The 57671-nt window shown below is 48.4% G+C and carries 59 protein-coding genes and 3 tRNA genes (2 of these 62 only partly in view); 12 read left to right on the top strand and 50 right to left on the bottom strand.

Features of this window, described 5'->3' with window-relative positions; all coding sequences use genetic code 11:
- The 13 genes from ACKKE8_RS14455 to ACKKE8_RS14395 form a co-directional block, all read right to left on the bottom strand.
- A protein-coding gene (locus ACKKE8_RS14455) for a substrate-binding domain-containing protein (protein ID WP_409179118.1) crosses the window boundary here: on the bottom strand, window positions 1-710 show its 5' portion. It extends 460 nt beyond the left edge of the window; only the first 710 of its 1170 coding nucleotides appear in the window; its start codon is at window positions 708-710; its stop codon lies off the left edge, out of view.
- Window positions 711-777: 67 nt separating this feature from the next.
- On the bottom strand, window positions 778-1824 hold the full coding sequence (locus ACKKE8_RS14450) for a 3-oxoacyl-ACP synthase (protein WP_409178736.1): 1047 nt from the start codon (window positions 1822-1824) through the stop codon (window positions 778-780).
- Entirely contained in the window at window positions 1821-2237 is a 417-nt protein-coding gene (locus tag ACKKE8_RS14445; protein WP_409178735.1) for a MaoC family dehydratase, read from the bottom strand. The genes ACKKE8_RS14450 and ACKKE8_RS14445 overlap by 4 nt, the downstream gene beginning before the upstream one ends.
- Window positions 2238-2247: 10 nt before the next feature.
- Complete coding sequence (locus ACKKE8_RS14440) at window positions 2248-3774, bottom strand: o-succinylbenzoate--CoA ligase (protein ID WP_409178734.1); 1527 nt, start codon at window positions 3772-3774, stop codon at window positions 2248-2250.
- A 33-nt stretch (window positions 3775-3807) separates the two neighbouring features.
- Complete coding sequence (locus ACKKE8_RS14435) at window positions 3808-4413, bottom strand: TetR/AcrR family transcriptional regulator (protein ID WP_409178733.1); 606 nt, start codon at window positions 4411-4413, stop codon at window positions 3808-3810.
- Window positions 4414-4585: 172 nt separating this feature from the next.
- A complete protein-coding gene (locus ACKKE8_RS14430) occupies window positions 4586-5488 on the bottom strand; it encodes a C40 family peptidase (protein ID WP_409178732.1) in 903 nt (300 codons plus the stop codon).
- Between the two features lie 301 nt (window positions 5489-5789).
- The gene (locus ACKKE8_RS14425) at window positions 5790-6416 is read right to left on the bottom strand and encodes a fumarylacetoacetate hydrolase family protein (RefSeq protein WP_409178731.1); all 627 of its coding nucleotides are present in this window, start codon (window positions 6414-6416) and stop codon (window positions 5790-5792) included.
- A 58-nt stretch (window positions 6417-6474) separates the two neighbouring features.
- The gene (locus ACKKE8_RS14420; RefSeq protein ID WP_409178730.1) at window positions 6475-7020 is read right to left on the bottom strand and encodes a hypothetical protein; all 546 of its coding nucleotides are present in this window, start codon (window positions 7018-7020) and stop codon (window positions 6475-6477) included.
- A gap of 134 nt (window positions 7021-7154) precedes the next feature.
- Window positions 7155-7784: a VanW family protein gene (locus ACKKE8_RS14415; protein ID WP_409178729.1), complete on the bottom strand. Its 630-nt coding sequence runs from the start codon at window positions 7782-7784 to the stop codon at window positions 7155-7157.
- 159 nt (window positions 7785-7943) lie between these two features.
- Complete coding sequence (locus ACKKE8_RS14410) at window positions 7944-8990, bottom strand: NAD(P)/FAD-dependent oxidoreductase (RefSeq protein ID WP_409178728.1); 1047 nt, start codon at window positions 8988-8990, stop codon at window positions 7944-7946.
- A 180-nt stretch (window positions 8991-9170) separates the two neighbouring features.
- Window positions 9171-9257: transfer RNA gene (locus ACKKE8_RS14405), tRNA-Leu, on the bottom strand.
- Between the two features lie 7 nt (window positions 9258-9264).
- Window positions 9265-9340, bottom strand: a tRNA-Thr gene (locus ACKKE8_RS14400).
- A 43-nt stretch (window positions 9341-9383) separates the two neighbouring features.
- Window positions 9384-9460 (bottom strand) — tRNA-Asp (locus tag ACKKE8_RS14395).
- A 177-nt stretch (window positions 9461-9637) separates the two neighbouring features.
- Between ACKKE8_RS14395 and ACKKE8_RS14390 the strand changes: the two genes are divergently transcribed.
- On the top strand, window positions 9638-10546 hold the full coding sequence (locus tag ACKKE8_RS14390) for an NlpC/P60 family protein (protein ID WP_409178727.1): 909 nt from the start codon (window positions 9638-9640) through the stop codon (window positions 10544-10546).
- A gap of 78 nt (window positions 10547-10624) precedes the next feature.
- Here ACKKE8_RS14390 and ACKKE8_RS14385 read toward each other — a convergent pair whose 3' ends face one another.
- The 17 genes from ACKKE8_RS14385 to ACKKE8_RS14305 form a co-directional block, all read right to left on the bottom strand.
- Entirely contained in the window at window positions 10625-10867 is a 243-nt protein-coding gene (locus ACKKE8_RS14385) for a hypothetical protein (RefSeq protein ID WP_409178726.1), read from the bottom strand.
- A gap of 120 nt (window positions 10868-10987) precedes the next feature.
- Complete coding sequence (locus tag ACKKE8_RS14380) at window positions 10988-12775, bottom strand: M3 family oligoendopeptidase (RefSeq protein ID WP_409178725.1); 1788 nt, start codon at window positions 12773-12775, stop codon at window positions 10988-10990.
- 143 nt (window positions 12776-12918) lie between these two features.
- Window positions 12919-14136, bottom strand: a complete 1218-nt coding sequence (locus ACKKE8_RS14375; RefSeq protein ID WP_409178724.1) for a M20 family metallopeptidase — start codon at window positions 14134-14136, stop codon at window positions 12919-12921.
- A 37-nt stretch (window positions 14137-14173) separates the two neighbouring features.
- Window positions 14174-15136, bottom strand: coding sequence for a P1 family peptidase (locus tag ACKKE8_RS14370; protein WP_409178723.1), 963 nt, complete (start codon window positions 15134-15136; stop codon window positions 14174-14176).
- The gene (locus ACKKE8_RS14365; protein WP_056493023.1) at window positions 15137-15694 is read right to left on the bottom strand and encodes an ECF transporter S component; all 558 of its coding nucleotides are present in this window, start codon (window positions 15692-15694) and stop codon (window positions 15137-15139) included.
- A gap of 66 nt (window positions 15695-15760) precedes the next feature.
- Window positions 15761-16597: an energy-coupling factor transporter transmembrane protein EcfT gene (locus ACKKE8_RS14360; RefSeq protein ID WP_144615963.1), complete on the bottom strand. Its 837-nt coding sequence runs from the start codon at window positions 16595-16597 to the stop codon at window positions 15761-15763.
- 13 nt (window positions 16598-16610) lie between these two features.
- Window positions 16611-17471, bottom strand: a complete 861-nt coding sequence (locus tag ACKKE8_RS14355) for an energy-coupling factor transporter ATPase (protein WP_409178722.1) — start codon at window positions 17469-17471, stop codon at window positions 16611-16613.
- Window positions 17468-18337 (bottom strand): energy-coupling factor transporter ATPase, encoded by an 870-nt coding sequence (locus ACKKE8_RS14350; protein ID WP_409178721.1) that lies wholly within the window; start codon window positions 18335-18337, stop codon window positions 17468-17470. The genes ACKKE8_RS14355 and ACKKE8_RS14350 overlap by 4 nt, the downstream gene beginning before the upstream one ends.
- A gap of 161 nt (window positions 18338-18498) precedes the next feature.
- Window positions 18499-19797, bottom strand: coding sequence for a sigma-54 interaction domain-containing protein (locus ACKKE8_RS14345; RefSeq protein ID WP_409178720.1), 1299 nt, complete (start codon window positions 19795-19797; stop codon window positions 18499-18501).
- Window positions 19794-20036, bottom strand: a complete 243-nt coding sequence (locus ACKKE8_RS14340) for a hypothetical protein (protein ID WP_409178719.1) — start codon at window positions 20034-20036, stop codon at window positions 19794-19796. Before ACKKE8_RS14340 ends, ACKKE8_RS14345 begins: the two co-directional genes overlap by 4 nt.
- Window positions 20037-20271: 235 nt before the next feature.
- A complete protein-coding gene (locus ACKKE8_RS14335) occupies window positions 20272-20943 on the bottom strand; it encodes a GNAT family N-acetyltransferase (protein ID WP_409178718.1) in 672 nt (223 codons plus the stop codon).
- A 41-nt stretch (window positions 20944-20984) separates the two neighbouring features.
- Window positions 20985-21656 carry a GNAT family N-acetyltransferase gene (locus tag ACKKE8_RS14330; protein ID WP_409178717.1) on the bottom strand — a complete coding sequence of 224 codons (672 nt, stop codon included), beginning with the start codon at window positions 21654-21656 and terminating at the stop codon, window positions 20985-20987.
- A 36-nt stretch (window positions 21657-21692) separates the two neighbouring features.
- Window positions 21693-22550, bottom strand: coding sequence for a carbon-nitrogen hydrolase family protein (locus ACKKE8_RS14325; RefSeq protein ID WP_409178716.1), 858 nt, complete (start codon window positions 22548-22550; stop codon window positions 21693-21695).
- A 131-nt stretch (window positions 22551-22681) separates the two neighbouring features.
- Window positions 22682-23938, bottom strand: a complete 1257-nt coding sequence (locus ACKKE8_RS14320; RefSeq protein ID WP_409178715.1) for a M20 family metallo-hydrolase — start codon at window positions 23936-23938, stop codon at window positions 22682-22684.
- On the bottom strand, window positions 23935-25557 hold the full coding sequence (locus tag ACKKE8_RS14315; protein ID WP_409178714.1) for an amidohydrolase: 1623 nt from the start codon (window positions 25555-25557) through the stop codon (window positions 23935-23937). Before ACKKE8_RS14315 ends, ACKKE8_RS14320 begins: the two co-directional genes overlap by 4 nt.
- Before the next feature lie 26 nt (window positions 25558-25583).
- Entirely contained in the window at window positions 25584-27074 is a 1491-nt protein-coding gene (locus tag ACKKE8_RS14310; protein ID WP_409178713.1) for a sodium:solute symporter, read from the bottom strand.
- The gene (locus ACKKE8_RS14305) at window positions 27071-27268 is read right to left on the bottom strand and encodes a DUF3311 domain-containing protein (protein ID WP_409178712.1); all 198 of its coding nucleotides are present in this window, start codon (window positions 27266-27268) and stop codon (window positions 27071-27073) included. The genes ACKKE8_RS14310 and ACKKE8_RS14305 overlap by 4 nt, the downstream gene beginning before the upstream one ends.
- Before the next feature lie 153 nt (window positions 27269-27421).
- On the opposite strand from ACKKE8_RS14305, the gene ACKKE8_RS14300 reads away from it, so the two are divergent.
- Both ACKKE8_RS14300 and ACKKE8_RS14295 read left to right on the top strand, forming a co-directional pair.
- Window positions 27422-29065, top strand: coding sequence for a PucR family transcriptional regulator (locus ACKKE8_RS14300; RefSeq protein WP_409178711.1), 1644 nt, complete (start codon window positions 27422-27424; stop codon window positions 29063-29065).
- 43 nt (window positions 29066-29108) lie between these two features.
- Window positions 29109-29294, top strand: coding sequence for a hypothetical protein (locus ACKKE8_RS14295; RefSeq protein ID WP_409178710.1), 186 nt, complete (start codon window positions 29109-29111; stop codon window positions 29292-29294).
- Between the two features lie 66 nt (window positions 29295-29360).
- On the opposite strand, the gene ACKKE8_RS14290 is transcribed toward ACKKE8_RS14295, so the two are convergent.
- The 6 genes from ACKKE8_RS14290 to ACKKE8_RS14265 form a co-directional block, all read right to left on the bottom strand.
- Window positions 29361-30974: an ABC-F family ATP-binding cassette domain-containing protein gene (locus tag ACKKE8_RS14290; RefSeq protein WP_409178709.1), complete on the bottom strand. Its 1614-nt coding sequence runs from the start codon at window positions 30972-30974 to the stop codon at window positions 29361-29363.
- Window positions 30975-31324: 350 nt separating this feature from the next.
- On the bottom strand, window positions 31325-32446 hold the full coding sequence (locus ACKKE8_RS14285) for a sulfate/molybdate ABC transporter ATP-binding protein (RefSeq protein ID WP_409178708.1): 1122 nt from the start codon (window positions 32444-32446) through the stop codon (window positions 31325-31327).
- The gene (gene cysW, locus ACKKE8_RS14280) at window positions 32443-33309 is read right to left on the bottom strand and encodes a sulfate ABC transporter permease subunit CysW (protein WP_409178707.1); all 867 of its coding nucleotides are present in this window, start codon (window positions 33307-33309) and stop codon (window positions 32443-32445) included. The genes ACKKE8_RS14285 and cysW overlap by 4 nt, the downstream gene beginning before the upstream one ends.
- 12 nt (window positions 33310-33321) lie before the next feature.
- A complete protein-coding gene (gene cysT / locus ACKKE8_RS14275; protein WP_409178706.1) occupies window positions 33322-34158 on the bottom strand; it encodes a sulfate ABC transporter permease subunit CysT in 837 nt (278 codons plus the stop codon).
- A 30-nt stretch (window positions 34159-34188) separates the two neighbouring features.
- Entirely contained in the window at window positions 34189-35250 is a 1062-nt protein-coding gene (locus tag ACKKE8_RS14270) for a sulfate ABC transporter substrate-binding protein (RefSeq protein WP_409178705.1), read from the bottom strand.
- Window positions 35251-35476: 226 nt separating this feature from the next.
- Window positions 35477-36703: an NAD(P)/FAD-dependent oxidoreductase gene (locus ACKKE8_RS14265; RefSeq protein ID WP_409178704.1), complete on the bottom strand. Its 1227-nt coding sequence runs from the start codon at window positions 36701-36703 to the stop codon at window positions 35477-35479.
- A 150-nt stretch (window positions 36704-36853) separates the two neighbouring features.
- On the opposite strand from ACKKE8_RS14265, the gene ACKKE8_RS14260 reads away from it, so the two are divergent.
- Window positions 36854-37156: a hypothetical protein gene (locus ACKKE8_RS14260; protein WP_409178703.1), complete on the top strand. Its 303-nt coding sequence runs from the start codon at window positions 36854-36856 to the stop codon at window positions 37154-37156.
- Window positions 37157-37247: 91 nt separating this feature from the next.
- On the opposite strand, the gene dut is transcribed toward ACKKE8_RS14260, so the two are convergent.
- The gene (dut, locus tag ACKKE8_RS14255; RefSeq protein ID WP_409178702.1) at window positions 37248-37784 is read right to left on the bottom strand and encodes a dUTP diphosphatase; all 537 of its coding nucleotides are present in this window, start codon (window positions 37782-37784) and stop codon (window positions 37248-37250) included.
- A 196-nt stretch (window positions 37785-37980) separates the two neighbouring features.
- Here dut and ACKKE8_RS14250 point away from each other — a divergent pair, with 196 nt between their 5' ends.
- The 3 genes from ACKKE8_RS14250 to ACKKE8_RS14240 all read left to right on the top strand — a co-directional run bounded on the left by ACKKE8_RS14250 (window position 37981) and on the right by ACKKE8_RS14240 (window position 41061).
- Entirely contained in the window at window positions 37981-38925 is a 945-nt protein-coding gene (locus ACKKE8_RS14250) for a rhodanese-related sulfurtransferase (RefSeq protein ID WP_409178701.1), read from the top strand.
- Window positions 38926-39075: 150 nt separating this feature from the next.
- Window positions 39076-40527 (top strand): amidase family protein, encoded by a 1452-nt coding sequence (locus ACKKE8_RS14245; RefSeq protein WP_409178700.1) that lies wholly within the window; start codon window positions 39076-39078, stop codon window positions 40525-40527.
- A 12-nt stretch (window positions 40528-40539) separates the two neighbouring features.
- A complete protein-coding gene (locus ACKKE8_RS14240) occupies window positions 40540-41061 on the top strand; it encodes a hypothetical protein (protein WP_409178699.1) in 522 nt (173 codons plus the stop codon).
- A 31-nt stretch (window positions 41062-41092) separates the two neighbouring features.
- Here the strand turns inward: ACKKE8_RS14240 and ACKKE8_RS14235 are convergent, their stop codons facing one another.
- Together ACKKE8_RS14235 and ACKKE8_RS14230 are read right to left on the bottom strand one after the other, a co-directional pair.
- Window positions 41093-41542 (bottom strand): hypothetical protein, encoded by a 450-nt coding sequence (locus tag ACKKE8_RS14235; protein WP_409178698.1) that lies wholly within the window; start codon window positions 41540-41542, stop codon window positions 41093-41095.
- A gap of 327 nt (window positions 41543-41869) precedes the next feature.
- Window positions 41870-43234 (bottom strand): D-serine ammonia-lyase, encoded by a 1365-nt coding sequence (locus ACKKE8_RS14230; protein WP_409178697.1) that lies wholly within the window; start codon window positions 43232-43234, stop codon window positions 41870-41872.
- A gap of 163 nt (window positions 43235-43397) precedes the next feature.
- Here ACKKE8_RS14230 and ACKKE8_RS14225 point away from each other — a divergent pair, with 163 nt between their 5' ends.
- From ACKKE8_RS14225 to ACKKE8_RS14215, 3 genes are all read left to right on the top strand, one after another.
- Entirely contained in the window at window positions 43398-43889 is a 492-nt protein-coding gene (locus ACKKE8_RS14225) for an NUDIX hydrolase (RefSeq protein ID WP_409178696.1), read from the top strand.
- Between the two features lie 18 nt (window positions 43890-43907).
- Window positions 43908-44360: a GNAT family N-acetyltransferase gene (locus ACKKE8_RS14220; protein ID WP_409178695.1), complete on the top strand. Its 453-nt coding sequence runs from the start codon at window positions 43908-43910 to the stop codon at window positions 44358-44360.
- A gap of 99 nt (window positions 44361-44459) precedes the next feature.
- On the top strand, window positions 44460-45260 hold the full coding sequence (locus ACKKE8_RS14215) for a VOC family protein (protein WP_409178694.1): 801 nt from the start codon (window positions 44460-44462) through the stop codon (window positions 45258-45260).
- A gap of 62 nt (window positions 45261-45322) precedes the next feature.
- On the opposite strand, the gene ACKKE8_RS14210 is transcribed toward ACKKE8_RS14215, so the two are convergent.
- Genes ACKKE8_RS14210 through ACKKE8_RS14195 form a run of 4 tightly spaced genes read right to left on the bottom strand, consistent with a single transcriptional unit; the run spans window position 45323 to window position 48735 of the window.
- Window positions 45323-46441 (bottom strand): YheC/YheD family protein, encoded by a 1119-nt coding sequence (locus ACKKE8_RS14210; protein WP_409178693.1) that lies wholly within the window; start codon window positions 46439-46441, stop codon window positions 45323-45325.
- A 59-nt stretch (window positions 46442-46500) separates the two neighbouring features.
- Window positions 46501-47409, bottom strand: coding sequence for an RluA family pseudouridine synthase (locus tag ACKKE8_RS14205; RefSeq protein ID WP_409178692.1), 909 nt, complete (start codon window positions 47407-47409; stop codon window positions 46501-46503).
- A gap of 33 nt (window positions 47410-47442) precedes the next feature.
- Entirely contained in the window at window positions 47443-47790 is a 348-nt protein-coding gene (locus ACKKE8_RS14200; RefSeq protein ID WP_409178691.1) for a thioredoxin family protein, read from the bottom strand.
- Window positions 47791-47847: 57 nt separating this feature from the next.
- Window positions 47848-48735 (bottom strand): LysR family transcriptional regulator, encoded by an 888-nt coding sequence (locus ACKKE8_RS14195; protein WP_409178690.1) that lies wholly within the window; start codon window positions 48733-48735, stop codon window positions 47848-47850.
- Between the two features lie 113 nt (window positions 48736-48848).
- Here ACKKE8_RS14195 and leuC point away from each other — a divergent pair, with 113 nt between their 5' ends.
- Entirely contained in the window at window positions 48849-50279 is a 1431-nt protein-coding gene (gene leuC, locus ACKKE8_RS14190; RefSeq protein ID WP_409178689.1) for a 3-isopropylmalate dehydratase large subunit, read from the top strand.
- The gene (leuD, locus tag ACKKE8_RS14185; RefSeq protein WP_409178688.1) at window positions 50276-50860 is read left to right on the top strand and encodes a 3-isopropylmalate dehydratase small subunit; all 585 of its coding nucleotides are present in this window, start codon (window positions 50276-50278) and stop codon (window positions 50858-50860) included. The genes leuC and leuD overlap by 4 nt, the downstream gene beginning before the upstream one ends.
- Before the next feature lie 75 nt (window positions 50861-50935).
- On the opposite strand, the gene ACKKE8_RS14180 is transcribed toward leuD, so the two are convergent.
- From ACKKE8_RS14180 to ACKKE8_RS14150, 7 genes are all read right to left on the bottom strand, one after another.
- A complete protein-coding gene (locus ACKKE8_RS14180; protein ID WP_409178687.1) occupies window positions 50936-51442 on the bottom strand; it encodes a GNAT family N-acetyltransferase in 507 nt (168 codons plus the stop codon).
- 115 nt (window positions 51443-51557) lie between these two features.
- Window positions 51558-53216 (bottom strand): AMP-binding protein, encoded by a 1659-nt coding sequence (locus ACKKE8_RS14175; RefSeq protein WP_409178686.1) that lies wholly within the window; start codon window positions 53214-53216, stop codon window positions 51558-51560.
- Between the two features lie 79 nt (window positions 53217-53295).
- Window positions 53296-54093: a phosphotransferase gene (locus tag ACKKE8_RS14170; protein ID WP_409178685.1), complete on the bottom strand. Its 798-nt coding sequence runs from the start codon at window positions 54091-54093 to the stop codon at window positions 53296-53298.
- A gap of 64 nt (window positions 54094-54157) precedes the next feature.
- Window positions 54158-54634, bottom strand: coding sequence for a hypothetical protein (locus tag ACKKE8_RS14165; RefSeq protein WP_409178684.1), 477 nt, complete (start codon window positions 54632-54634; stop codon window positions 54158-54160).
- Between the two features lie 126 nt (window positions 54635-54760).
- On the bottom strand, window positions 54761-55252 hold the full coding sequence (locus tag ACKKE8_RS14160; RefSeq protein ID WP_409178683.1) for a YajQ family cyclic di-GMP-binding protein: 492 nt from the start codon (window positions 55250-55252) through the stop codon (window positions 54761-54763).
- 20 nt (window positions 55253-55272) lie between these two features.
- A complete protein-coding gene (locus tag ACKKE8_RS14155; RefSeq protein ID WP_409178682.1) occupies window positions 55273-56061 on the bottom strand; it encodes an SDR family oxidoreductase in 789 nt (262 codons plus the stop codon).
- A gap of 124 nt (window positions 56062-56185) precedes the next feature.
- Window positions 56186-57671: the 3' portion of an efflux RND transporter permease subunit gene (locus ACKKE8_RS14150; protein WP_409178681.1), read on the bottom strand. It continues 1610 nt past the right edge of the window; 1486 of the gene's 3096 nt are visible here — the last part of the coding sequence; the start codon falls outside the window, past its right edge; its stop codon occupies window positions 56186-56188.

Here is a 57671-nt window from a genome sequence, read left to right as displayed (position 1 = left end):
ACCTGCATATCTTGAAGCTGTTTCCACGGGGAGTTCGAGCCTGCCCACGTGATGAACACATATTCTGGTTTGGCGCTAATGATTTTTTGGATGTTGGCTGTAAAATCAGTCGTGTTCGTGTCCACGTATTGTTCTTCGATAATGACAGCCCCTAATTTTTCAGCCGCGGTCTTAAAGGCTTCAATCCCTTCTCGACCGTAGGCGCTGTCCTGGGCCATCGTCGCGATCTTCGTTCCTTTGGAAGCAATCGCCGCAGCACCAGCAACTGCGTCCTGCGAAGAATTTCGACCAGTGCGGAAAATGTACTTGTTCCAGTTTTTCCCGGTGATACTATCTGCTACAGCCGGTTCTACGACCATGATTTTTTTGTACTCCTCTGCCAGGGGAAGGACAGCTAGCGTATCGCCTGAACTCGAGGAGCCTACGAGAAAATCTACCTTGTCGGTCTCCAGAAGCTTCGTCGCTTTTTGGACGGCGACATCCGGCTTCGTCTCCGTGTCCTCCACGACAAACTCGATCTTTTTGCCAGCGATCTCTCGCTTCCCCTCTGTTGCATAATCGAGTCCGAGCTCAAAACCTCTTACCGTCTGCTTGCCGTAGCTCTCCAATGGCCCCGTGAGCGAAGCGAGTACGCCTACCTTGATCGTATTACCGCTCCCAGATGAAGCGCTTTCATTTTGGCTGCAACCAACAACAAGCACGACAGACATCGCTAGCGGGAGCAACATTTTCCATCCTCTTTTTTTCACGCCCGTTCCTCCTCGAAAGTCAAAATGTTCATTGCGATTCGGCTAACCATTCCAGTACGGTTGCAGCCCACGTATATCCAGTTCCAGCACTGACAGCTACGACAATATCCCCTGGGGCAAGACGTCCCTCTTGCTGTGCGACATGCAGTCCAATACACGGATCGAGTGCAGACAAATGACCGTAATGATCGAGATAGACGGCCTGCTCCTCGCTTAGTTGCAGACGTTCCAGCAGCTCTAAGAACATCGAACGCTTTGTGTGCAAAGGAAGCAGTAGCTTTAAATCACGCAAGGAACGATTGCTTTTTGCCAATGCCTGCTCTACCACATGAACAAAATTCGGAATCGAGATGGGATCAAGTCGTTCTTTCATATCGCTCGGATTCGACACATCGATGTAGTGGAGTCTGTTTTCCACCGTTTCATGACTAGGTTTGTGCCTCGAGCCGCCTGCCGGTACCCTTACATCATCGTGAAAAGAACCATCAGTAATGACACAGCTGTGGAGAATTCTGCTCTTTGTAGCACCACGCTTTACGAGAGCCGCAGTCCCCCCATCTGCAAAATTAAACATGAAGCGTGAACGAGGATTGTCGTAATCGACGATTTGTGATTCTTTACAGCCAGCAACCAGCAGGATGTTTTCAATGGATGCATCTGCCGTCAGCATATCTTTGGCAACCTTCAAGGCGATTGGAAAGCACGAGCTGACGTTCATCATCTCGAAACCGTATGCGTTTGTCGCTTTTAGTTCGTATGTAATCTTCGGTGCGCTGGACCATACATAGTAATCTTTGTGCGGACTGCCGAAGTAAATAATCACATCAATCTCAGCTGGATCGATCACTGAGCCGGTCAGCTGTTGGGCAGCGAGCACAGCAAGGTCTGATGCATGAAGGGTGTCATCTGCAACATGCTTTTGATAAAGACCGAATTTTTCGATAATGACTTGTGTGGGGATTCCTGTCTTTTCAGCCAATCGCTCAGCTGTTTCTACTCCCTCAGGAAAAAATACGGACGTCGCTTCCACTCCGATAGTCTGCTCGTGCATCGTATTGGCTTCAAGATAATTCATACTTTCGCTCCTTCCTTCGGTACGAGCATCGTCGCTGTTCCAGTTAGAACTACTTTTCCATGCTGATTCGTGCATTCCGTAAGCAATCGAATTATGCCCCGCTCTTCCTGATACTCCAGCACAGTGGCGGTCGCGGTGATTGTGTCTCCGATCAATACCGGAGCGGTAAACTGAATAGTCTGGTCCTTGTAAATGGAACCGATGCCAGGCAGCTGCATCCCGAGCAATCTGGACAACATGCTCGCCGTCAAAAGTCCATGTGAGATACGCTGGCCGAATCGCGTGTCTTTTGCGTACTGTTGGTCGATGTGTACCGGATTGTAATCCCCACTCATTCCCGCAAATAGAACAATATCTGTTTCCGTAATCGTTCTGCTAAAAGATGCTTGCTCCCCAATTACAAATCTCGCCATGCGAATCACCTCATTGCGTAATGGAATCGCTCTTCAATCTGGTCAAGGCTTGCTTGACGATTTTCCCTGTTGCATTGCGTGGCAGTTCGTTCAGAAACACGAATGACTTCGGGATTTTATACTTCGCCAGTCTTTGCTCACAGTGCGCTTTAATGTATGCTTCCGTGATGACTGCACCTGATTTGGGCACGATAAATGCCCTCGCGACCTCTCCCCATTTTTCATCGGGTACACCGACGACTGCGGCTTCCTGAACGTCATCCAGCTCGCCGATGACCTGTTCCAGCTCCAGCGGATAAATGTTCTCCCCGCCTGAGATAATCATGTCTTTGCGCCTTCCCACGATGTAAGCGAATCCTTCTTCATCAAAACGTGCTAAATCCCCTGTGTACAGCCACCCATCCCGGATGGTCCTGGCTGTTTCTTCGGGTCTGTTCCAGTATTCCTTCATCACATTCGGACCTTTGACGAGCAGTTCTCCGATTTCGCCCTGATCTACGTCTTTTCCGTTATACGAGATTAGGCGGACTTCACAAAACATGACGGGCTTGCCGATTGAGCCGGCTTTTCTTTTGGCATCTTCCTTCGCAATCATAAACACGGTGGGTGATGTTTCTGTTAGGCCGTATCCTTGTCCAAAAGGGAGGCCTCGCTCCTGAAAATGCTGGATGAGTTCCATGGGGCATGGAGCGCCGCCGTTGTAAAACCAACGGACAGAATCGAATGATGTGGTAGCAAATAAGGGACTTTGACGAATGGCTTCATGGATGGCGGGCACACCCATCACGATGGTGACCTGGTGTGTTTCGATGAGTTGAATCGCCTTATCAGGGTCGAACTTCCCGGCGACAACGACGCGTCCGCCAGCAAGCCATGTAGGGAAGGCAAACAGTCCGATTCCCCCGATATGAAAGAGTGGCAATAAGACAATCGAGCAGTCCTCTGAGGTGAGATCAAGCGCGGCTACATTGTGTACGGCGTTCCAAAACATATTTTCTTGGGTGAGCACTGCTCCCTTAGGCTTTCCTGTCGTTCCTGATGTATAGCAAATGATGTATGAATCATCTCCACTCCCGTCATCTGCCTCGGTCCTCCTGTGCTGGGATGACTCACTCGGGCCATCCTGGCTCCAAGGGAGTTCTCCCGGTTCCAGCCATATCATGTGCGCAACACTGGCCTTTGCCTTAATCAACTCAATGGTGGCAGCGAACTGGGGCTGGGCACATAACACGCGGATACCACTATCCTCAAACTGATAGTCTAATTCTGCAGGGGTCAAGCGGATATTAAAGGGGACGGCAATCGCACCGAGTTTGGCGATGGCAAACAGCAGAATCACATACTCCAAACTGTTTTGGGACAAAATGCCGATCCGGTCCCCCTTTTTGACCTGTAGCTCATATCGTAAATAGTTGGCAAGACGTTGGATCTGCTCATTCATTTGCTGATACGTAAGTGATTGATCGTTGGCAATCACTGCGATCCGCGTCGGAGTGATTCGGGCTCGCTTTTCAATCCAATAAGCAATTCCGTGCATGAACTCTACTCCTTTGCCTATGTAATGGATCGGTTACGGCTTGGCAGCAATCCCTTGCATAATCATCGACATGGCTGTTTCTAACACCTCTTCCGGTACATCTTCATTTTCCCAGTAAACCCAACGCATCCCGATGAATTGTCCGATCGACATGAGACAATAAGCCAGCGTCTCATGATCCATCTCTCGAAACGCACCTTCGTTCATGGCGTTCTTCAGACTTCGTACGTACCCCGCTGCCAGTTTGGCGTAATACCAGCGATACAGCTCCTGATCGACGAGGGCAGCCTGTTGAATAATGCTGTACATGTTGCGATGATGTTTGATCCAACGAAAAAAGGCCAGAAATCCCAGGCGCAAATTCTCTTCTTGCGTGGTTGCTCCCATGATCGCTTCTTTGATCGTCAAACGTAGCTCTCTGCTCAGCTGTCTGATCAATTCATCATAAATCGCTTTCTTCGACTCGAAATAATTGTAAAACGTTCCTTGGGACACCTGTGCATGCTGTGTAATCAAGACGATAGACGCATCATAATAGCCCAGCTCGCCAAACACATGCTCTGCGGCATCCAGTATTTTTTTGCGGGTTTCCTGTCCTTTTTTGGTCAAAACAGGGGTAGGTAGACTATTTTCTGACACCTGAATCACCTCTCAGTTTTTATTATATGTATAATTCTAAATATTACAACATATTTCTTATTTCCCTTTGCACAATTACCAGAAATTTACGCGAAACGATCAGCAAGAACAATCGTCATATAATACAAAAGCTCCCATGCGAATGCACGAGAGCTAAAATGGATACCGATGCTTAAATGACGCGCTTGATTTTCACTGTGCGCTTCTCCCAGTTCGTTCCATCGTACTTGGAATAAGTCACACCAGGACTACCGTAAGTGTGCAGGATTTTCCCATTCCCTGCGTAAATAGCCACGTGTGTAATCCGATCAGAAGAACTGTTTACAGAGGCCTTCATGAAGATCAGATCACCTTTTTGCAGGTTGCTTTTGGAAACAGATTTCCCAACAGTCGATTGCTGACGGGAATCGCGTGGCAGAGTAATACCCGCTTCCTTGAATACACGTTGTGTAAAGGAAGAGCAGTCGAACGTTTTGGTTGTGCTGCTGCTTGACCCGTATTTGTATTTCGTTCCCATATACTTCTCGCCATTATTAATGACTTGGTCGGCAGTTTTGCTTACTGGCTGTTCTGGCTTGCTAGGCGTATTCTCTGAGGAATTGCTATCAATAACACGACGAGCCCCTACAAATTTGTCACTGTACTTTGAGTATGTTTTTAATACTACCTCGTCTTCCCCTTGCGAAGAATAGACGAATTGATCACTGCCTATGTATATTCCCATAAAAGTTGGGCTGCCGCTCCCGCTGGAGGCGAAGAACACCAAATCTCCTGGCTCCACGCTTTTTTCGGATACTTTCGTCCCAGTCTTGTACAGGCTAGAGATTGTGCTCCCGATGGAAATCCCTACTTGTTTGTACGCATACGTAGCCAGCTCTGCAGATCCGAATTGCTTCGGTCCCTTTGCTTTATACTGATAATCCTTCCCAATTAGTGAAGTAGCAATATTTGCAACCTCTGACTGTTTTGAATCTTGTGTCTTAGCGGCCACTTCTCCTACTTGACCACCCATTAACAGGGACGTACTCAGCATGACTGCTACTGTTGACTTCATTACCCAATCTCGTTTCGTCACTTTCTTTTCCTCCTTGTCATGTTGTGGCACCCGTCTTGGGTACATGGCAAGAATAGCGCAGGAGGAAACAGGAGGATAAGACCGTAAAATTTTCCAATGATGGAATTGGTAGCATGGGACTAGTCAGAAAACGGGGTGCAAAGTAGGTGGTTGCTACTTCTTAGTTCCATGGAACCATAAAGGTTACAAAACGGTATCAAAGATGATTTTCGTCGCAAGAAATGGCTATTTTGCTGGCTCGAATCCCAAACAAAAACCATCTTCTGCATGTTTCTGTCAGAAGATGGTTCTCCATTCGTACCTATATCATTTTCGCCGTAAACTGCCCCCAAGTCTCTTCTCCCCACTTGAGAGTGAGGACATCTCCATCCGTAACAGGTCCTACCCCCGCTGGCGTACCTGTATAAATGATATCCCCTTGATCCAGTCCTAGATGTTCGGAAATATAGGCAATAATCGTTTCCAAATCAAAAATCACATCACGGAGATTGCCGCGTTGCACTTGCTCTCCATTTTTCAGCAAGTAGAAATCCGTTTGGTGCAGCTCATGGATACCAGGGAAAGGATGAAATGACGTCAAAATTGCTGAATTTTTAAACCCTTTTGCCAACAGCCATGGATGCCCCGCTTTCTTCAGCTCGCTCTGAACATCCCGCAAAGTAAAGTCGATTCCGAGTGCTATTTTGTCAATCATCTCGTCAAGTGTAATTCCAGCTTCATACGGTCTAGCGATGTGAATCACTAGCTCCGCCTCATAATGGAGCTCTCCACGAGATGCCGGAAGCTCAATGGCCTCGCCATTTGCCATGGCAACCGCATGTGTTGGCTTATCAAAGATCATTGGCTTGGTTGGCACATCGTTCCCCAACTCAGCTGCATGCAATCCATAATTGCGCCCGATACAGTAAATATTTTTGACTGACTCCATTTTGTCCTCTCCTTTGGTGGCTGTCTCTTTTTTCACTATATCATGGCTGCACGGCGTATTACAGTTTGTCTTGTTCGTCCTCTTCCATGTAGTTTCGATAGCCAGGCCAAAGACGGGCATTCCCTCGTGCTTCTACTTCAATCACGGTATCACAAATGGATTCCAACGCACACTCCAGATCCATCTCTTGCTCAGAGCACCAGGAAAATTCGTAATGAAAAATCACTTGCTGCTCTGTCGCTTCGGAAAGGACAAAGGCAAACTGCTGCTGTTGTTCCACGACATGCTTTCTAGCTTCAACCGTCGCTTCTACCGAGAACAACCCATCCCATTCAGCAACCATATATGTAGAAGTGACATCAATCCACAGGGAGGGAGTATCATTTGTCCGCCGAAAAATAACAGAGTCCTCCCGATAAAACCCGTAGCCAGAGGGCAGCGCACCTGAAAGCTTGAATGGGATTCCTACCGGCAAATCCTGTGGCTTCAATGCGTGGACAAGTCTCCCAGGCAAAAGATAGTAACCATCCTGCTGGCGAACTAACCGTTCTCCCATGACGCGAACCTCTTGATTGTGTGAATCACCTGTCACCTGAACGAACATCACGGCACCTCCCTCTAAAAACAGTATGGTCAGGAATGCATGACTCAAAACTACATGAACATCCATTTTTTTCCTGACGAAATACCGAAAAAAACAGGGTTCATCCATAGGATGCCCCCTTTATTCTTTCTAAGCTACGCACGTATGATCGCAATCACAACATGTTCGTCATCGTATGATTTTGCTTTGATTTTCACAGGGAAATCATACAAGTTGGTAAATTTAAAATCCATATAGCCATACGCTACTGTCGCATCCTGCCCCACTGGCACGTATCCCACTGATTTGCTGTGGTTATGTCGTTCCACCATGGTCATCTCCGCTTCAGCAGCAGCATTGTATAGCGTGCTGGAAACCTGACAAATCCCGCCTCCATAGTCATCGACGAGCTGGCCGTTCTGAATAACCCCGGCCTTTTGCCAACCATCCTCTTGCAAATTCGAATTTCCCACTGTTTCATTGAAAGAAAACACTTCTTGAGGCTTGATTTTTTCATTATGAATCTTGCTCAATGCCTGCTTGATGTTATGTTTACGCGCGTCTGTGCTATCTTTCATCGAAGAGTAATAAAAGCCGAGAACCTCCTCTTCCTTGAGGTCCATCTTCTCCACATACTTTTCCTGTAACTTTTCCTGCAACTCGATAGCAGGTGATGATGGATCCACTTGTAATGCCATTGCACGTTCAGGCGCGTAGTTCATGCCGAGCGAGAACACAAGGGCCACTGTCGCCATAATGATCGGCCAATGTCGAACTTTCTTCATTTTTACTTCCTCTCCCACATTTGTTTATCAATTGACTGACGCGAAGTTCCCTATTTATATAGCCTGTCATTGTTATTACACCTTGCCTCTAACAATGTAACGTATGGGAAAAGCGACAATCAACCTGCAAATGTTGGGCTTTTTGTCCTACATCAGGTTCTACTCGTCATCCTCACCGATAACCCCGAGGGCTTTGTTCTTTTCTTTAAAGCGCTGGTTATGGGAAGATACATACGCCATCCGATCTGCTACTGGGTCTATGTGTAATTTGGCACTGTTTACAGCCACAGCAGCATCGGTGAAGGCTCCCGCGATCAGCGTAATCTTGCTATCAAAGCTCGCAAAATCACCCGCCGCAAAAATCCCTGGCAGATTCGTTGCCAGACGAGGACTGACAAACACGTTCCACTCATCCATGTCCAAGCCCCACTCTTTAATCCCTGTGAAATCGGCCTTCAATCCGTGATTGACGATGATGGCATCAACATCGATTTGCTCCGTCTCGTCCGTCTCCAGATGACGGATCGTCACTTTATCGATGGTTTCTTTGTCTGAGCTTTGCAATTGCGTGACCGCATATGGGGTGCGAACGATCGCAGATGACTCTTTCATGCGCTTCACATTCCGCTCATGTCCACCAAATACATCACGGCGATGCACGACAGTTACGGACGCTGCGATCTGCACCAGTTCATTTGCCCAATCGACCGCGGAGTCGCCGCCTCCTGAGATGAGGACGTGCTTACCACGGAAAGGCTCCAGTTCCTGCACCGTATAATGAAGATTTGTCACCTCGTAGCGCTCGGCCCCTTCGATCTCCAGCTTTGCCATTTTCAAAATACCTCGGCCTAAAGCCAGTATGATCGTGCGGGTCCAATGCCGTCTCCCCGATTTTGCAACGAGTATGTACGTACCATCTTCTTGTGGCTCCAGTCCAATAATCGCCTCGCCTAGCACGATGGTGGGATCAAATGTCTTCGCTTGCTCCACCAGATTGGCAACCAACTTTTCACATAGTTGTGGTGGTACACCGCCTACATCCCAGATCATTTTTTCTGGATAGATCAACATTCGTCCACCGAGCTCTTCTTTCGCTTCAATGAGTTTCGTCTTCATATCGCGCATTCCGCTATAAAAGGCAGCGTACATCCCCGCAGGGCCACCGCCAATAATGGTTACATCAAACAGCTCCAACTGTTCTCCCACAACTACCCCTCCACTGTCTCTCTTGTTTGTTTATGATTCATCAAAAGTGATGATGAAAATGAGATTCATTATCACAATGTGATTGTAATGGAAAATGGAGGAGGATTCAACATTTCAGAAAAAATAAAAAGGCTCGTAATTAGCTTCATCAGCCAATTTACGAACCTGTTGTTTGCCATATGGTGCGGTCGAGAGGACTTGAACCTCCACGGTGTTGCCACCACTAGAACCTGAATCTAGCGCGTCTGCCAATTCCGCCACGACCGCATAAAAATGGTGCCGGCAATAGGACTTGAACCCACAACCCCCTGATTACAAGTCAGGTGCTCTACCAATTGAGCTATACCGGCACATTACGAGAAACTATGTAATTCGCACATTCTAGAGATAGAATGGCGGAGCTGACGGGACTCGAACCCGCGACCTCCGGTGTGACAGACCGGCGTGAACTCCAACTTCACCACAGCTCCATGTGGTTTTTGTCTCCATCTTGCGGCGACTTCTGTAATATAGCACGACTCTATCTCCAAATACAATAGTTTTTAAAAAAATCATGAAAGATTTATTTTTTCATAGATTTACCAACGAAAATCCGATAGAATTTTAGCTAGATATGCAGATTTTAGTAGATTGGTGGAGACGATGACATGAAAAAGACTTCGAGGCTACTCACTTTCCTCGCCCTCTTCACTCTGCTGCCTACTGCTGCCCATGCTTCCTCATCGGCATATGTGGTATCAGCAGGTGATTCGCTGAGCAAGATCGCTCGCGAGCATCAAGTAACGGTGGAACAACTCATTCAATGGAACCAACTGAATGATGATAAATTGTCAATTGGACAAACTTTGTCTATTCATGGTGCAAATACTTCTGGCTCCATTGCGACTGACATTCCTTCCGATGTAGCTGTCAATCAGAATGATAACGCTACCACTGAGTCTAAAGAACTAACCGCTGGTGAAAAAGCCCGTGTCACTGGTGACGTGCTGAATGTGCGTAAAAAGCCTTCAACTGACGCAAAAGTGTTAGGCAAGCTACAATTCGGTTCCATTGTAGAAGTCGTAGAAACGGGTAGTGAATGGACGAAAATCGAATTCGAAGATCGTGAAGCATACGTTGCTACAGAGTTCCTAAGTCCAAACCTCACTTCGACCGTTTCGCTGCCTGCCGAGGTAAATGCAGAAGATCTGGGTCGAATGAAGGAAATTTTTGAGCCATTGCTCAATACACCATACGTCTTAGGCGGAACTACTCCGAATGGCTTTGATTGTAGTGGCTTTACTTCATACGTTTTTGAGCAGCTTGGGGTTACACTTCCGCGCACTTCTGAAGATCAATTCCGTGGCGGTCAAGAAGTATCACTGGATCAAGCACAGCCTGGTGACCTCTTGTTCTACGATTCACTTGGAAAAGGACGCGTGTCCCACGTAGCGATCTATTTGGGTAATGGAGCAATCGTGCATGCGAATGGCGAAGATGTTCGCTATGGCAAAGTCGAATACATGCATAAGCTCTACCCGTTTTACGGAGTGAAGCGTTACGCTAATTTCCAGTAAGCTTTCCTACACCTATAAGCAAACAAACAGCCCTATCTGCCTTTGCAGCAGTTCGAGGGCTGTTTGTCTTTCTTGTGCTTAATGTATTTCAGTATTATGGCCCTGCTGCTGTTGTTGTTGTTGCCCTCCAATTTCGATTTTGCCCAACGCTTGCTTCATTTTGTCGAGCTGAAGTTGATAATCACGAACGACTACGGTAAGAACACTGACAGACTCCTTGAAATCCGGCTCGCTGCTTACTCTGTCGATGGCTCTATGTAAATGCAGCATCTTGTTCTCCGTTTCCCGTAATAGGTCGAGTAACTGCAATCCGTTTACCACGTAATCACCTCATCTGTTTTTTCTTACTTTCTCCTTCCCCTCTGTTCCCTATGCGCACAAAAACGCTTTGTATCATGAATAAAAAACGTCCGCTAATGACATAGCGGACGTTCTCCCTATTTAGTTCAGGCGTGCAGACGCAAGCTCAACGAATTTGTCGATATCTTTTGCAACCAAAGCGAGTGAATTCCGCCAGAAATCGACTGAGCGTACATCAACATCCATGATAGCTGCTACATCTGCAACGCTCATTTTGCCCGTTACAGATAAGAGCTTGTCGTACTGCTCAACAAAAGCTTCCCCGCGCCTGAGATACTCGGCGTACAAGCCTTTCGCGAACAGCAGCCCAAAAGCATACGGGAAGTTGTAGAAATTGTAATCCGCGCTATAATAGTGCGGTTTGCATACCCACATGTACGGGTGTAGAGCTGCTGGATCCAAACCATCTCCATAAGCATCCTTTTGCGCTTGCAGCATCAGTTCGTTCAGCGTGGTAACAGACAGTGCACCTTCTGTTCTGCGCTCAAATACAGCAGTCTCGAACAAGTAACGGCTATAAATATCGACGATTACCTGACTTGCTCCGCTGATATCATTTTCCAAAATCGCAAATGCTTCTTCGGATGTCGCTTGTTCAAGTGCTGCATTGGCAATGATGGTTTCGCACAAAATGGACGCGGTTTCGGCGATTGGCATCGGGTATTCGCTATTCAAGAATGCTTCGTTTACGAGACATTCTCCGTGATAGCCATGTCCCAATTCATGTGCCATTGTGCTTACATCGCTGTAGCTGCCTGTGTAGTTGGACATAATTCTGCTCTCCCCTACAATGTGCAGGTTGTAGCAGAATGCCCCTCCACGCTTGCCTTCACGAATTTCAGCATCAATCCACTGATTGTCATAAGCTCGTGCTGCATAGTTGGCGAGCTTTTCGCTAAAGCTACCAAAGTGCTTCACGATGAAGTCGCGGGATTCCTCATAGGAGAACCGCATGTCTGCCTCGCCCACTGGTGCAAACAAATCATAAAACGGCAACTGAGCGCTCTCATGACCGAGCAGCTTCGCCTTTGTACGGAAGTATTGATGGAAGGATGGCAGGCTCTCACGCATCGCCTGAAGCATCGCTTCGAGCGTCTCGCGGTCCATGCGGGAGTCTTGCAGCGTCTTATCCAGCGGCGATTCATAGCCTCTGAGCTTCGCTACCGTAATAACCTCGCCTTTAATACCATTCAAGCTGGCAGCAGCAGCTTCAACGATTTTTTTGTAAGCGGCAAGTTCCGCCTCGTATGCCGTTTTGCGAAGCTGCGGATCTTTTTCGTTCGCCATGTTCCTTACCACTGGCAACGGAAGCTGTTTGTGTTCCCCATCGACTGTAATGTCTACCAGCAATGTAGAAGTCAGCATTTCATGGAGCTTTGTCCATGCATTTGACCCTGTATTTTTCATTTTTGCCAGGACGATTTCTTCTTTTTCGCTCAGCATGTATTTGCTCTTGTCTGACATTTCTGTCAACATAAAGCGATGTGTCTCTAACAGCTCCGATTGGCTAATCAACTCGTTCAGGTTGCTCAACGATCCTAGCCATTTTTGGAATTGTACGCCTGGTTCAACCAATTCCACAGCCTGATTTTGAACTTTTTCAATCGCAAGCAGTGCTGCTTCATTCTTGGCATCGACGCTGGCAGTCAGCTCTCCGTAGGCGTACAAGCGGAATTGCGTTTGCAGGACGGAGGTCATCATCGTGATGTATTTCTCCATCTTCGCTACTGCATCTTCTGAAGATTGCAAGTTTTGCGCTGCCCAGCTTTTGATCTCTTCTGTTTCACGTACTAAATTTTCCCAATCTTGTTTCCATTCTGGTGCATCAAATGAGGAATACAAGACGTCCAATTTCCAGCGCATATTCATGGGCACGCGCCTCCTTTTCACTTATGTAACAAGCCTATTGTAAAAAAGTTTAGATGGATTCTGCAAGTTTTTACTAAGAAAACTTCTTTTGCGAGAATAAAAAGACTCTGCCGCTAGCGTAAGCAGAGTTCTTTTGTAGGTGATCAAGCTCGTACTGGCTGCGTCAAAAACGTCAATGCAGACAAGGCAAAAAGCTGGGTGGATTCCACCAGTTGATCAATAGCGACGTACTCATCTGCATGATGAGGAATGTGGCGATCGCCTGCGCCTGTCGTCAAAATCGGAATGCCGGCCTTGTGCAGGAAGGTTCCATCTGTCGCTCCTGGGACGCCATTATATACAGGCTCTTTTTTGGTGATTTCCCGATAGGCGCTCGCGACGGAAGTCACAACTTCTTCATTCATGCCAGTCAACGTCCAAGGGCGCTCTTCGATTACTTCCAGAGTAGCCTTGAACTTGTCATCCTCTTTACCCAGTTCTTCTAATATGGCACTGATCTCTTTATACAGCTCTTGGTGGTCTTGCCCGGGTACCGTACGAATATCAAGCGTGGTCATGCATTGATCGGGTACGACGTTGATTTGGGCGTCTCCTTTGACCGGTGCCTGCAAAATCGTCGGAGTGATACTCGGCCACCCCAGCAACGGATGCTCTCCCAGGCGAGCCATTTCCTTGCGCTCCAGCTCCTCTAATGCGACTATGGCGCGGGCCATCCTTGTGTTCGGATTGATTCCCGTCAGTGGCATAGCACCATGCGCCATCTTGCCAAACGTGCGAAGAATGGCTCGCATGGCTCCCTTTTGCGTGATGCAGAGCTGATTTTCTTCCGGTTCGCAGATGATCGCCGCATCGACGTTGTTGGCCCAACCGCGACGGATGAAATCTTTGATCCCGATCATCATGCTCTCCTCATCGCAAGGGATGCACAGGAGGATTTTGCCTGTAAAAGACTCTTTGGATCGTTGGATAGCTTTGACGGCACATATCGCGGCAGCCAGATTTCCTTTTGTGTCACAGGAGCCACGCCCGTAGATACGCCCACCAGATATTGTCCCGCCAAAAGGGTCGTAGCTCCAGGCATCCCGATCCCCTTCTGTGACGACATCTGTATGGGCTTCGAACAAAAGCGTTTTGCCAGGCCTGCCCGAATCGTAAAAAGCGATGACATTCGGTCTGCCTGGGACAACCTCTTCATAGAAGACCTGCAAACCCATGTTACGAAGATAATCGGCGACAAATAGCGCTACCCGCTCTTCATTCGCTCCTGCCTGATCGGGACGAAACACACTCGGAATTCTAACAAGCTCCTGCGTTAGGCGCACAACTTCCTGCTCGTCAACAAAGGATATCACCTGATTCATCCGCCAATCCTCTCCTCTGCACCCAATTATGTTACACCTATTCCTTGAAGTAACTGCGATAAGATGGCAGTCCCCCTGCTTCCTCTGCGTACTTAACCGCTTGGATGACGGCTTCCGCCAGCACATCTGCGGATAACGCGCCCACTAAGTCTACACTCGTCTCTACTTCGCCTGTTGCTACAGCAAAGATCGTATCGCCATCGTACATGGTGTGAATCGGACGGATCGTACGGGCAAGCCCGTCGTGAGCCATTTGCGCTACCTTGTTTGCTTCTGCTTTGGACAAGCGTGCATTGCTCGCGACTACGGCAATCGTCGTGTTCGTACCTGGAGGGATCGGAGCAAAAGTTTGCTGGCGCATGATCTCCATGCTATCCCGAATGGTTCCCTGTTCATCTCTCGGCCCGGCTATGATCGTCCCTGACTGCGGATCTACGACATGACCGACCGCATTTACAGCGACGATTGCGCCTATGACGAGTCCATTGGGTAGAGTCACGGAAGCTGTGCCCAACCCGCTTTTCATCGCATTCCCAAATCCATTCAGCTTGCCTACTGTCGCACCTGTACCCGCACCGACGTTTCCTTGTGCTACTGTCTCACGGCTTGCTGCCTGTGCTGCCTCATAGCCCATTTGACGATCCGGACGAACCCGATAGTCGCCTACAGCCAGGTCGAACAAGACTGCTGCTGGAACGATAGGAACGACGCCAAAGCCAACATCCAGTCCGATGCCTTGTTCCTCCAAATACTGCATGACACCTGTAGCAGCATCCAAACCGTATGCACTGCCACCCGAAAGGCAAATCGCATGGACGGCACTCACCAGATTGACAGGGTCCAAGAGGTCCGTCTCACGGGTGCCCGGGGCAGAACCCCGGACATCCACGCCGCAGACAGACGGCTTTTCCAGCATAATCACACTGCATCCCGTTAATGTTTCTTCGTTTTGTGCATGCCCGACGAGAACGCCGGGCACGTCAACAATCGTTCTGGTCATTTATAAGTCTCCTGAAATTTTTGATTTTTGCCTGCCTGCTGAGCCCAGTTTCTTCCAAGCTGCAACGACAGCCAATGTAACAATGACAGAAACAATTGCTTCTGGCAAGCCGCTCGTGATCGCGACTGTTGTCGCTACACCGAGCGTCATATATCCTCGAATGACGGCCATGCCCAGTACCAGAATCGTGTTTGTCATCGCCCCAATAAAGCCAGCGGCACCAATCGCCAAGTACTGATTGACGTTTTTCAAACCGACATAGGTCAAGTAGGCAGTCACTCCGATGAACAAACGTGGCAGAATGGCTACTAGCGGGTCTTTAAAAAGCGGAACGGTGGCATTTAAGAAAGAAGAGACTCCAAATATAAGGCCAATGATCATACCAACGCCCCAGCCCTCCATTATGCCCCCGATAACAGCCGGGATGTGCATAATGGTGGCATTGCCCGCTGCTGTCGGAACCGGAATGTAGCCGAGACGTGTTACCCCGAGCAAAATCGCTATCGCGCCCAGAACGCCTGCAATGACAATCTTGCGAACGGTCAAGCCTTTTTCCATGCATACTCCTCCTTTTACGAGTTTTATGTGGAATGCCCTACTCGGGCGAATTCCCGCTAGTCTCCCTTACCAAGGTATGGCGAGCATGACTACTGAAATGACAATGCTCACGATCAGCGCGACGTAATCTTTGCCTACTGCCTTGTATTGGGTGTATCTGGTCCGTGCAGCACCTGGTGTGTAGCATCTGGCTTCCATTGCCAAAATCAAATCTTCTGCTCTGGAGAGCGCCACATTAAAAAGCGGGATGATGATGGGAAACATATCTTTTGTTCGCTGGATGATCCGCCACCATTCTCCTGTACCGAAATCTGCACCGCGGGATGCTTGTGCTTTCATCATTTTCTCCATTTCCATCGCGAAGGTAGGTACAAAGCGCACAGCAATCGTGATGATCAATGCAAACGCATGAACCGGAAACTTTACTTTTTCCAAAGGCCCCAACAGTCGCTCCATTCCGTGTGTGAGTTCCGTCGTCGAAGTGCTCAACGTGAGGACACTCGATAAGAAGATGACTTCTACGAAGCGCATGGCAGACACGATGACCAGGCGTACACTCTCACTCGTGATCGTGATGAAGCCGTATTTCAAATAAACCGTTCCGCCATTGACAACCTCCCCGTAAAAAAGTAACTGCATGATCGCCAAAATAATAATAAAGGGGATAGCGGGCTTAATTCCGGATATGCCGTAATGCAGGGGGATTTTCGAGATTTGAAACATCCAGATACAAATGGCTAAAGCAAACAGATTACCCACGTATGTATCGCAGATGGCAATCGCTAAGATGAGAATGACGAAAGCACCAAGCTTGAAACGAGGATCGAGACGATGAACGACCGAAGCAGTGGGTAGATATTGACCGATGGTAATATTGCGCGTCAATTCAAATTCTGCTGACATGTGGACCCCCTCCTTAGCGGTTCATCAGTTTCAAAATTTCCATCGCTGTCTCTTCGGGTAAAAAAGCACGAGGATCGATGCTGTATCCCTGCTCACGGAGCCTGTATAAAATATCAACCGATTCCGGTGTGCCGATATGATGCTGTCGCAGCAATTCCTGATTGCCAAAAATTTGTCGTGGTGTCCCTTCGCAGACTGATTTGCCGTTTGCCATGACGTAGACACGATCAGCAAGCTTGGCGACCTCTTCCATATTGTGTGAGACGAAAATAACCGTTAGCTTTTCTTCACGATTGAGACGGCGAATGCGTTCCAATAGCTCAAGACGAGAGCGCGGGTCCAACCCTGCTGTTGGCTCGTCAAGCACGAGAACCTTGGGTTGCAAGGAAAGGACGCCAGCTAATGCTACCTTGCGCTTCTGCCCGCCGCTTAAAGCAAATGTCGGACGGTCTTTCATCTCCTGAAACGAGAGGCCGACCAATTCCATCGCCCACTGAACGCGTCGCCGCACTTCCTCTAAAGGCAGCCCCATCCGAAAAGGACCGTAGGCTACATCATCACCGACCAGTTTTTCGAACAGTTGATCCTCCGGGTTTTGAAAAACCAGTCCTACTTGTCTGCGCAACGTACGAATATCAATCTTGGGTGAAGATACATCCATTCCATTGATGATGACCGTACCGGATTGTGGGCGAATCAGGCCGTTGAAATGCTGGATTAACGTCGACTTTCCCGATCCAGTATGACCGATAATCGCCAAACATTCGCCTTCTGCCACCTGAATGCTTACCTGGTCGAGAGCCCGATGCTCGAGAGGCGTTCCCTGCATGTAGACATGAGATAGATTTTCCACGTTTACGATCGGTTGCGTCATGAACCACTCGCCTCCGCTTGTCTGACGTATAGACGATTAACCTCCGCAACAACTTCCTCATTGTGGATGAGATCAGGTGTAAATTCGCTATATTTGGAGTGAACGAGATGAGCAATTCGGCTCGCGTCTGGAACATCCAGATGAAGCTCGCGAAGTCTTTCCTGATGGGAAAACACTTCACGCGGAGTACCCTCCAATACGATCTTGCCTCCCTCCATTACGATGACCCGATCTGCTTCTGCTACCTCTGACATGTGATGGGTAACGGTGACGATCGTCATTCCTTCGCGATGCAGCTTGCGAACGACTGCCAAAATATCTTGTCTACCGTAGCTATCTAACATACTCGTCGCTTCGTCCATGACGAGGCATTGTGGCTTCATTGCCAATATCCCCGCAATGGCGATTCGCTGCTTTTGTCCGCCAGACAAATGATGAGGCGGTCGATGGCGGAATGCACTCATTCCTACTGCCTCTAGGGCAAAATCCACTCGTGTTTTCATCTCTTCTACAGATGTCCCTATGTTCTCCAATCCGAAGGCCACATCGTCCTCTACAATCGTCGCGACAATCTGATTGTCCGGATGCTGAAAAACCATCCCGACACGGCTCCTCACTTCATGAATCCGCTGTTTTTCACGCGTGTTGATTCCGTTAACGATGACATCGCCAGCGTTTGGGGTCAAAATTCCATTGAGATGCTTAGACAACGTTGACTTACCGGACCCATTATGACCGATGATGGCGACATACTCTCCTGGAAACACGTCTAGGGAGACATTTTGCAGGACAGGAATTTGTTGATCTTGGTTAACCTGATAGGCAAACGAGACATTTTCTACACGAATAATCGGTTGTGGTGTCATGCTCTCCCCTCGCCTCTTCGTAAAGTCGTTTGTGCTGTGTGCTCCATAAATAAGCAACTACCATGCCACATTGATATGTTTTTAATTTTCTGTAAATTAAACGAGTAACGGAGTCACTCTGTTGCAAACATGCATCGCTGATGTTGCAATTGCATCAATTTCTACAATCTTTCGTAGCGCTTCATTTTTCTCCACAGGGTGGACCGATCCATTCCCAAAATTTTCGCCGCCTCTCCCTTGTTTCCCTTTGTCTCCTCCAAAACCTTTCGGATGACTTCCGCTTCTCTCTCTTCTTGATCTCGGTAAGATTGTCGCTGATACAGCTTCTTGGCAAAAAAAGTAGTGTCCCCCTTGCCAAGCGCGTCATTCTTACAAAGCAAGATCATTCTTTCCACCACGTTGCGCAGCTCTCGTACGTTACCTGGCCAGTCGTATTGTTTGAGAACGTGGAAAACGGCCTCTTCTACTTTCAGATGCCTTTTATTTTCCCGTTCCTTGATTTCTCCAATGATCGAATCCACTAAAAGCGGAATATCTTCAATTCGCTCTCGCAAAGCAGGCAACTCTAGTGTCAACACATTCAATCGGAAGTACAGGTCCGAGCGAAACTGCTTTTCCTCTACCAGTCGTTCCAAATCCCGATTCGTTGCCGCAATAATTCTCACATCGACAGGGACGATGCGCTCCCCGCTGATTCTGCGGATTTTTTTCTCCTGCAAGATACGCAAGAGCAACGCTTGGATCGGGATCGACATCTCTCCGATTTCGTCGAGAAACAGCGTGCCTCCGTGTGCCAATTCAAACAGCCCGGGCTTTCCGCCTTTTCGCGCACCTGTAAAAGCGCCATCCTCGTATCCGAACAACTCGCTCTCCAATAAATTACCGGGGAGAGCCGCACAGTTAACCGGGATGAACGGCCCGGTTGCACGCTGGCTGCTTAAATGAATCCCTTGGGCAAACAACTCCTTGCCAGTCCCAGTCTCCCCCTGTATAAGAACCGTCGCATCAGTCCGTGCAAATGTTTCCGCCCATTCCTTCGCTTCACGGATCGCAGATGATTCTCCCACGATATCCTCCAGGCGGAATTTGGCTTCCAAGCCGCTCTCCATGCTCTGCTTGCGAATGCGCATCTCCATTTTTTGAATGTCGGTGATCTCTTTAAAAGTGGACACCGCTCCCACGATTTCACCCGCTACGACAATCGGCAAACGGTTGATGATAATTTGTCGATTCAGGATCGTCGCGATGTCCCCTATCTCTTTTTTTCCCGTGGCCAAAATTCTCAACATATCTGAATTGGGAATATAACGGGTAATTTTTTGTCCAACGATATTGCCTGGCAATCCGAGTATTTCCATCGCGTTTTTATTGACCCCGATAATAATGGAATCCCGATCGACTGCGATGATGCCGTCATGGGAAGCGTCCAGAATCGCCTGCATGTGGATGTCATGGATCATTTGCCTGGCTCTCCTTCCTCGGCTTGCTCAAGCATGACTGCTACTTCCGGTGCAGGTCTTCTTGCCCGACGCTTTTTTCGTTTCTTTTTCCGTAGAATGAAAATGGACAGGAGCATCAGCGCGAGGATGGCGAGCTCGATCGGTTGTGCCAGCTTTGCAGAAGTCCAGCCACTCATGCCCAGCAAGTGAAAGATGACGGCTATGTAAAGGAAGATCGATGCTAGATTTTGAGCTTTCACCTGTTTCACCTCTGTTTTTTCTCGTTAGTGAAAGAATGCGGCAATCACTTTATCGTTGATCCCGCTCATGGAGTAGTAATGAACCGGCTTCCCTTGTTCGTGTGATGATTTTCATTTTGAATCCCTCTTCATCCGGCTTATATTTTTCGTAATAATCTGACTAGCCTACTACGAAAAACTCCCATGGAGCCGTGAACATAGCTCCACAGGAGAGTGGGTCCTTGTTGTCTTGCGATTAGATAGAAAGTAGCTCCACAGTTTCTTTGCTCTCCAAGTCTTTCACCATGTCGAGCCATGCTTGTGGCTTTTGTGGAAGCACGGCGTAATAACGCTTCAAGAACGTGACGATCAGATCCGCTTCGAGGGTCGTTTGCTCTTCGTTTGTCGGCATGAAGCCCAGATCGAGTCCGGATACTGCTTCGCCGTCATTTTGCCAGGACGGATGTACATAGGTAAAGTTCGTACGTTTGTATCCCAGATGAGAGAGCACTTCCCGACGTACAAATGGGTCCATTGGCTTGATCCCGCCAAAGTTGTGTTCTTCTACACGGTACGGGTCGTAGATTTCTGCAAACATCCCGTAGAGCTCCTTGCCGTTTTCAGCAGCCAGAGCGAGCAGGTCCTTTTGACGCTCTCTGGCGAGGAAGCGTCCCACTCCGAGTCCTTCTCGACCAATGATCGTGAAGTCTGTCATGGCTACGTTCATGTCTGTGTAATAACGGTATTCGGTAGCGCCCACAACTTCTCCTTCGTGTACAGCTACAAATACACGAATGCCTGGATCTTCCAGCGGTTCTTTCCACAGATCGTACTCCAATACTTCCTCAGGCGGGAAAACCTCTTGCATCAAACGGTGCATTTTTGCGAAAAGCGGGTTATCAATATGTTGAATGCGTACGAATTCCATCAGTCATATCCCCTCTCGATCGATTATATCGGATAAACGCCCTACTGATGCTGCTGAAATGGATTTTTCCATTCCATAAGTGTCGCGTAGTTGCGAGATTCCTCATCTTCCAAATAATTCGCCACGACCTGAACAGGCGTACGACCGCAGCGCATAAGAAATGTAATCACCGGGTCTCTTACTTCCCCTGTCAGAACACTCTCCAAATACCGCTCTGGTGTCCATTGGTCTGCATAACGTCCATATCCTGGCATGCGACCTCCGCCGAGCAATCTGCGCAGTCCTTTTTGTACCACCAGCTCATACATCGCTTGCATCATCTGTTGACCCAATCCCAGCTTGCGGAAGCTCGGACGAATGCAAATGTCTACGATGTACAGCGTGTCCCCTTGGGGATCATGATTGCGGATATAACCACTATCCGTGACATCTTCCCACTTATGCTCAGGGTGAGCCGGATCAAAATTCACGAGCAGTCCTGTCATCGAACCTGCCAAAACGCCGTCCACTTCTACACAAATGGCACCTTCCGGGAACAGCGTAATATGGTTCGTCAGTTGCTCCTGATTCCACCATAGCTCTGACGGAAACGGCGGGGGAAAGCTCTCCGCCTGTATTTGGATCAATTCGAAGAAGTCTGCGCGATTGTAGTTGCGAATAACGGCTTTGCGTGGCTTGTTCCCTTCAAATACATACAGCTCTTTTCTGTACATATGCATCCTCCTGCTGTCCAGATCACGACGGAATGCTTACTTCCAGTCTGTATACAAATCGGTGCGGCGGTCGCGCCACGTTGTAACGGAGCCTTTTTCCCGCACATCATATAGCAGTTGGATATCCAGGTCAGCGGTTACCATCATGTCGTGGTTGATTTCCCCTTCAGCAAGAATGCCTCGCGGAGGGAACGGAACATCGTTTGGCGTCAAGATCGCCGCTTGTCCAAAGTTCGCTCGCATGAAATCAACTGTCGGCAGCGAGCCTACTGTACCAGTCAGTACGACATACACCTGGTTTTCAATCGTCCGGGCATGACTGGTATAACGAACGCGGTGGAATGCGTGGCGATCATCCGTGCAGGATGGGCAGAAAATGACGTCTGCACCCCGTGCTTTGGCGATACGCACCCACTCAGGGAACTCGATGTCATAGCAAATAATCATCGCGACCTTCCCTTTGTCGGTCTCAAAGATTTGCAACGAGTCGCCAGCCCCCATGTTCCAGCCTTTTACTTCCCATGGTGTGATATGAATTTTTTTCTGCTGCCCTACACGTCCATCCGGGTAAAACAGAAAAGCCGTATTGTAAAGCTTGCCGTTTTCCTCGATGATGTGCGTTCCACCAATCAGATGCATCTCATATTTGGCAGCGAGAGTACGAAACAGCTCGACATATCGGTCCGTGAATGATGGCAATGCCGTAATCGGCAGCGCATTGCCCTGCTCGTCTCCGATCGACATGAGTTGAGTCGTAAACAGCTCCGGGAAAAGGAGAAATTCTGTGTCGTACTCTTGCGCGTTTTTCACGTAGTGCTCAACTTGATTAGCGAAGTCTTCAAAGCTATGTATGGTATGCAGATGATACTGCACAGCGGAAACACGCATTTTCATGCCATTCTTCCTTCCTCAAACGTGATAAGAACCTCTAAGAATAAAATATATCAAAAACAGTCTGTAAAGTCTCGTCATGGGCTGTATGAAAAAAGTCGCCTATCCGTTTAGACGGGCGACTCTCTCTATTATTAGTTGGTACTCATCCGCAATACAGTTTTGTAGAGCAGCTCTGTTCCCAGGGCCACGTCTTCATAGGCTGCATATTCTTGCGGATTATGACTGATACCGTCCTTGCAGCGGACAAAAATCATCCCGTAATCACAAACGTAGGAGAGTGCCAAAGCGTCATGGAAAGGACCACTCATCAGCTCGCGCACAGAGGCACCGAGCTTGCTGCTCTCCTCGTGCATGATTGCCTTAATCCAGTCGGCGCAGTAACGCGGGTCACTATTCGTATCTTCCGTAATGGTATATTGCAATCCACCTTCTATAGCGGCTAGCTCAATCGCCTCGCGCAACGCTTGTTCGCGCTCATCACGACGCTGCAAATCGATATCGCGCAAATCAATCGAAAAACGCACCCGCTCTGGAATGATGTTACGCGAATCCGGGAAAACCTCCAAGTGACCGACTGTACCGACTGTTGGCGCTTTTGGATCGAGCTTTGCCAGCTCGTTCACTGCCAAAATTACTTTTGCCGCTCCGACTAGTGCATCCTTTCTCATCGGCATCGGTACGGAACCAGCGTGCCCGGCAAAGCCAGTCAGCTCGACCGTCCACCACAAAGGCCCTGATATCGCAGACACGATTCCAATCGCTTCTTTCGCATCATCGAGAATCGGCCCCTGCTCAATATGCAGCTCCAGATAAGCACCGATGCTGCCTTTTGGATAAATAGACGCTTCCAGACGATCAGGGTCGCAGCCAAAGTCAATCAGTGCTTGCCTGCGTGTGATCCCGTTTTTATCCGTCCGCTCCATGTCCGTCGGGTCCAGCATGCCGAGAATGCCTTTGGAACCAAACAGTCCTTTTTGAAACCGGCATCCTTCTTCGTCACAAAACGCAACGACTTCAATAGGTTGTGCAGGCAAGATCCCTTGTTCGTTCAACGTTTGGACAACCTCCAGCCCGCCCAATACCCCGATCACACCATCGTACTGACCGCCGTACGGCTGCGAATCGATATGCGAGCCAATCATAAGGATCGGGGCTTGATCATCCGTCCCCGCCATCCGACCAATCAAATTGCCGAAGTCATCGATCCGCGTCTGAAGACCGGCTTCTTCCATCCAGCTACGCACCAGCTCTACGCCTGCCCGATCTTCAGCAGACAAAGCGAGTCGACATACACCCGTTTCGCCTATTTTCCCGATTTGCGCCAATTGCTCGATTCGTTTTTGCAGCCGTTCTTCATTGATCGCAAGCTTTCTCTCTTTTACGTTCATGCTTGTAGGACCTCCTCGTCTTGGCGTTGATAGACGAACTCCCCATCGATCATCGTTTTGTCTACGCGCAGTTCTTTAATACGATCTGCCCGCGTTGCCAAAATATCGCCGTCCAGCACCACAAGATCAGCGAGCTTCCCGACTTCAATACTCCCTTTGATCCCCTCCTCAAAACTGGCGTACGCTCCGTTCCAAGTAAACATGCGAATCGCCTCCATGATGCTGACCTTTTGATTGCTCCCCACATCCTTACCTGTTTTACTCAACCGATTAACAGCAGCATGAATCCCAATCAGCGGGTTGAAATCAGTCACGGGACTATCCGACGCTCCTGCCGTAATGATCCCCGCATCGAACTGATCCCTCGCCGGAAACATATGTCCGACACGCTCTCCGATGTTGGTCACATACGAATCGCCGTAATCGTAGATAAAAGCAGGATTCGGGATGGGTACGACACCTAGCCGAGCCATTCTCGCCAGCAGATCAGGCGCAGATACACCAGCATGTTCAATCCTATGTCGGTGGTTCTCACGCGGATGTGCTTCTAGTGCCGTTTCAAAGCATGTCAGCAGCATGTCAATCGCTCGATCTCCTTGGGCATGAGCGGTAATTTGAAAACCTCTTGCATGTGCCTCTCCCAAAATGGTATTCAACTCGTCCTGTTCGTAGTAGAGAATTCCGTAATCATCTGGTCGGCTCGTGAACGGTTCACGCATGGCCATCGTGGGCGCAATGCTTGCCCCATCGGTAAAAACTTTCGCGGGTCCGATACGGAAACGAGCGTTCCCCGTACCCGTTACCATCCCGGCATCGATCATCTTTCGGACAAAATCATCGGATTGATTCAGCGCACAAACCATTGCGTAGATGCGAACTTTCACGTCACCTTTCTGTACCGCTTTTTGCATCGCCCGATAGTTTTCTGGACCGTATCCCCCCGCATCGTGGACACTCGTAATGCCGGCAGCAACAAAGTCTTCCGAAGCCAATCGCAAGCCTTCGATGTATTCGGCTTCTGTAAAAGCAGCTTTTTCAAATAGGTTCATATGTGCCGTTTCGATGAGGAACCCCGTTAGTTCACCATCTGCATCACGATCAATACGTCCACCTTGGGGATCAGCTGTGTTTCGGTCATAACCCGCTATGGCAATTGCTCTGCTGTTTACGACAGAGTGATGAGCGCACGTCCTCATGACAAAAACAGGATGCGCTGTCGTCACTTCATCCAGCTCGGCAAGCGTCGGATAGCGTTGCTCGACCATGAGATTTTCATCAAAACCACATGCCCTCACCCATTCCCCTGCTGGTGTTTTTGCCGCTTGTTCTTTCAGTGCGGTGAGCAGATCATCAATCGACTTGATCCCTCTCGCTTTGCAATCGACCCCCAGCTTGTTCGTACCGTAAATTGCAATATGCAGGTGGGCATCGATAAAGCCGGGCAAGAGACTCTTCCCTTGCAAATCAATGACGTTCGTATGTGATTCAATCAACTGTTTCACATCTTCACTAGACCCGACAGCAAGGATGCGATTTCCTCTGACTGCCACTGCCTCTGCCACCCGATTCTCATGATCTACCGTGATCACCTGTCCATTGAGAAAAACCGTATCTGCCATATAACTTCCTCCTTTAGGAAATGGTATTAAAGAGTGGGTGTCCCTTCTGTGTTTGCCGCATGACGATTGAGTGCAAAAAGATTCTTCGTCACAAATGTCACAGTAAACATCACGACGAGATTGACTAGCAATGCCACGACACCTATGTTCAAGTCTTTGACAACGGCTGGCCAGTTCGGAAACATGGTGGCAATCGTCACTTGGAAAATCGTCACATACGCAACGGTTGACACCCCACATAAAATCCCGGCAAACGCACCGTATTTATTCACCCATGGCTTGGCAGGGAGACTAAAAAGCAATGCCGGAAATAACTGTGTGACCAAGCTGTAGCCCATTAATAACAGCGTTACGAGCGTATCTCCCCCACTCAGTGAAAAATACAGTGATATCAATGAGATGACTGGCACCAACCATTTGGCAATCCGGGCGATTTGTGCGTCAGATGTTTGCGGAGCCATGACTTTGTACACATTTTTCGCCAAGAGCGTCGCCCCGGTCATCAATAGCATCGAGCCTGGTACAAGCGCAGTTAGCAAGCCTGCTGCGCCAATGATCCCCACTACCCACGGATCGAATGTCTGCAACGAGAGACGGAGCAAGGACAAATCGCCATCCGCCCCTTTTAAACCGGGCACTTGCAGAATCGCCGTAAAGCCAACAAAGAACACAAACAAAAGCATCAAGGTATAGAGCGGCAGCATGATCGTATTTTTGCGGAACACATTTGCATTTTTCGCTGAAAACACAGAGCCGAACGTATGCGGCCACATGTAAAATCCGAACACCGTGACCAACACCGTTGAAATATACCAGGAAATGCTTAATCCCTCCTCAGGGAACGTCAAGAAACCAGGATTGGACGCTTGTACGGCTTCAAACATCGGCTGGATGCCCCCGTAATAATGAAACGGAAGGTAAAGCCCGAGGAAAACGACGACAAAGAAAATCATGATGTCCTTGATTGCAGCCGTCCAAGCCGAACCGTGAATCCCTGAGATCATGACGTAAATGGTCACAGCAATGACCCCGATCCATATCGCAGCAGCAGGCGTAATCGAGCCATAGGATGCTTCCGATACAATGATCCCCAGGCCTTTGAATTGGAGGACGAGATACGGAATAATCGCAATGACTCCTACCGCTGCGACCAAAATGCCGAGTATCGGACTCTTGTATTTGCTTACAAAAAAATCAGATTGGGAGACGAGCTTGTGCTCTTTGGCATACCGCCAAATGGGCGGCAACAGCCAGTAGGAAATGACATAGGCGAGGGAAATATAAGAGAGAACGTAATAAGAAGGTGCCCCTTTGGAGTACGCCCAACCGCTGCCCCCCAAAAAGGTGAATGTCGTATAAATCTCGCCTGCGACCAGCAAGAAAATAAAGATCGAACCGAATCCCCTACCGCCAACAGTCCATTGTTCCATATTCATGTCTTTCCCTTTTTGTGCACGAATACCGGAATAGAAGGACAGCAATAAAAAGGCAAAAATAATGATCAAGGCGATATTCATTGGCCGTCCTCCTTCGTAGCAGGGTCGATTTTGTTGAGGCATGCCATGATGACGGAAGTTAAGACAACCCAGAGAACGATCCAAAATAGGACAAACGGCATGCCTAATACGAAAGGCTCAACCCGATTCACAAACGGAATTCCTCCCAGCATCCCAATGAACGGCAGTACCCCTAGCCAATCTCTCGCTTTCATGCAACTCCCCCCAGTTTGCTCGATTTGTCCCATTGCCTGTACACATTCTGGACATGTACATTAGTATTATCGAAAAATTCAAATTTCTCCTTTGTTCACATGACTAGAAAACGGAACGAGGTTTTGTGCAAGTAGCTAAAAGATGATGAAGGCATGGTGAGCGTAATGATTACTGTCCGTGAGCTCATACAAGTTGGTGGCTTTGATGAATCGTCAGTGCTTGCGGGCGCTGACTCTTTAGAAAATGAACTGCTAGGAGTCACCTCGTTTGATTCTCCCGATGGCCACAGGTGGCTACGAGCTGGTGAATTCGTCCTGACGACAGGTTTTCCATTTCTCTCTCAGCAAAAAACATGTACGAAACGGCTGATAACACTCATCGATGAGCTAGTCGCCATCGGCACCCCCGGGCTTGCCATCAAATTAGGTCGATACATCGAGGACCTTCCTGAAGCCGTTCTCTCCCACGCTACGAAAAAGGCGTTTCCCATCCTGTCCTTTCCGATGAATAAAGCTTGGTCGGATGTCATCGTGCCAGTCGTTCAATACATCAATGACAAACAGCGTATCGAGCTGGACAGAACCCATGCCATTTATGAACGGTTTCATCACTATTTAGCGGGAGGAGCTCCGATTTCTACTCTGACAGATTTACTGTCCGATATCCTTGATGCTCCTGTCTCCATCCATGTCCCCCAGCATAAATGGAAATGGGATTCCTCGCTTGGTTCGTTCCCACGCGATGATTCATTGGACAAGCTATACGGCCAACGCGCTCCGATCCGACTAACGCAAGAGCCTCTTAGCAGACAAAAAGAAGGCATCCATGTCCGGTGGCTTCTCCACGACCAAATCGTGCAAGGAACCATCATCATTGGACAGCGGGAGCGTGATCTATACGCGTGGGAAAAAGTCGCCATTGAGCAAAGTGCTGCCCTCTTGTCACTTGAAATGCAGCGACAACGAGCTATCCGGGAAACATTTCAGCGTTTTCGCAATGATTTTTTGCAACAACTCGTCAGTGGCCAGATCGTCTCACATGAAATGCTCATGCGAAAGGCGGATGAAGTCGGCTGGGAGTTGTCCGATCACTATATCGCAATGCTCCTAAGCACCTCCCCCCATGACAAAACCGGGATGGAACTTTGGCAAGAAAACCATCATCTTCTGAACGCGTTGCACTGCTTTTTTTCTTCCAATGAAGCGATTCTGTATGGATTGGATCAGGAAAATCGTGTCCTCTTGCTCGTGCCTATGTCTATTCATGCCTCCACCGAATCGCTCTCGCAGTGGCTTCAAGAACAATGCTTGAAGACGGTCACCAAGCAACTGGATCAGCCCGTCTTTGCAGGAATTGGGCGTTATCATCCCGAGCGAGAAGGCATCGTTCGTAGTTATCGGGAAGCGCTGATCAGCTTGCGAACCGCTCTCCATTCTGCAAACCCAGCCACCGCCTCTTCTCTTAGCGTCAAAAGCTACCACGACTTGGGACTCGAGCGAATCATGTACGCAGACGATCCTGCGACAGAAGCCCAAGCGTTTGCTGAGGAATGTCTGGGCAAAATTCAAAGCTATGATCGAGAAAAGAACGGACAGCTCTTACATACCTTGCAAGTGTTTTTGCAAGCGGATGGTAATTATGCAGAAGCCGCGCGTCGTTTGTATGTCCATAAAAATACAATCAAGTACCGCATCCAGCTCATCCGAGAGTGGACCGGATTGAATGCGGAAAACGGGCACGATCAAATGCTGCTGCGCATCGCCATAACTGCACATGTCATTGGGCATCGCCTTTAATCTTGGTATAATGAATGGGAAAGCCAGGTAGGAGGAACAACAGATGAACGAATGGTTGAATAAGCCCGTGAAGACGATACAGAGACCAAAGAAACGAGGCACGGTAGAATACATAGATGACGAATATATCGTGGTGTTTTTTACTTCCCCCCGAAAAGAGCGCGTTATTTTCTCGAGCAAGGAAGCGTTTCTTAACAAAATCGAGTTCGTGGAAAATCCGGTAACATGAGAAAAAGCCCCTGACTTCAGCACGATTTGTGCGAAGCCAAGGGCTCTTTATATGTGCGTAGGCAGCTTACGCGTAATGCTCGTCACGCAGGCGTTTGATTTCGTCGCTCTCCAGGTATTCGTCATACGTGATCATTTTATCAATGACACCCTTCGGCGTGAACTCAATGATCCGGTTCGCAATGGTTTGGACGAACTGGTGGTCATGAGATACGAACAGAAGTGTACCGTCGAATTCAATCATGCCGTTGTTCAAGGCAGTAATGGATTCTAGATCCAAGTGGTTCGTCGGTTCGTCCATGATCAATACGTTGGCGCTTGCCAGCATCATCTTGGACAGCATGCAACGAACTTTTTCTCCCCCGGACAATACGTTCGCCTTTTTGAGAGCTTCATCTCCAGAGAACAGCATGCGACCGAGGAATCCACGAATGAATGTCTCGTCTTGATCTTTGGAGTATTGGCGCAGCCAGTCAACCAGGCTCAAGTCAGAATTGAAGTACTCAGCATTATCTTTCGGGAAGTACGCTTGGGAAGTCGTAACGCCCCATTCGAAAGAACCGCTATCAGGCTGAACTTCGCCCATCAAAATTTGGAAGAAGGTTGTTTTCGCCAGCTCATTTGGTCCGACAAACGCAACTTTGTCTCCTTTGTTGATGGTGAGGTGAAGGTTTTCAAACAGTTTTTCGCCTTCAATTGTCTTGCTCAAGCCTTCGATTGCTACGAGGTTTTTACCCGCTTCACGCTCTGGCTTGAAGTTGATGAACGGATACTTACGGCTGGAAGGACGAATGTCATCCAACGTAATTTTCTCCAACAGTTTTTTACGCGAAGTCGCCTGCTTGGACTTGGAAGCATTCGCAGAGAAACGCGCAATAAACTCTTGCAGTTCCTTCATTTTTTCTTCTTTCTTCTTATTCTGATCACGAACCATCTTCAGCGCCAATTGGCTGGATTCGTACCAGAAGTCGTAGTTACCCACGTACATTTGGATTTTGCCAAAGTCAATATCCGCAATATGCGTACACACCTTGTTCAGGAAGTGACGGTCATGGGATACAACGATGACGGTGTTTTCATAATCCGCCAGGAAGTTTTCCAACCAACGAATCGACTCAATGTCCAAGTGGTTCGTAGGCTCATCGAGGAGCAGGATGTGTGGATTGCCAAACAGGGCTTGCGCCAACAGAACACGTACCTTCTCCGTACCAGAGAGGTCTTTCATCTGCTTGTCATGCAAGTCTGTCGGGATACCCAGACCGATCAGCAAGCTAGCTGCATCTGCTTCGGCCATCCAGCCGTTCAGCTCTTCGAATTCTCCCTCCAATTGGGACGCGCGATTGCCGTCTTCCTCAGAGAAATCTTCTTTCATGTAGAGAGCGGTCTTCTCTTCCATGATCTCGAACAGGCGCTTGTGGCCCATAATTACCGTTTTTAACACTTCGTACTCGTCGAATTCAAAGTGGTTCTGCTTTAATACAGCGATACGCTCGCCCGGTGTCACCGAAACGTGACCGCTCGTCGGATCGATCTCTCCGGAGAGGATCTTCACGAAGGTAGACTTCCCTGCACCGTTCGCACCGATGAGGCCGTAACAGTTACCTGGGGTAAACTTAATGGATACATCTTCAAACAGTGCGCGCTTGCCGTAGCGCAGCGTCACGTTCTGAGTGCTTATCATCGTCGCAATACCTGCCTTTTTTGAATCGTTCAAACACTTATCTTACCAGAGATGACCTCATTTTGCAAAAGGTAAACGATTTCGCGCACAGCAAAAAACACTTGATTCATGAAATTCATTTTCACAGGGAAAACTACCATGGCAAACCAGTGGGAAGGAGGCTTAAGATATGTCCAAGCAAAATGGTGTCAAAAATGAGATGGGAAAGAAAGAAAACCCTTCGCAAACCCGGTCTTCCAACACACTTAGCAAAGAACAGACACGCTCCAAGCAACGTGGCGAGTAGAGAGTGCTTCCATCAAAAACCGGCCTGCGGCAAATGCAGACCGGTTTGTTTGCAATTAATCGGATCAAACACTGGCCTGCAACGGAACGAGGGAAGGACGATGTGTCTGTACAGGCTGTGAATCCACATAGATCGATACATTATGCAACGTCACATACACAATGCTCTCCTCTTCTACGTTTAACTCCATAAAACGTTGCCTGCTCAACTCTGCCTCAAACACCTCATCTGTGTCCAAACGCTTCAGGTCAAGACGAACAATCGGGCCCAAGAGCGAAATATGGTTAATCTCGGCCTGAACAGATCTGGCAGACTTCCCCTCAGGCGGTCGCAACGATATCTCTACATCATGTGGACGCATGTATCCGACAGCGGGAGCCTCCACCGCTTTATCCTTCCAATCCGTCTCGAATTCTGCTTCGCCGAGCTTGATTTTGCCATTTTGGATTCGTCCGTGAAACAGATTGACCCGCCCCAGAAAGCTGTATACAAACGGATTCGCCGGATGATGATAAATTTCTTCGGGCGATCCTACCTGCTCCACTCGTCCTTCATTCATCACAACTACCTGATCCGCCAATTCCATAGCTTCCTCTTGATCGTGTGTGACGAACAGAATCGTCAGCCCGAGCTTCCCATGCAGATGACGGAGCCAGCGACGCAGCTCCTGTCTCACTTTCGTATCCAAAGCGCCAAACGGTTCATCCAGCAGCAAAAATTTTGGTTCCACTGCCAACGCCCTCGCCAATGCGACACGCTGGCGCTGACCACCGGATAGCTGTGAGGGATAGCGATGTGCGAGACCTTCTAGCTGCACGAGTTTTAACAGCGAATGAACCTTTTCACTGATTTCCTCCTTGCTCGGCCGTGTTTTGCGGGAGCGAACGGACAAACCAAACGCAATGTTGTCAAAAATGTTCATATGCCGAAACAAGGCGTAATGCTGAAAAACAAATCCAACCTGCCGCTCGCGCACGTCGCGGTTCGTATTATCCTCTCCGTGAAAGAGAATGCTCCCCTCCTGCGGTTGTTCCAGTCCAGCGATGAGACGCAAAAGCGTCGTCTTTCCCGATCCGGAAGGCCCGAGAAGCGCTACGAGTTCGCCTTCCGGGATATGCAGATTCACATTTTTCAGCGCCGTAAAGCTTTTATATGACTTCGTAATGTTCACGACCTCGATACTCATCCGGCTCTCTCTCCTGTCACGTCGTAGTGTTGTTCCTCATCCAGCTTTGCCTGCCGCTCGGTTTTCCACTCGATCAAGCTTTTCAGAATAAGCGTCACCAAGGCTAAGGCAGCAAGCAAGGTGGCTACCGCAAAGGCAGCAGCGAATTGATATTCGTTGTAGAGAATCTCCACATGCAACGGGAGCGTATTGGTCATGCCGCGGATATGACCGGAAACGACGGATACTGCCCCGAATTCACCCATGGCGCGGGCATTACACAGAATGACCCCATACAGGAGTCCCCATTTTACGTTTGGCAGCGTGACGCGTAAAAATGTTTTCCAGCCGCTTGCTCCGAGCGAGACTGCTGCTTCCTCCTCGTCTCTTCCCTGTGCTTCCATGACCGGAATCAGTTCACGAGCGACGAACGGGAAGGTAACGAAGGTCGTCGCTAGCACGATACCGGGAACCGCGAAGATGATTTTTAAGTCCCACGCCGCAATCAAGGGCGCCGCCACACCCTGACTCCCAAACAAGAGGACAAAGATAAGGCCCGCTATCACTGGAGATACGGCAAATGGCAAGTCTATCAACGTAAGCAACACATTTTTACCCGGGAACGAAAACTTGGCTATTGCCCATGCAGCCGCGATCCCGAACGTTACATTAAGCGGTACGCTAATGGCAGCGACAAGCAAGGTGAGCTTGACAGCGGATAACGTTTCCTCCTCTGTAATGGACGCCACGAACACCTCCGCCCCTTGTCGAAACGCTTCTGTAAAAACAGCTACTAGCGGCAGGATTAAAAACAAGCCGAGGAAGAGCAAGGCCACGATAATCAGTGTCCATCGGATATAGGTCGGCTCCGTCAAATGCTTCATACGTGATACCTCCTAACGGGCCGCATCGAATTTATTGATTTTCCATTGCAAGTAGTTGATGACCAAAAGCATGATAAAAGAAATCACTAGCATGATCGTTGCAATTGCCGTAGCGCCTGCATAGTCGAACTGTTCCAGCTTGGTCATAATCAAGAGGGGCACTATTTCTGTTTTCAACGGCATGTTCCCAGAGATGAACACGACGGAGCCATACTCACCCAGTGCTCTGGCAAAGGCGAGCGCAAAACCCGTAATGATCGCTGGTAACAAATGCGGCAAAACCACTCGCCAAAATGTATTCCATCGGGTAGCACCCAACGTAGCCGCCGCTTCCTCCATCTGCAAATCCCAATCCTGCAACACAGGCTGGACAGTTCTGACGACAAAAGGAAGACCGATGAATGTTAGGGCAACCCATATACCGATGGGAGTATACGCTACCTTGATCCCCCACTCCGCCAGGTACTGCCCGATCCAGCCATTTTCAGCGTAAATAGAAGTCAGGGCAATCCCGCCTACAGCGGTAGGTAAAGCAAATGGCAGATCAACAATGCCGTCAATGATCCGCTTCCCCGCAAACTGATAGCGTACCAACACCCATGCCACCAAGACACCGAACACTGCATTGAGACAAGCCGCGAAAAAAGAAGTCATAATACTCACACGAATGGAGGCAAGGACCCTTGTATCCATGATCGTCCCTATGAATTGCTCCCAACTCATCGTCGAAGCTTTTAAAAACAAGACAGACAGAGGGATCAGCACCAGTAGACTCAGGTAGATGATGGTATAGCCCATGGTCATGCCAAAGCCCGGCAAAAACCCTCTGTTGCGGAATGATTTTCTCATGAAGGTAACTCCTCTGAGGAAAGTGTACGTCTATGGTTTATAAAGTTGATCGAAGACGCCTTGATCTGCAAAATGAGTCTTTTGTGCTTTCGTCCAGCCACCAAACAACTCATCGATGGTAAACAATTTGATTTCGGGGAATGCGGGTGTATGTGCTTTGAGTACTTCCTGTGAACGTGGACGGTAGTAGTGCTTAGCAGCCAGCTCTTGGCCTTTTTTGGTATACAGGAACTGGAGGTATGCTTCCGCTACTTCTTTTGTCTTGTGCTTGTCAGCGTATTTGTCAACGATGGTGACAGGCGGTTCAGCCAAAATGCTCAAGGACGGATTCACAATCTCAAACTTGTCTTTCCCTAGTTCATTGACCGCGAGATACGCTTCATTTTCCCATGCAATCAGTACATCCCCAATGCCACGCTCGACAAAAGTAGTGGTCGAACCACGCGCCCCAGAATCGAGGACAGGTACGTTTTTAAACAATTGTGCCACGAATTCTTGTGCCTTCGCTTCATCTCCTCCATTTGTCTTCAAGGCATAACCCCAAGCAGCCAAGTAGTTCCATCTAGCTCCCCCAGACGTTTTCGGATTCGGTGTGATCACGGAAATACCAGGCTTGATCAAATCATCCCAATCTTTGATTTGCTTCGGATTGCCTTTGCGCACGAGAAACACAATCGTGGAGGTGTAAGGCGAGCTGTTATCCGAGAGCTTCTTTTGCCAATCGGCAGGAATCAGACCGCGTTCGGCAATCGCGTCAATATCATAGGCGAGGGCTAGGGTGATTACATCTGCTTCCAAACCATCGATGACGGAGCGGGATTGCTTGCCTGAACCGCCATGTGATTGCTTGATCGTCACTGTTTGACCCGTCTTTTGTTGCCACTCTGAGGCAAACTCCTTGTTGATATCTTGGTAAAACTCTCGCGTCGGATCGTAGGAAACATTGAGCAGCTCTACCGTAGAGTTGCTGCCCGCCGCTCCATTACCTGTTTCTGCTGGTGCAGCAGCCGAGCAACCTGCCATAGCAGCCGCCAAAGCAACGATTCCTACGCGTTGCAGGATCATCTGGACCTTGCCTTTCGTGGTTTTCATACAGCTCACCTTCACTCCTCTTTTAATCTATAGTATTTTACTCGGAATACTCTGTTATTGAAGATTATACCTGCCTTTTTATTCCTGTCAACGATATTTCCATCTACCCTATGCTAGGCAGGTAGGCCACGTTCAAGTGTTACTTGCCTATCCAGTAAATTTGGGCCCGCCCATTCTGACATTTTCAAAAAAAAGCCTTCCCGTTGAATGGGAAAGCTTTTTCGGATCAGACAGTGGCACTAGCATATTTCATCCGGTCAAAAGCAAAAAGATCGGCGTCCGAATGACCTCCTTTTGTAATCAGATCGGAGATGATTTGCGCTCCGATGGTCGAATAGACGGTTCCGTTCCCTCCGTAGCCTAGCGTGAACAAGCAATGTGGAAAGCCCTCCTGCTCCCCAAACAGCGGGAGTCCGTCATGGGTTTCGACAAAAGTCGCTCCCCAATAATATTCGGCTCGCATTGGAATCTGTGGAAATAACGCTTGAATCTTTGCGAGCAATTGATCCCGCTTCTTCAGACTGGAAGCATCCCTCTTTTGCAAGTCGCTCAACGGCTCATCAAGTCCTCCGACAATGATTCTCCCTTCCGGACAAGTACGGATATACAAGTATGGACGGGCTGTTTCCCATATTAAGCATGATTTCGGCCAGCCCGGAAACGAATCGACTGGATTGGTCACGATGGAAAACGAGCTGGAAATCACGGCATTGGCATTGCGCTTCATGGATTGTGCTTCGTAGCCAGTGGCAAACACGGCACGCCTGCACGTGATTGTGTGCCCACTTTTGGTATAGACCAAAAGTCCTCCGTCATGCACTTTTTGATGAACGACTTCTGTATTTTCGTATACGCGCGTCCCTTTTTTCACAGAGTGGGCGATCACACCATTGGTAAATTTATACGGATTGAACTCCGCATCTCCCTTGGAATAAATTGCCCCTTCCTTTGAAAAGGAGAATCGCTTCTCTATATCTGCTCGCTCAAAATACGTGACTGGAAAGCCACACTTCTTCAATAACTGGTACTCTGTCCGCAAGCTCTCCGCATCAGCTGGTTCACTGGCATAATACAAGCTGTCACGTCTTATGTAATCTGGAGAGTGGTCTAGCTGCCCAGAGATTTTTTCCAATTCATCGACAGCCCGCCGCGTCAGTTCGTAAAAACGAACTCCTTTTTGCTCACCGAAAGAATGGATACAGGCTGTCAACGTTTTATCGTTGCATATTTGGAGCAAACCGGTGTTAGCGATGCTGCTGCCTCCACTTACCCGCTGTTTATCCACGAGGATGACATCCACATCATGCTGCTTCAAATAATAGGAAACAAGCGCTCCTGCCTCACCGCCACCAATAATCAGAACATCACACTTCACGTCCTCGGTCAAAGCGGGATATAGGGGTGGCCCTGGCAATGTTTCTGGCCAATACAGTTTTCCGGTCACGAATATCATCAGCATGTCCCCTCAGGCTGAAAGTATCAATACGGACGTTACTTCAATTCTCAACCATTAGGATAACCAACACGCCAACAGGCATCCGCTCCCCTATCGCACAATTCAATGGTGATACGTTATGATGGATGTCAGAAGGAGTGATTGCGCTTGACCACGGTATACGTAAAGCTTCCGCATGAAAATGCAGTTGTTCGAGAAATCGCTGGGACGGATGAACTACAGGAGCTGGTGGATGGTGATTATGAGGTAGTGGAAGATGACCATCTGGAGGGAATTTCCCTCGTTGTGAATGAAGATGCCCGCGGGGTACAAGCGAACAATTTCCCCATCACATCAGACGGTTTTTTAGACTGGGTCTATGGACCTTGCGTATTCGTCAAAGCAGATGGATGTTCGCTGACAGCTGACGATCTTTCGAGAATTGACCAGTTTTTATCCGCCAAAGGATGAGGATTTGATCAAAACAATGACCCCTGACGTATCAGCTCAAGTTCATTTACACGGCTGATGACCAGGGGTCTTGTATTTTTACTCGTTAGAACTAGCTCTTGATACCGCTGCTGCCGAAGCCGCCCGCTCCTCTTTCTGTCTCATCCAGCTCATCGACTACCTCAAATTGCGCGACTGGAACAATTGCAATGACGCCCTGTGCAATCCGGTCCCCTTTTTTGATCAAGTAGCTATGTGCATCGACTTCTTGTTCAACGGTTACTTCGTTTTCGCCAGCGCCCAGACATACCTGGCCACTTTTTCCAGATGCGATCCGAATATTATCGATCAGGACGCATACTTCACCGCGATAGCCTGCATCAACAGTCCCAGGTGCATTGGACAACCGCAGCTTTGTTTTTGCGCTGATCCCGGAGCGAGGGCGCACTTGCAATTCAAATCCTTCTGGAAGCGCGAACGCCAAGCCAGTTGGAACTTTTGCAGATTGGCCAGGGGCAATCAATGTATCCTCTACCGCGACCAGATCAAAGCCCGCGTCCATTGCTCTCGCGTACGCTGGGATCACGGCGTCTTGGTGGAGCTTTTTAATTTTCACCTGTGTAACCAGGCGCTCATTTGTCATGTTCATGTAATAGTCTCTCCTCTATAGCCTGTCGGCTGATTACCTTTCATAGTGTACAAGATGCGATCACATCCAGCAAGAAGCACCGAATTTCATAAAAACCTCACAAATCCCTTTCTTTTTCAGCGCTTTTAACAATGGAATGTGATATAATCACCGTTGCATCTAAAATCACAATTGAAAAGAAAGGTGGAATTGTACCTTGCAAGTACAAAAACCATATCGCATTTTGTTGTATTACAAGTATACTCCTATTGAAAATTATGAGGAGTACGCAGCCGAGCACTTGCAATTCTGCAAGGATAACGGGCTGAAAGGGCGGATTATCGTAGCTCCGGAAGGCATTAATGGAACCGTATCCGGCACGATTGAACAAACCGACGCCTACATGGAATATATGCGAAAAGATCCACGTTTTAGTGATATGTGGTTTAAAATAGATGAGTCGGAAGAACATGCATTCAAAAAAATGTTTGTTCGCGCGAAAAAGGAGCTCGTAACCTGGCGTTTGGAGGAAGATGTCAATCCGAATGAACTAGTCGGAACCTATTTGAATCCAAAAGAATGGTACGAAATGATGCAGGAAGAAGACGTCGTGATCCTCGACGGTCGCAACTACTACGAATACGATTTGGGACATTTCCGTGGTGCGATTCGCCCTGAAGTGGATTCATCCCGTGAGTTCCCTGAGTGGATTCGTGAAAACATGAGCCAGTTCAAGGATAAAAAAGTCCTCACCTACTGCACAGGCGGTATTCGTTGCGAAAAGCTGACAGGTGTATTGCTGCAACAAGGTTTTGAAAATGTTTACCATCTTGAGGGCGGAATTGTCACCTATGGAAAAGATCCAGAAGTCCAAGGGCGACTGTGGGATGGAAAATGCTACGTGTTTGACGAGCGCATCTCTGTGCCGATCAACCATACAGAAGAAGACGTTGTAATTGGCCGTTGCCATTACTGTGGTACTGTGGAAGACCGCTATGTAAACTGCGCCAACCCATTCTGCAACAAGCAGCACTTCTGCTGCACAGAATGTGAGACAAAATTCAAGCGTTCTTGCTCTGATGAATGCCGCGAGCACCCTCGCAACCGTTATGTAGAAGCAGAAGAAAAAGCAAAGCTGGAAGCTGCTGGATCAAACGCATAATTGGATACAAACACAAACAAGCTGATTCTCTCGTAGAGTCAGCTTGTTTTTTTATAGACAAAGGGCTCACATTCCCCTCCCTTTCCCTTTCCCTTTCCCTGAATTTGGTACTATAATAAAAATCAAATCATTCGTAAAAGGGGATACATTATGTCAGTGATTCATGAAACAAGCATACTCGAATGGCAGGCTGCAATGACAGCTGGAACCACAACTTCCCGGGAACTGACCCTCGCCTTTTTACAGCGGATTGCCACCTATAACAAACAAGGAATCCGAATCAATGCCATTTGTGAGCTAAACCCAGATGCACTGGCGATCGCAGAGTCACTGGATCGGGAACGAGCGGTGTCAGGCAGTCGCGGGCCGCTTCACGGAATCCCTGTACTGATCAAGGATAACATTGCGACATCGGACAAGATGCACACGACGGCTGGAGCTCTAGCTTTAGCTGATTCATTTGCCTCTGCGGATGCATTTGTTGTGACCAAGCTCCGAGAGGCAGGCGCCGTCCTTTTAGGGAAAACAAATTTGACGGAATGGGCTAACTATATCTCCAATGACATGCCAGATGGCTACAGCTCGCGCGGTGGACAAGTGTTGAACCCATACGGTCCTGGTGTACTCGATGTCGGTGGGTCTAGCTCCGGTTCGGCTGCTGCGATTGCCGCAGGTTTTGCCGTTGTGGCAGTCGGTACTGAGACTTCCGGGTCGATTCTCCACCCAGCGGAGCACAATTCGCTCGTAGGAATCAAACCTACTGTTGGGCTAATCAGCCGCTCGGGTATCATCCCGATTTCGCATAGCCAAGACACGGCCGGACCGATGGCGAGAACTGTGACAGATGCAGCTATTTTGCTTAGTGCCATAACTGGTATAGATGAAAATGATCCGGCGACTGGAAAAAGCGAAGGTCTAGCACATACCGATTACCTTCCCTTCCTCGATGCAGATGGATTGCAGGGTGCGCGCATCGGTGTTGTACGCTCAAGGTTTTTGGCTAAGTGTGATGACGAAGAGATCGCCTTGTATGAAGCAGCTATTGAAAAGCTTAAAGAGGCTGGCGCAACTGTCATAGATGCAGTCACCATTCCGACAGAAAATGCCAAGTGGGATAGACAAGTTCTGGTACATGAATTCAAGGTCGGCGTCAATGCGTACTTAAAAACCTTACCAGCCTCCTACCCGATCCGCTCCTTACAGGATGTCATTGCTTTTAATCGGGCACATGAGGAACAAGCCCTGCTATACGGGCAAGAGCTGCTGGAAGAATCCGAGCAAACAAGTGGTACACTGACAGAGCCGGAGTATCTGGCGAATCGCCTGTTCGATTTGGAAATGACACAGAAACAAGGCCTTGATGCTGTCATGAAGGAGCACGAACTCGATGCCCTCTTGTACCCCGGCAGTACGGGTTATGCTATCCCGGCCAAAGCTGGTTACCCTTCGATTACCGTTCCAGCTGGCTATACTTCCGCGGGCAAGCCATTTGGCATCATGCTGACTGGCTTGGCATTCCAGGAACCTGCTCTTCTTCGCCTGGCCTACGCTTATGAGCAAGCAACTCGACTGCGTGTGGCTCCGAATATGACAACAGTATAGGGGAAGCACAGAATGAACCGATATTACGGACTTTTTATTGGCACAGAAATCCCTTTCAAGCACCTGAAGAAAATCATTCGCAAATTCAACTATGATTACTATGGCAAAGCCAGTCCCGAACGACAGCAAGGCTTTATCGAAATTATTCCAGAATTTCACATCCGTCACTCTGATTATCCACACACTATGCTAGAGTGTATCATGGTGGAACCAGCGTATTTGAACAGATTTTTGGAAATCGTAAACAACCTAGATTTCACTTTCATCCTTTGCCAGTATCGTCACGGTCATTTTCAAACGATATTGAATGAAATCGAGTATGGTGTTACGAGCTATCGCTCCTTGGAAGATGTCGTCTATCTGGTATTCGAAGATGAAGATGATATCGAAAGGAGATTCGCTAAAAAACTGCACACGCTCCCACTCGAAAAACAATTTGCCTCAGCCGCTGGAATCAAAACGAGCGAAGAATATCAGCATCTGCTAGATACGTGGGTAAAGGAAGTACTCTCCTATCCAGCAAAAAACGCATGAGACCTTTTTGGGTCCATGCGTTTTTCCCTTTCTACATCGTCTTGCTTTCTTGCTCCGCTTTACCGAGTCGGTCCTGGAACAGCTTGCTCAATTGCCCGATATTTACTTCCCATTCGTCATCCTTGTAATAAACAGTCGCTTTGGATTCGCCTTTTTTACCTACGATACGAATACTCGTTGTCTTCACTTCATAGGTGCCATCTTCTTTGAAGGAAATATCGGCATCCTTAAGCTCTTTGTCCAAGACTGGTGTAATCGTCTTATCGACGACTTCCTGCGTCGCTACGGCTGCTTGTCGTCCCATTTGGATCACTTCTTCAGGGCTGAATTGGAAAAACAACACGAGCACAACACCAATAATAGCAGCGAGCGAAATAATTCGAATGATACTTCGCACCACCCATTGGGCGGCCATGATGATGATTATGATACCTAGCGCAATCGGCCAGTAATCTTTGATCAGTTGAAGTATTTGGTCCACGTATATCCCTCCTTCGATTTCAGTCTCGCCAAAAAATATCGAAACCAAATCTTCTTACAGAAAAAAACCGTCTCAGCAAAGCGGACGGAATCGCGAAAATGGGTTGTCTCTCACTAATTCTCGTAAAAAAAGCAAACTCCTGCTCTCATTTTCAATCGTTTTAAACGAAAAATTGACATCCTCTTTATCTTTTATCCATAAAATGAATGAACAAAAGCCCGGAGGAGTCATCCGGGCTTTCCTCTCGATGATAACGATAACACTAATGAGAGCTCATGAAATTAGTTTACATAACAAATATTATGTAGCATAAACATTTTGGTTTTCTTATTCGATTCCATTTTCATCCAGACTCTTCGCATAGTACTCATCCTGAATATGCTCCGGCACCATACTCCCACCCGTCGCCCATACGATGTGAGTCGCCTTTTTCATTTTCTCCGTTAGACCTTGCTTCGCCAAATAGTGACGCCCTGTCTCCTGCTGAAACAATCTAACAGGTCCTGGCATACCAGCCAATGCAGACGGCTCCAATCGAATGGATTCGTGATCACGCAAGGCACGCAATAAAGCGTATAGCTCCTCGTCGTCCACTGTAAACACGCCACTCAGTAAGTCCTCCATCATTTTTCCTACAAATCGGGAAGGTCGACCAACTGCTAGACCATCTGCTTCTGTCTTGTTATCTATCCCAAAATCTTGAACGGAGACTTTGTCATGCAGGCCTGTCATTAAACCTAGCAGCATGCAGGGAGAATGAGTTGGTTCCGCAAAAAAGCAATGAACATGATCACCATAAACGAGCTTTAACCCGTACGCTACACCACCAGGACCACCACCAACGCCACACGGAAGGTAGACGAACAACGGGTGCTCACGATCTACTTTTATTTGTTGTTCCTCTAGCTGCCTTTTCAATCGTTTTGCTGCTACTGCATAGCCAAGGAATAATCGCTTGGAGTTCTCATCATCGATGAAATAGCAGTTCGGATCGGCTTCTGCCTGCTTCCTGCCCTCTTCCACTGCTTTTCCGTAATCCGATGCGTACTCCACAACCTGGACTCCTTTTGCCCGCAGCAATTCCTTTTTCCATGCTTTGGCGTCCGCTGACATGTGTACGGTGACTTGAAAACCGAGCTTCGCGCTGATGATCCCGATGCTCAAACCGAGATTTCCTGTCGAGCCTACCGCAATGGAATAACGGGAAAACAATTCCCTGAACGCATCCGAAGCCAAAATAGCATAATCATTGTCCGGTTGCAGCATCTGATGCTTTTGGGCCAATTCTTCTGCATGTGCCAGCACCTCGTAGATTCCGCCACGCGCCTTGATGGAACCGGCAATAGGCAAATGGCTGTCGCATTTTAACCAGAGATTCCCCTGTATGTCCGACGCAAAGCGAGACTCTAAGTGCTTTTGCATCTCTTTTATTGGAACGAGTGGGGACTCGATCAGTCCACCAGCTTCTCTCGTCTCGGGAAAAGCCACTTGAATGAACGAGCCAAAGCGTCGCAAGCGTTCTTCTGCATCCTGGACTTCCTCTGGCGTAACAAAGAGAGTTGCTTTTGCGATCTCATCATAGCTAGGGTTCGTCCAGAACACTTCATCCGTCTCCATCATGTTAGGAAGAAGCGGATATTTCATTTTCCACTCCTCCACTGTTAGCCCTGCCAACTTTTCATTGTTTACCATCTTGAACGAGCCCCCTATTCTTCTTTCCACTCTTCTTTGTTATTATAACGAAATATTACGAAACTTTTTTCGAAAACCAAAATAAAAATTACGGATGAATCCACTCTTTTGATACAATGGTCGTGTTAAAGAAGTCGACTGTAACAAAAAGGAAAGTGATAACATGTACCGCTATACCATATGCTTTCTCAAACATAGAAATGGAATACTCATGCTGAATCGCAACAAATCACCGTTGATGGGGCTATGGAATGGCGTAGGCGGTAAGCTAGAGCACGGAGAGACTCCATTGGACAGTGTTCTTCGTGAGGTTCGGGAAGAGACGGGCATTTTGCTAGAAACCGCTTGCTACAAAGGAATTGTCTCTTGGCTAGTCGATGGAATGGAAACGGGCGGTATGTATGCATTCCTCGCTCATCTTCCAGAAGACTACGAGCGCTCTCAAACCCCACAGGTAGTGGAAGAAGGCATACTTGACTGGAAAGAGCTAGCGTGGATCTTGGACCCCGACAATGCTGGCGTCCCAGAAAACCTTCCCATGTTTTTACCATACATGTTGGAAGAAGCTGACCCTTGTCAGCATTTCTTTACGTACGAAAATAACCAGGTTGTCAACTATGAAACAGCTCCATTGCCAAACCCGGTAACAACTTGATTCGGAGGAGAAACACGGATGGAAATTCGCAAGCTTGCCGTACAGGAACAACCACCAATGGATTTACTCTTATTGGCTGACCCCTCTGTCAGATTGGTGAAAGATTATGTACAAAGAGGTCAATGCTATGTCGCTGTTCTGGAGGATAGCATCGTAGGGGTCTACGTCTTGATTCCAACGAGACCGGATACGATTGAACTCGTGAATGTTGCCGTCGATGAGGCCCAGCAAGGCAAGGGCATTGGCAAATTGCTCGTTCTTCATTCGATTGAAGTAGCCAAATCTCTCGGTTATAAGACGATCGAGGTCGGAACAGGGAATTCTAGCGTGGGTCAGCTCGCCCTTTATCAAAAGTGTGGATTTCGGATGAATTGGATCGATCGGGACTTTTTCTTGCGGCATTATGAGGAAGAGATTTACGAAAACGGGATTCAGGTGGTAGATATGGTTCGCCTCTCTCAAGATATTTGAGAAGATTGTCTAGAAACAGTGTGAACCGAATGAGTATACATAATTTATATTATGTTATCTTTTTGTACGTTATCTTTCTATAGGAAAAGGTGAGGCTAGGTGATCACGCATTTTTCTAAATTAACCTTACAAACTGTGTCCATCCAAGGGGTACATCAGGTTTACGCAGACCGTCTCGGCTTTCCCATTTCATCTCAATCAGACAAACAGATTACGTTTCAAGTCACACCCGATTTTCGTTTAACCTTTGAAGAAGTGTATGAACCGATTTCCCCCGCCCATATTGCTTTTCAAGTGCCTTACTCCCTATTTCATGAATCAGCGAAAAAGATCAAAGAATCTGGTCTTTTGCTTGTTCGATGGGAGGATGGGCATGACATTGATCAGGAAAAAGTACGGAGGAACCTGTATTTCCGCGATGGAGACGGGAATCTTCTTGAGATTATAGCCCACGAGTATGTGTCAGAAGAGGTCGTCGTGCCATCCACTCCCCTGCACATTCTGTATTTACGGGAAGTGGGCTGTCCCGTGGAGAGCGTGCCTGTATTTACGCAATGGCTAAAATCGAATATAGGCATGAAAACATACGAGGATGGCGAAAATTTTAACTTCGTCATCGGGGGCACGGCACATATCGTAGCCACATGGAAAAACAGGCCTTGGATTCCCATCGCCATGAAAGCGTTACCACCGAAAATGCACGTTACTTTTGGAACACCTGACCAAACGTTCCTGCAAAAAGTGCGGAGGCGCTTTGAAAAAAGTAATGTCCTCTTCCATTCGGATGCTCATGAGCTTACGTTCGTCCGGGAAGGATACTCTTTTTCAGTTATCCATACACCCGATTACGCCCCAGACATCCCGACCAAATTGCAATTACCGCTTTCGATCTCCACCTAGCAAATACAGCGGCAGACGAGGACTTCAGACGTTGTCCTGACTGCCGCTGTTCTGCTTTCATGCTATCCTCTGGCGACCTTTCTCTTCAAAAGTGGCTCGCGACCTTCGCGTCCTTGTGTTTTCGCAAGGTAGATGGCGTATTCAAGCGGGCGAGAAATGGCATTCTTGTACTGCTCCATTGCCCCCATCTCCCGGAAAATTTCCCGAGCTGGTTTGGGATTCACTTCGATCAGCCACGCGCGACCCTCTATGTCGATGCCAATATCCAGTCCAAATTCAACCATCCGTCCAAAATGATCCTCGAGTGTTTCCGCTGTTTGAAAAGCAAGCTGTTCGCAATCACGCACGATCTGCGCAGTGCGTTCCTCCCCAAACCTCGGTCGGAGGAATACCGAAACAGGGATAGCTTTTCCGCCACCATGCAAATTAGAGGTGGCACTGCGTTCTGGACCCACGCGAATTCCATGACCTGTCATGCTCCATTCACCCTGCCCATTCTTTTGAATCAAGAGGCGCATGTCTACTGCACGCGAAGGAACCAGCTGCAAACGAAGTCCTTGCTGAACGATGTATTTCTCCTGTCTCGTCCAACGATCTACCCATCTCTGGGCAGCGACTTTGTCTCTTACTACTGTCGATACTTTCGCCCTTTGCTTGTTCCGTCCGAGCAGTCGAAGTTCGTCGCCACGCTTTTCAATCGACAGGATGTTTCGTCCCCCTGTTCCATTGAGTGGCTTTACGTAGAGCAATGGATGCTTGCCTAGCATGTTGACGAGGCTTTGTCGGTTGTAGAGGTGAGTCTCCGGAAGCCAACGATGCATTCTGGGGTCCCGATGCAGCACCTCATGTACACGCCATTTGTTTGCCAAGCGATTGTTTGCGTACAAAAAATTACTCGTCCGCCGAAAGGCCACATAGTTCTTAAACGATTGTGTCGGTGTATAGCGGTATCGGTCGAAAACAGCGTCTGGACGGTCAAATATCCTTGCTTGCCAACCGCCATTGCTCCCCGGGACATACCCTCTCACCTGCTTGCCGGCTCCAAGCACATCGTTTGGTGAAAACAAGAAAACGGTACAGCCTAGTTCTTGTCCAGCCTTGAGTAGTCGCCGAAAATAGGTTGGCTCTGCAAAGCGTTTGCCTTCCCGCCAAGTCAAGATGCCGATTATGGGTCGTTTCAAAAGACCACCCTCTCTCGTTTCCTCCTTGGCAGTTTATTCAGTCCGTAGTCAAATGGCGATTATCTCAGCTTCTTTTCCAAGTGAAACAGATCGAGTGGCAACGGAGCCGTGACTTCGATGACTTCTCCCCCGAATGGATGCACAAATTTGAGCACTGCTGCGTGCAGCGCTTGTCGCTTAATGAGTTCGCGCTTGCCACCATACAGTTCATCCCCTAAAAGCGGGTGCCCAATATGACTGAAGTGTACGCGAATTTGATGGGTTCTCCCCGTCTCCAATTGACATTCTACTTTCGTAGCTGTTTGAAAACGTTCTTTCACCTGGTAATGGGTAATCGCTGGATCTCCGTTTGGTGTGACCCTTCTGCGCGTCCCGTGATTCCGGTCTTTTCCGATCGGCTCATTGATTTTCCCACGTTCTTTGGTCATTTGTCCGGAAACATACGCGACATAAGTACGCTTGATCGTGCGCTCACGCAGCATTTCATCTAACAGTGCAGAAGCCCACGCATGCTTCGCGTACAGAACGACGCCTGACGTATCCTGATCCAGTCGATGGACATGGCGGACTTTTGCTTCCAAACCTGTACGGAAAAAGTGCCCCGACACGAGATGATCCAACGTCACATGATGATAGCGTTCGGTCGGATGTAACAAAAGGCCAACCGGTTTATTCACGATGAGCAAATGATCATCCTCGTACAAGATCTCGGGAACTTCACTAGCCGGATCAAGCCCCAATGGCTCAGGCTTGCACATCCGCAGGCGAATTTCCTGCCCTGCTTTTCCTGCAACATGCTGAGCAACAGAGGCGCCATCCAGCAGTACTTCTTTGTGTTGGAATAAAAGATGGACCTGCTTGCGAGGCAGCTTCCACTCTTCGCGCAGCAGGTTCCCAATCGGGATAGCATCGTCTTTGTCTCGTAAATGAGCGACGAGCCATTCCCCTTCTTTTTTCATGAATAACATTTCTGTCTATCTCCCTGTTCTATGTTCATGCAATTACGCTTGCTCGAGTCCTTTACTGACTTGAATAGCACGGTCCAGGAAATGCTCGATCTCCTCCCGACTTTTTCCGAGCTTGCTAACGAAGCGAACCAGTTCTTTTCCATTATGGAACGCAATAAAGCTCGGAATTCCGAAGACATCGTACTTTTGGGACAAGTCAGGGAGAGTGTCACGGTTGACTTCTATCATGTCTAGCTGTTCTTTGTATTTTTCCTCCACAGCAGGCATGAATGGATCAATGCGATGGCAATCTGGGCACCAATCCGTGAAGAATTTGACGATGACTGGCTTAGTTTCTGCGATTATTTCCTCGAACTCAGCTTCTGTCTTAATTTCTCTCATGTTATCTTCCTCCCAGAATGATTTGGAAATAGTGTACCACAGGCACGGGAAATCACTCTATATTTTTCCACCCTGCTCGATGAGACATTGCACAAACGCTTCAGCCGGGCGTGATAATGGTTTGTCCTTTCGATACGCCACGACGAGTGTGCGAGAAGGTTTTGATTTTATTCGCACATAAGTAGGTGGTTCAATTGTTCCAGGTGCGAGCGTAATCATTTTCGGCGCAAAAGACAACCCCATGCCTGCTGCAACAAGTGACTGAGCCGTCTGGATGTTCGAGCTCTCAAACACGATTCGCGGTCGGAATCCCGCCTGCTCACAGAGCCGGAGCGAAATCGTGCGGAAGCCTTGTCCTTCTTTTAACAGGATAAAAGGCTGATCGGCTACCTCCGCGAGATCGACTTCTTTTCGTTTCGCGAGCGGATGATTAGCTGGTACCGCCAAAAAGATTTCCTCATTGATCGCGGGGATGATTTCCAGAGACGGATCACTGATGGGCATGGTTAGTAGGCTTACATCAATTTTACCCCGCACGAGTAGTTGCTCCAAATGACTCGACGTTTCCTCCATCAATTGCAGCTCAACACCGGGAAATTGCTGTGTAAACGTAGGCAACACCCTTGGCAGCACGTACGCCCCTGTAATCGGTAGGCTTCCTACTAGCAATTTGCCGCTTTCTCCTACGGCATAAGCTCGCATTTCCCTCTCTAGCCCCTCTGACATGTCGACGAGCGTTTGCGCCACCTGTATGAAGCGTTGGCCCGCATCAGTCAGTTCTACGTGCTGCGGCAAGCGATGGAACAAGCTGACACCGAGTATTTTCTCCAGCTTCGCAATTTGCTGGCTCAACGATGGTTGGGCCAAATGTAATCGATTGGCTGCCCGAGAGAAACTGCGTTCTTCCGCAACAGCGAGTACATAACGAATTTGTCGTAACTCCATATAGACCTCCCGATAGGCAAAAACTATCCTTCTTATAATTATTATATCTTTGATCTATTCTCTTTGCCATGTTACAACCTTGTTAAGAGTTTTTGAACGAAGGAGGAATCATAATGACAGCCCGTACGATGTTTGAAAAGATTTGGGACAATCACGTTATTCACGAAGAGGCAGGCAAGCCGAGCCTTTTGTATATCGACCTGCACCTGGTTCACGAGGTGACTTCACCGCAAGCTTTCGAAGGACTCCGCTTGGCTGGACGCAAAGTACGCCGTCCAGAGCTTACCTTCGCAACCATGGACCACAACGTACCGACTGCTGACCGTTTTAATGTCAGAGACCCGATTTCTCGTCAACAAATGGAAACCTTGACGGCGAACTGTGAGGAATTCGGGATTACACTGGCGGATTTGAACAGCCCAGATCAAGGGATCGTCCACGTCATTGGTCCTGAGCTCGGTCTGACGCATCCAGGCAAAACAATCGTCTGTGGTGACAGCCACACTTCCACTCACGGCGCATTCGGTGCCCTCGCTTTCGGTATTGGTACCAGTGAAGTGGAGCATGTACTCGCAACGCAATGCTTGCAGCAATCCAAACCAAAAACGATGGAAGTACGCGTAAACGGCGACCTGCCATTCGGTGTCAGTGCAAAAGATTTAATTTTGGCGATTATCGCAAAATACGGAACTGATTTTGCAACTGGGTACGTCGTAGAATACACAGGTGCTGCGATCCGCAACCTGACCATGGAAGAACGCATGACTGTGTGCAACATGACGATTGAGGGTGGCGCTCGTGCCGGCTTAATCGCCCCTGACCAAACTACTTTTGACTACTTGAAAGGCAAGCGCTACGTTCCGCAAGGGGAAGATTTCCTTGCAGCTGTCGAGGCTTGGAAAGAGCTGTGCACGGACGAAGGCGCTGCGTTTGATGCCTGTGTAGAAATCGAGGCAGCCGAGATCGCACCGCAAGTGACGTGGGGAACGAGCCCTGGTATGGGAACGAACATTACGAGCACCGTTCCAAACCCCGAGTCATTCGAGACAACCGCTCAGCGCAAAGCGGCACAAGATGCTCTGGCGTACATGGACCTTGCACCAGGCACTCCTATGAGCGATATCAAAATCGATCGCGTGTTTATCGGCTCCTGTACGAACGGTCGGATCGAGGACTTGCGCAAAGCAGCCGAAGTGGCAAAAGGACGCAAGGTCTCCCCTTCTGTACACGCGATGGTCGTTCCAGGCTCTCAGGCAGTTAAGCAACTCGCTGAGCAAGAAGGCTTGCACCTCATTTTCCAAGAAGCTGGCTTTGACTGGCGCGAATCTGGTTGCTCCATGTGTCTCGCGATGAATCCAGATATCCTTTCCGAGGGTGAGCGTTGTGCTTCTACCTCCAACCGGAACTTCGAAGGTCGTCAAGGACGAGGCGGAAGGACGCATCTGGTCAGCCCGGAAATGGCAGCAGCAGCAGCTATCGCAGGTCACTTCGTCGATGTACGTGAATGGAAAAGCGAGAACGCTAGCAAGGAGGTATTCCAATGAATCCATTTGTCATCCACACCGGAGTGGTAGCCCCACTCGATCGTGTAAACGTAGATACGGACGCAATTATCCCCAAGCAGTTCTTGAAGCGCATTGAGCGCAGCGGTTTTGGTCAATTCCTGTTCTACGAATGGCGCTTTACTGTCGATGGTGCACCAATCGATACGTTCATTCTGAATACGCCTGCGTACAAGGAGTCTACTGTCCTTCTTGCCCGCAACAATTTTGGCTGCGGCTCCTCTCGTGAGCATGCACCATGGGCTCTCCTTGATTATGGCTTCCGTTGTGTAATTGCCCCATCCTTTGCGGACATTTTTTACAACAACTGCTTCAAAAACGGCATTCTGCCGATCAAGTTGAGTGAAGAGCAAGTCGATGAGCTGTTCAATCGTGCTCAAAACAAGCCGAACTACCAGCTGACCATCGATCTGCAAGAACAAGTTGTTCGTGACAGTGAAGGTCTCTCCTACCCGTTCGAGGTAGACTCCTATCGTCGTTACTGCTTACTGAATGGCCTCGACGATATTGGAATTACGTTGCAGTATGAAGATAAGATCACTGCATACGAAGCAAGTCGTTAATTTTCATCCATAGCGTAGCCCATAAAAAAGCGAAGGCATCCACTACTGTGTCCCTTCGCTTTTTTCGTGTTTGTCCTATAAAAGAATATACATGTGGCTCTCATCAAAGTATTGATCGCCGATTTTTAGTGCCCGCTTTTCTAAACCGTATGGGAGAAAGCCCATTTTTTCATAAAGACGAATGGCAGCCGGATTGGTCGTGACAACAGCGAGCTGTATCGTATCGATATCTCCCCGCGTCTTCAAATACGCGAGCTCTGCCTGCATGAGCGCTTGTGCAACACCTGTCCCGCGATACGTTTCACGAACGTACATGGAGACGATAGAAGCTTTGTGTCTTGCTTTCAACCCTCTGTGGCGGAAAAAACCGATGATCCCTGCCAGCTGCCCTTCCACAAATGCCCCAAAATAGCCGCTATCCCCTGACTCTCCTTGCGAAAGTCTTCTCAGCCACTCTTCCCCAGGCATTTGGATTTCCTCTTCATAGGTAGAGCCGAATGCATCTGGATCAGTTTGCAGCCCTTCCAATCTAATTTTAATAAGCTCATCTGCATCGTCTGGTCCCAAAAAGCGAACTTCCATTCTAAGCTGCACCTCTCCCATTTTAAATTTCCACTTATCTTAGACAAGAGTTACCAGAAAGTAAAGAACTATATAAAAAACGCCAGGAGCATCTCCCTGGCGCGTGTATCTCTTCCTATGCAGTTCCCGTCTGGTTTGGATGGCTTTGTCCAAACAGTTCCAGCGCTTGCTCCCGCAGCTTGAACTTTTGAATTTTACCGGAGGCGGTCATCGGATATTCGTCTACAAACTGTATGTAGCGGGGGATTTTGTAATGAGCGATCTTCCCTTCGCAATAGTCCCGTACCTCATCCTCCGTCAACGTTTCATGAGGCTTTACCCGAATGCACGCCAATACCTGCTCGCCGTATTTAGCATCAGGTACACCTACAATCTGGACGTCCAACACTTTTGGGTGTGTATAGAGGAATTCTTCCACTTCACGAGGATAAATATTTTCCCCTCCGCGAATGATCATGTCTTTGAGCCTACCGGTAATCCGATAGTAGCCTTCTTCATCGACGGTTGCCAAGTCTCCGGTGTGTAGCCAGCCTTCGTGATCGATCGCTTTCACCGTCTCCTCTGGCATGTTGTAATAGCCTTTCATGACCAGGTATCCTCGGGTGCACAGCTCGCCTTGTACACCTGACGGCAAAATGTCACCTGTCGCCGGATCGATGATTTTTGCTTCTACCTCTGCATGCAGACGACCGACAGTGGATACTTTTCGCTCGAGGGAATCCTCTGGCACGGTCTGTGTGATGACGGGGGAAGCTTCGGTTTGTCCGTACGCAATCGTAATGTCACGAATCCCCATTTGATCGACAACCTTCTTCATAACCTCAATCGGGCATAAAGAGCCAGCCATGATGCCTGTTCGCAGCGAGCTTAGGTCACGCTCGGCAAACGTCGGATGGTTCAATTCGGCAATAAACATGGTGGGTACGCCGTATAGTGCTGTGCAGCTTTCAGCCTCCACAACCGCAAGTACCACGCCGGGATCAAAGGCGATGACTGGCACCATCGTCGCACCTGTCGCCACACATGCCAAGGTCCCCATCACACAGCCAAAGCAGTGGAAAAACGGAACCGGAATACACACCCTATCCGCTAACCCGAGGCGCTGACATTCCGCTACCTTGATGGCATTGTTGACAATATTGACATGCGACAGCATGACTCCTTTTGGAAAACCGGTCGTCCCGGATGTGTACTGCATATTGATGACATCGTCAGGTGAGAGCGTCGCCTGACGCGCGATCCGCTCTTCTTCCGTGACCAATGCAGCACGTTCAAGCAAATCACCCCACAAAAACATTCCGGGTTGTCGCTCATTTCCTAGATAAATCACATTTTTTAAATGCGGAAGCCTTTTGGAGTGTAGCGCTCCAGGTTCACATGTCTGTAGCTCCGGGCAAATCTCTTGAATCATGGCGAGATAATTCGCATCGCGATAGGAATCCATTAAGAGAAGCGTCGTCGACTCGGATTGACGCAGCAAATATTCCAGTTCATGTACCCGGTAGCTCGTATTGACCGTTACCAGTACACCGCCCATTTTCGCCGTGGCAAATTGAGAAATCACCCATTCTGGCACATTGGTTGCCCAAATCGCGATATTGTCCCCTTTTTGAATACCAAGAGACATAAATCCCCGAGCTGCCTGATTGCATATCGCTTGAAATTCCCCAAACGTATAACGGAGCCCTCGTTCGTGATAAACCAGCGCTTCCTTTTCCTGATACTTTCTAGTTGTGTCGTCTAACATGTTGCCGATTGTGGTCATATGAATCATACAAGCACCCCCAAAACATTCAGACTATTCTGTATAATTCTTCTTTTCCGCCACAATCCCTTCTTTTTCCGTTATCGTCCTATATCCATTGGTTCTTGTGTTCCTTGATAAATGCGATGTCTTCTTGATAGTGAAGAATATGACCTTCTTCGACCATCTTTTGAAAAGCAGCATCGCCCTCACTGGCTTGTCTGGCAATGGTTTTGCATAGTCCTTCTAAACGAAGCAAGACCATTTCTAGCGTACCTTCCTTCATTTCCATCCCATACGATTCAAAAAACAAGGCCACTCGCTGTTTTCGCTGATTCGCATGCAGCAGTGCTTGGTAATGGATTTTTTCTCCGGATTCCGTTAAAGAAAATCTACTCAAAGGCACGCAGGTATAGAGCGTATAGGCGATATCCCAAAGTCTTGGACCCGGAGCCGCTAAATCAAAATCGATAATGCCTATCGGTAATTGTTGATGGAAAATGATATTGTACATAGCAAAGTCGTTATGACAGATGACCTCACGCAGGCCAGGAGTGTGATCCAACGACTGCCACTGATCATCGAAAGGAAAATCACTCACAGAATCATGATAAAGCCGAAGCATTTTCGCAATTTCTTGTAACACTTCGTTTGCATGCATATATTCCTTCCAAGGATAATGACCAGCCTCTCCTTCAATAAAGGACAGGATTTCTCTCCCCTGTTCATCCATGCCTAAAAATTTCGACGCATACGGATATCCTTTTCTTTCCAAGTGCTTCAATAATTCATGGATGTTCTTGCTTCCTGGCTTTACTTCCCTTCTGACTGTATTGCCAGAACGGTAAACGTTCGTTACGTTTCCGCCCGCTAATAATTCTTCCTTCGACGATGACGATTTTGACATATTATGAACGTCCCTTTCTTTTGACGAAAAAAGAAAGCGTCCCTGTTGTGGAACGCCATCTACTTTACTTCACGACGATTTTTTTCGTAGTCTCTACCTTGTATGGCAGGTGGTTGCTGTAGTTGAGCTCTACCCGAATTTCATGCTCTCCCTTGGGCAACTTTTTCAGTAAAAACTCTGGTTGATAAATCATCCCTTTTGGTTCGCCATTCAGGTATAAATGTGCGTGTCCCTCCCCAAAGACTGGGGCCTCGGCCAATTCGCCATTTTCCTGAACGAATGTGAAGTTCTCGGTAAACAAGGATACTTCTGCAGTCGTCCCATCCAACTTGACTTCCATATTTAGCGCTGGCTTTTCTGACCCTGCTGGCTGGTTCATGGGTGCCGTCGCTGTAACAGGAGTAGTCGGGTCTGACGGACGATAAGAGTCTGAGACGCTAAGAGGGTCTTTGACCAGAAGTACGATTCCCGCCACCAGTACTACAAGAAAAACGATTCCGCCTAAAATGAGATTGCGCATACTGATAATAAAGACCTTCATGTCTCTACTCTCCCTTTCGCAAGTGCTTGTCACTTATTTGTACATGCATATGCGAGAGTGAAGAGAGTTAGAAGCAAAAACTTTTCTAGTAGTCAAAAGCACGACTTTTTGAGCAACCTCTAGTACTTATCGGAAGTTAATAAATTGTACTTCCAATGACAAATCAGCCTTGCGAATCGCGCTGATGATTTGCTGTAACTCATCTTTGCTTTTTCCCGTCACGCGAATTTGATCGTCTTGAATCTGTGTTTTTACTTTGACCCCTGTATCTTTGATGATGCTGTTGATCTTTTTCGCATTGTCTTTGTCGATCCCCTGTACCAGCTTGACACGCTGACGGACAGTACCGCCCGCTGCCGGTTCAATTTTGCCGTAATCGAGGTTTTTGATCGGGACATCCCGTTTGACGAGCTTCCCAAGTAAAATGTCTTTTACCTGACTGAGCTTGAAGTCGTCATCGGAGACGAGAACGAGCTCTTCCTTTTCCAAGGAAATGCTGCTCTTGCTCCCTTTGAAGTCAAAGCGATTTTCTATTTCTTTTAATGCGGTCTGAATCGCATTGTTCACTTCGGATAACTCTACTTTGGACACGATATCAAATGAGCTCTCTTTACTCAAAGGAATTCTCCTCTCTTTTATTAGATCGCACGGATCAAGCCCCCATCAACGAGGAAGGATTGACCTGTCACGTAGCTGTTTGCTGGCGAAGCCAGGAACGTCACCATGCGAGCAAACTCGTCAGGCTGACCATATCTGCCCAATGGGATTTGCTTCTCCCAACTTTCTCTTACTTCATCTGTACTGATGCTCTTCGCCTCTGCGGTAAGCCCATCCAGTTGTGCCACCCGATCCGTCGCAATTCTGCCAGGTCCGATGGTGTTAATCAGAATCCCGTCTGGTCCTAGTTCTGATGAAAGCGTCTTGGAAAGACCCAATACCCCTGTACGAAACGTATTGGACAGAAGCAAATTTTCAATCGGCTGTTTAAAGGACGAGGAAGCGAAGTTGATGATTCTTCCAAATTGGTTCGCTCGCATATGCGGCAAGACAGCACGAATGGCACGTACATAGCTGAGCAAATTTAGCTGGAAGGCTTGCATCCACTGTTCGTCTGTGACCTGATCGAATCTGCCTATTGCTGGCCCACCTGAATTGTTGATTAAAATATCGACGCTTCCAAAATGCTTGACCGTTTCTTCGACAACTCGCTTTATGTCTTCTTCCTTTGTCACATCCACTGTTACGGCTAGCGGTGTTTTTCCAGTAGCCTGTTCGATCTCAGCACGAACGATTTCCAGAGCAGCTTCATCTCTACCACATATTGTGACATTCGCTCCTTCTTGGGCGAGGCACTGCGCTGTTGCCTTCCCCAATCCCTTTGATGAGGCCAGTACCAGAGCCGTTTTTCCTTGCAAAAATAGATCCATATGCATGCTCCTTTCACGGTTCACTCATGTATGTATCTTGATCTCTTTATTCTACAGAACTTTCAGACGAAGGAAAAGCAAAAGAGAAGGGGTACAGCACATACTCCCCTTCTCTTGCGAATCACTATACCTCTGTCGGAGGTACGTTCTTATCTTTATTTTGTTTTGCTTCTCGTTTTGCTTCGCGCTTCGCCTGGCGTGCCGCTTTGCGCGCCAGTCTTCTTGCCTTCGCCCCCTCAAACAGGGAGTACAGAACTGGAACGAGCACCAGCGTGACGATGGTATGGAAGATCAAGCCAGCGATTACGGCAGTTGCGAGCGGTGCTTCCAAATCAGAGCCTTCTGCCATCGCAAGTCCCATCGGCAGCATCCCGAGAATCGCCGTCAGCTTCGTCATGATGACAGGACGAATCCGTTCCTTGGTTCCCTGGATAATGGCTTCGGCCGTATCCATTCCGCGTTTGCGGAGCAAGTTGATCCGGTCGATCAGGAGAATCGCATTTGAAACGACGATACCGACAAGCATGATGATCCCAATCATCGCCATTTCACCGAAGGTCCGCTGTGTAAGGACGAATCCTAACACGACACCGACCAGAGCCATCGGGATGGTCAACATGATGATAAACGGCTGGGAAAGACGTCCGAACTGCGCAACCATGACGACATAGATCAATGCGAGAACGCCGACGAATACGAAGATCGCTTGTGTCATGTTCGTGCTTTGCTCTTTCAATTTCCCGGCGATCTCTACCTTGTAGCCCGCTGGAATCGCTACACCTGGGAGCTTCTCTCCGATCTCACGGCCGACACCAGCCAGATCGCCGCCTTGAAGCTCAGCGGAAACGGTGATGATCCGCTCTCCTTTTTTGTGCTGAATCGTAACAGGAGATTTACTATAGGTCATATCTACTAAGTCAACCAAAGGTACTGCAGCACCATTTTTCGCGCTCACCATGACGTTTTTGAGTTGATCCGGGTGCTTCAGCCAGTTATCGGGCATTTTAGCAACAACGTTTACTTCAATTCCGTCCTGCGTAATAGAAGTAATTTGTTGGCTGCCAATCAGCACGCTCAACTGCTGTAACAACGAACGATGATCGACATTCAGCTTTGCGAGAGCTTCTTCTTTTGGCAATAACGTGACCTTTTCCTTACCTTCTTTAAAGTCGTTGCGAATGTTGCCAATTCCAGAAATAGTAGAAAGCATTCCTTCCAGATCAGTGGCAATCTTGCTCATCTGCTCCATGTCGTCCCCGAAGATTTCCAACTGGATTGGCGCACTGCCACCCTGTTGTCCGTAAGACATAGAGACCGATTCAATTCCTGGCAAGCCATTCAAAATATTGTTGATATCTTCATTCAAAGCTTCCTTATCCCGCGTTCTTTCTGTTTTCGGAATCAAGGAAATGAATAACTCTGCACTTTCCTTGGAAGCGAAGAAGAATACTTCGTTAATTTCGGGGACTTTCCGCAGCGCTTCTTCCCCGGCTACCCCTGCTTTTTGTGTGTTTTCCAGAGTGGACCCAATCGGCATGTCAATATTGGCAAAAATGATATTTTCATTTGGATTGATCCCTTGGCCTGTTTTCATCATTGGCGTAAGGAAT

It is taken from the genome of Brevibacillus fortis (assembly GCF_046196545.1).
GTDB lineage: Bacteria > Bacillota > Bacilli > Brevibacillales > Brevibacillaceae > Brevibacillus > Brevibacillus fortis_A.
Note: the sequence above shows the minus strand (reverse complement) of the source record. Positions and strands in the feature narration are given on the sequence as shown.

Bases quoted from the DNA above. Each gene is read 5' to 3' on its own strand.
- ACKKE8_RS14320 (WP_409178715.1), bottom strand. From the start codon at position 23,938: ATGAACGTAAAAGAGAGAAAGCTTGCGATCAATGAAGAACGGCTGCAA.
- ACKKE8_RS14345 (WP_409178720.1), bottom strand. From the start codon at position 19,797: ATGATCCATGACATCCACATGCAGGCGATTCTGGACGCTTCCCATGAC.
- ACKKE8_RS14155 (WP_409178682.1), bottom strand. From the start codon at position 56,061: ATGGATCTATTTTTGCAAGGAAAAACGGCTCTGGTACTGGCCTCATCA.
- ACKKE8_RS14305 (WP_409178712.1), bottom strand. From the start codon at position 27,268: ATGAAAGCGAGAGATTGGCTAGGGGTACTGCCGTTCATTGGGATGCTG.
- ACKKE8_RS14375 (WP_409178724.1), bottom strand. From the start codon at position 14,136: ATGAATCAGGTGATATCCTTTGTTGACGAGCAGGAAGTTGTGCGCCTA.
- ACKKE8_RS14170 (WP_409178685.1), bottom strand. From the start codon at position 54,093: ATGTCAAAATCGTCATCGTCGAAGGAAGAATTATTAGCGGGCGGAAAC.
- ACKKE8_RS14425 (WP_409178731.1), bottom strand. From the start codon at position 6,416: ATGGAGTCAGTCAAAAATATTTACTGTATCGGGCGCAATTATGGATTG.
- ACKKE8_RS14180 (WP_409178687.1), bottom strand. From the start codon at position 51,442: ATGGAAGTTCGCTTTTTGGGACCAGACGATGCAGATGAGCTTATTAAA.
- ACKKE8_RS14440 (WP_409178734.1), bottom strand. From the start codon at position 3,774: ATGCACGGAATTGCTTATTGGATTGAAAAGCGAGCCCGAATCACTCCG.
- ACKKE8_RS14270 (WP_409178705.1), bottom strand. From the start codon at position 35,250: ATGAAAACCACGAAAGGCAAGGTCCAGATGATCCTGCAACGCGTAGGA.
- cysW (WP_409178707.1), bottom strand. From the start codon at position 33,309: ATGAAGCATTTGACGGAGCCGACCTATATCCGATGGACACTGATTATC.
- ACKKE8_RS14335 (WP_409178718.1), bottom strand. From the start codon at position 20,943: ATGGAATTCGTACGCATTCAACATATTGATAACCCGCTTTTCGCAAAA.
- ACKKE8_RS14330 (WP_409178717.1), bottom strand. From the start codon at position 21,656: ATGTACAGAAAAGAGCTGTATGTATTTGAAGGGAACAAGCCACGCAAA.
- ACKKE8_RS14240 (WP_409178699.1), top strand. From the start codon at position 40,540: ATGAACCGATATTACGGACTTTTTATTGGCACAGAAATCCCTTTCAAG.
- ACKKE8_RS14365 (WP_056493023.1), bottom strand. From the start codon at position 15,694: ATGGAAAAAGGCTTGACCGTTCGCAAGATTGTCATTGCAGGCGTTCTG.
- dut (WP_409178702.1), bottom strand. From the start codon at position 37,784: ATGAACATGACAAATGAGCGCCTGGTTACACAGGTGAAAATTAAAAAG.
- ACKKE8_RS14415 (WP_409178729.1), bottom strand. From the start codon at position 7,784: ATGAAGAAAGTTCGACATTGGCCGATCATTATGGCGACAGTGGCCCTT.
- ACKKE8_RS14265 (WP_409178704.1), bottom strand. From the start codon at position 36,703: ATGATATTCGTGACCGGAAAACTGTATTGGCCAGAAACATTGCCAGGG.
- leuD (WP_409178688.1), top strand. From the start codon at position 50,276: ATGAATCCATTTGTCATCCACACCGGAGTGGTAGCCCCACTCGATCGT.
- ACKKE8_RS14245 (WP_409178700.1), top strand. From the start codon at position 39,076: ATGTCAGTGATTCATGAAACAAGCATACTCGAATGGCAGGCTGCAATG.
- ACKKE8_RS14420 (WP_409178730.1), bottom strand. From the start codon at position 7,020: ATGTTCGTTCAGGTGACAGGTGATTCACACAATCAAGAGGTTCGCGTC.
- ACKKE8_RS14390 (WP_409178727.1), top strand. From the start codon at position 9,638: ATGAAAAAGACTTCGAGGCTACTCACTTTCCTCGCCCTCTTCACTCTG.
- ACKKE8_RS14285 (WP_409178708.1), bottom strand. From the start codon at position 32,446: ATGAGTATCGAGGTCGTGAACATTACGAAGTCATATAAAAGCTTTACG.
- ACKKE8_RS14310 (WP_409178713.1), bottom strand. From the start codon at position 27,074: ATGAATATCGCCTTGATCATTATTTTTGCCTTTTTATTGCTGTCCTTC.
- ACKKE8_RS14370 (WP_409178723.1), bottom strand. From the start codon at position 15,136: ATGACCAGAACGATTGTTGACGTGCCCGGCGTTCTCGTCGGGCATGCA.
- ACKKE8_RS14205 (WP_409178692.1), bottom strand. From the start codon at position 47,409: ATGTTATTCATGAAAAAAGAAGGGGAATGGCTCGTCGCTCATTTACGA.
- ACKKE8_RS14230 (WP_409178697.1), bottom strand. From the start codon at position 43,234: ATGGTAAACAATGAAAAGTTGGCAGGGCTAACAGTGGAGGAGTGGAAA.
- ACKKE8_RS14445 (WP_409178735.1), bottom strand. From the start codon at position 2,237: ATGGCGAGATTTGTAATTGGGGAGCAAGCATCTTTTAGCAGAACGATT.
- ACKKE8_RS14360 (WP_144615963.1), bottom strand. From the start codon at position 16,597: ATGTCAGCAGAATTTGAATTGACGCGCAATATTACCATCGGTCAATAT.
- ACKKE8_RS14295 (WP_409178710.1), top strand. From the start codon at position 29,109: ATGAACGAATGGTTGAATAAGCCCGTGAAGACGATACAGAGACCAAAG.
- ACKKE8_RS14355 (WP_409178722.1), bottom strand. From the start codon at position 17,471: ATGACGCAACCGATCGTAAACGTGGAAAATCTATCTCATGTCTACATG.
- ACKKE8_RS14300 (WP_409178711.1), top strand. From the start codon at position 27,422: ATGGTGAGCGTAATGATTACTGTCCGTGAGCTCATACAAGTTGGTGGC.
- ACKKE8_RS14220 (WP_409178695.1), top strand. From the start codon at position 43,908: ATGGAAATTCGCAAGCTTGCCGTACAGGAACAACCACCAATGGATTTA.
- ACKKE8_RS14450 (WP_409178736.1), bottom strand. From the start codon at position 1,824: ATGAATTATCTTGAAGCCAATACGATGCACGAGCAGACTATCGGAGTG.
- ACKKE8_RS14175 (WP_409178686.1), bottom strand. From the start codon at position 53,216: ATGATTCATATGACCACAATCGGCAACATGTTAGACGACACAACTAGA.
- ACKKE8_RS14290 (WP_409178709.1), bottom strand. From the start codon at position 30,974: ATGATAAGCACTCAGAACGTGACGCTGCGCTACGGCAAGCGCGCACTG.
- cysT (WP_409178706.1), bottom strand. From the start codon at position 34,158: ATGAGAAAATCATTCCGCAACAGAGGGTTTTTGCCGGGCTTTGGCATG.
- ACKKE8_RS14165 (WP_409178684.1), bottom strand. From the start codon at position 54,634: ATGAAGGTCTTTATTATCAGTATGCGCAATCTCATTTTAGGCGGAATC.
- ACKKE8_RS14350 (WP_409178721.1), bottom strand. From the start codon at position 18,337: ATGACACCACAACCGATTATTCGTGTAGAAAATGTCTCGTTTGCCTAT.
- leuC (WP_409178689.1), top strand. From the start codon at position 48,849: ATGACAGCCCGTACGATGTTTGAAAAGATTTGGGACAATCACGTTATT.
- ACKKE8_RS14315 (WP_409178714.1), bottom strand. From the start codon at position 25,557: ATGGCAGATACGGTTTTTCTCAATGGACAGGTGATCACGGTAGATCAT.
- ACKKE8_RS14195 (WP_409178690.1), bottom strand. From the start codon at position 48,735: ATGGAGTTACGACAAATTCGTTATGTACTCGCTGTTGCGGAAGAACGC.
- ACKKE8_RS14325 (WP_409178716.1), bottom strand. From the start codon at position 22,550: ATGAAAATGCGTGTTTCCGCTGTGCAGTATCATCTGCATACCATACAT.
- ACKKE8_RS14225 (WP_409178696.1), top strand. From the start codon at position 43,398: ATGTACCGCTATACCATATGCTTTCTCAAACATAGAAATGGAATACTC.
- ACKKE8_RS14200 (WP_409178691.1), bottom strand. From the start codon at position 47,790: ATGAGAGAAATTAAGACAGAAGCTGAGTTCGAGGAAATAATCGCAGAA.
- ACKKE8_RS14380 (WP_409178725.1), bottom strand. From the start codon at position 12,775: ATGAATATGCGCTGGAAATTGGACGTCTTGTATTCCTCATTTGATGCA.